The following is a 56,377-nucleotide window of genomic DNA, read 5'->3' on the forward strand; positions in this document are numbered from 1 at the left end:
GTTTGCACAGGCCGTTTCCCAGGTGATCATTGCCGCCAGCAAGGACGACACCCTGCCCATCCTCACAGGGGTGCGCATGGAAATCGAAGACGACCTCATCACGCTGCTGGCTACCGACCGCTACCGCCTGGCGATGCGCGAGGTTCCGTGGAAGCCCGTCACTCCCGGCGTCTCCACGAGTGCGCTGGTCAAGGCCAAAACCCTCAACGAAGTGGCCAAAACACTGGGCAACAGCGGCGACATCAGCCTGGCACTGTCCGATGACGACACCCGCCTGATTGGCTTTGAAAGCGGTGGACGCACCACCACGTCCCTGCTGGTGGATGGCGATTACCCGAAGATCCGGTCGCTTTTCCCGGAGTCAACGCCCATCCACGCCACTGTCCAGACCCAGGAACTGGTGGAAGCCGTCCGCCGTGTGTCCCTGGTGGCTGAACGCAACACGCCGGTCCGACTGGCGTTCACCGCCGGACTGCTGAACCTGGATGCCGGCACCGGTGAAGATGCCCAGGCGTCCGAAGAACTCGAAGCGCAGCTCTCCGGAGACGACATCACCGTGGCGTTCAACCCCCACTACCTTGTGGAAGGCCTCAGCGTGATTGAAACCAAATTCGTGCGGTTCTCATTCACGTCAGCCCCCAAGCCGGCCATGATCACCGCCCAGGCTGACGCCGACGGCGAGGACCAGGATGATTACCGGTACCTGGTGATGCCGGTTCGTCTCCCCAACTAGTCCCCATCGGCTCCCAGCCTTCGAAGGCTCAGGCCGGGCTCCTCGCCTATGAGGCCCAACCACCGCCACCCACTAGCCCAGAAAAGAGTTCCACCATGCACATTGGACTGATCGGCCTTGGCAAAATGGGATTCAACATGCGTGAGCGGTTGCGCAACAGCGGCATCGAGGTCACGGGTTACGACCGGAACCCCGATGTGACCGACGTGGCTACCGTCGATGAGCTCCTGGCCGCCGTTCCCGCACCGCGGCTGATCTGGGTGATGGTTCCCGCCGGCGCAGTCACGGATGCAGTCATCACCGAACTCGCCGACAAGCTGGACCAGGGCGACCTGGTAATTGACGGCGGAAACTCCCGCTTCACCGAGGACCAGAAACATGGTGAACTCCTCGCCGGAAAAGGCATCCGTTTCGTGGATTGCGGTGTTTCCGGCGGCGTCTGGGGCCTGCAGAACGGCTATGGCCTGATGGCCGGCGGCGACGCTGCGGATGTGGAACTGGCCCTGCCGGTCTTCGATGCCCTGCGTCCGGAAGGTGACCGTGCGGACAGCTTCGTCCATGTGGGCGGCGTCGGCGCGGGCCATTACGCCAAGATGGTCCACAACGGCATCGAATACGGCCTGATGCAGGCATACGCCGAGGGATACCAGCTGCTCGCTTCGAAAGACATCATCAGCGACCTCCCCGGCACTTTCCGCGCCTGGCAAAAAGGCACTGTGGTCCGGTCGTGGCTGCTCGACCTGCTGGTCAAGGCCCTGGAAGAAGACCCCGGCCTGCAGAACATCGATGACTACGTGGAGGACTCCGGCGAAGGCCGTTGGACCGTTGAGGAAGCCATCGCCAACGCCATTCCGGCTCCCGCGATCACGGCAGCGCTCTTCGCCCGGTTTGAGTCCCGCGAGGACAGCTCACCTGCCATGAAGATGGTGTCCGCACTCCGGCACCAGTTTGGCGGGCACGCCACCCGTCCCGCCAAGTAGCACCCACCGGGGACCGCCGCTGTCCCCAGAATTGTCGAAACCCGCGTGTATCTGGAACACCTCTCCCTGACCGATTTCCGCAGCTACGCCCAGGTGGACCTTGCCCTCAGCCCCGGCGTCACGGTGCTGGTGGGCTACAACGGCATCGGCAAAACCAACCTGATGGAGGCCATCGGCTACCTGGCCACCCTCAGTTCCCACCGGGTCAGTTCGGACGGCCCGCTCCTGCGGTTCGGCACCGAACGCGCCCTGGTACGGGCCAGGCTGGTGCGCAACGGCCAGACCACGGTGCTCGAGCTGGAGATCAATGCCGGCAGGGCCAACCGCGGCCGTATCAACCGCAGCAATCCGGTCCGGGCGCGGGACCTGCTGGGCATCTGCCAGACGGTACTCTTTGCGCCGGAAGACCTGGCCTTGGTCAAGGGGGATCCGTCCAATCGACGCAGGTTCCTGGACGAACTGCTCGCCAGCCTGGTCCCGCACCATGCCGCAACACGCAGCGACTACGACCGCGTGCTGAAACAGCGCAACGCCCTGCTGAAATCGGCCCGTGCCGGGAGGGTCACCGCCGCCCACGAAGCCACCCTCGATGTGTGGGACCAGCACATGGCAAAGGCCGGGGCCGAGCTCCTGCACGCACGGCTGGAACTGGCGGAACTTCTCCGGCCCCACCTTTCCCGCGCCTATGCGGAGCTGACCGACGCGTCCAAGCCGGCGGACGCGATCTACCGGTCCACGCTGCAGAACCAGATGGACGACGACGGCGCATCGTTGGGTGCCACAGGCCGGCCGGGGCCGGGGGACACGGCCGCTGCCGAAGACCTGCGCGGCCTCAGCATTGAGGAGCTGACCCAGCGCTATATCCGCGCGTTCGGCGAATCACGGAAGAAGGAGCTTGAGCGGGGCATCTCGCTGGTGGGTCCGCACCGTGACGATCTTGAACTCGTGCTGGGACAGGCCCCCGCCAAGGGTTATGCATCCCACGGTGAAACATGGTCCATGTGCCTGTCCCTGCGGCTGGCGTCCTACTACGTCATGCTTGACGATGCCCGTACCGGCGGCTCCGCTCCCATCCTGATCCTTGACGACGTTTTTGCCGAGCTGGACGTCCAGCGGCGGCGTAAACTGGCCGCTATAGTTTCCGGCGCGGAACAGGTCCTGGTGACCGCCGCCGTCGACGCCGATATCCCGGAGGAACTGTCCGGACGGCGGGTGAAAGTCGTCCCGGGAGGCATTGATGAGCAGGGAGAGTGACGCCGGCAGGCTGCAGCCCGGACGGGATCCCGACCAGATCGATGCTCCGCAGGCTGCGCTCAACCGGATGCGCGAGGCCGCCGCAGCCCGCGGCGAGATTCGCCGCAAGGCACAGCGGCCCGGACAACAAAAGTCCAGGGGCAGCATCCGGGACACCCGCGGGTTCAGCCAGTTCCATGCGACGGGCCGCGATCCGTTGGGGCTCGGCAAGGTGGTGGGGCGGCTGGTGGCCGAGCGGGGCTGGACATCGCCCGTGGCTGTCGGTTCCGTCATGGCGGAATGGGCCACTCTCGTGGGTCCGGAAATTTCAGCGCATTGCACTCCGGAAAGTTTTACCGATACCACCCTGCATGTGAGGTGCGATTCGACCGCCTGGGCCACCCAGCTGCGGCTCCTCAGCGCCAGCCTGCTGGAGAAATTCAGGGTGGAACTGGGAGACGGCGTGGTCACCAGCATCCAGGTTCTGGGCCCTTCGGCGCCCAGTTGGCGCAAGGGCGGCAGGAGTGTCAACGGGCGCGGACCGCGGGATACCTACGGATAGCCCGGCGCCAATTCCTTGATAATCGGCCTGCGGCCGTGTAGGCGCCTGCAAGGGCTGCGGCCTGTATAGGCACCAAGAGGCGGTTCCGTTAGGGCGCCCTAGGCGGGGCCAGCGGCCTGCCATGGCCACACGGCACCGCGTCCACGCCCCTGGAATGCGGGGATATGGGGCGCTTCGCGGTAGAATTGTTGCAGATAACTGGGCGCGGGTGAGACGTTGACTGAGTCCGTTTTCCGCGCACTCCGGTCCGCGGTCTGCGGCTCCCCACAACATCAACAAGTCACCGGCGCCATAAGTTTGTGCCTGTTGGCAGGTGACTTCCTGTATTTACCCGGGGAGTAACCGGCCGGCCATCATCGAGAACGAGGAGTCGACAGCGCCTGTGGCTAACGACAATACAGATATTCTGGCAGTTGACCCCGCAGCCGGTGACGCCGGCGGTCCTGACGCAACGGCGGAAGCGGCCACCCCACGGGAGTATGGCGCCAGTGACATCACTGTCCTCGAAGGCCTTGAAGCGGTGCGCAAGCGCCCCGGTATGTATATCGGTTCCACCGGTCCGCGCGGCCTCCACCACCTTGTGTACGAAGTGGTGGACAACTCGGTCGATGAAGCGCTTGCCGGCTACTGCACCCACATCGAGATAGTCCTGCAGGCCGACGGCGGCGTCAAGGTAGTGGATGACGGCCGCGGCATTCCCGTGGACATGCACCCCACCGAGCACAAGCCCACGGTTGAAGTGGTCATGACCATCCTGCACGCCGGCGGCAAGTTCGGCGGCGGCGGTTATGCAGTGTCCGGCGGCCTCCACGGCGTTGGCATCTCCGTGGTGAACGCGCTGTCCAGCCGGGTGAACACGGAAGTCCGCCGCCAGGGGCATGTTTGGCGGATGTCCTTTGCCAACGGCGGCAAGCCCCAGGGCAGCCTGGTCCAGGGCGAGGAAACGAAGCAGACCGGCACCACGCAGACCTTCTACCCCGACGCAGAGATCTTCGAGAGCACCGAGTTCGATTTCGAAACGCTCCGCGCGCGCTTCCAGCAGATGGCCTTCCTCAACAAGGGCCTGCGCATCACCCTTACCGATGAGCGAGTGGCCACCGAGGCCGACGCCGATCCGGACCTCGACGGCATGGTCACCGAAGGCGAGATCAGCGCCGAGCACCGCACGGTGGTGTACCAGTACGACGAAGGCCTGCTGGACTACGTCAAGCACCTGAACTCCGGCAAGAAGGTTGATGTGGTCCATGAGGACGTCATCGCCTTCGAAACCGAGGACAAGGACCGCAAAATAGCGCTGGAAATGGCGATGCAGTGGACGAATGCCTACTCGGAGAGCGTCCACACCTACGCGAATACCATCAACACCCACGAAGGCGGCACCCACGAAGAGGGTTTCCGCGCGGCCATGACCTCCCTGGTCAACCGCTACGCCCGGGAAAAAGGCATCATCAAGGAAAAGGACGACAACCTCACCGGAGACGACATCCGTGAGGGACTTACTGCCGTCATTTCGGTGAAGCTCTCCGAGCCCCAGTTCGAAGGCCAGACCAAGACGAAGCTCGGCAACTCCGAGGTCAAGGGCTTCGTCCAGCGGGTAGTCACGGACGGCCTGGGTGACTGGCTGGAACGCAACCCCGGCCCGGCCCGCGATGTCATCCGGAAGGCCATTTCGGCCGCCCAGGCCCGCATGGCAGCACGGAAGGCCCGCGACAACGCCCGCCGGAAGAGCCCGCTGGAATCCTTCGGAATGCCCGGAAAGCTCTCCGACTGCTCGTCCAAGGACCCGGCCAAGTGCGAGGTCTACATCGTGGAGGGTGACTCTGCCGGCGGTTCCGCCAAGCGCGGCCGCAACCCCGAGACACAGGCCATCCTTCCGTTGCGTGGAAAAATCCTCAACGTTGAGCGCGCGCGCCTGGACAAGGCCCTTGGCAACGCCGAAGTGCAGTCCATGATCACCGCCTTCGGCACGGGCATCGGCGAAGACTTCGACCTCGCCAAGCTGCGGTACCACAAGATTGTGCTGATGGCCGATGCCGATGTTGACGGCCAGCACATCACCACGCTGCTGATGACGCTGCTGTTCCGCTACATGCGGCCCCTGATCGAGAACGGCTACGTCTACCTCGCGCAGCCCCCGCTGTACCGCATCAAGTGGTCCAACGCTCCGCACGACTACGTCTACAGTGACCGCGAACGCGACGCCAAACTGGTGTCCGGCCAGGCAGCAGGCCGCCGCATTCCCAAGGACAACGGCATCCAGCGCTACAAGGGCCTCGGTGAAATGGACTACACGGAGCTGTGGGATACCACCATGGACCCGGACAACCGCACCCTGCTCCAGGTCACCATGGACGACGCCCTCGCAGCCGACCAGATCTTCTCGGTCCTGATGGGCGAAGACGTGGAATCACGGCGCAATTTCATTCAGCAGAACGCCAAGGACGTCAGGTTCCTCGATATCTAGGACATAGCTCCTACATTCGACAACCGACATATACCTGAAACGGAAAATACAAAATGAGCGACGAAACACCTGAGAACCCGGCCCCCGACGCCGGGAATCCGGAAACCGTTCTTGAAGGCGATGTGCTGATCGACCGTGTGGAGCAGGTGGACCTGCAGACGGAAATGCAGCGGTCCTACCTGGACTACGCCATGGCCGTCATTGTGGGACGGGCCCTCCCGGATGTCCGCGACGGGCTCAAGCCGGTGCACCGCCGCGTGCTCTACGCGATGTTCGACGGCGGCTACCGGCCCGACCGTTCCTTCAACAAGTGTGCCCGCGTGGTGGGCGAGGTCATGGGCCAGTACCACCCGCACGGTGACACTGCGATTTACGACGCCCTGGTCCGCCTTATCCAGGACTGGACCATGCGGTACCCGCTGGCCCTCGGCCAGGGCAACTTCGGTTCGCCGGGCAACGACGGCGCGGCCGCCCCCCGTTACACCGAAACCAAGATGGCCCCACTGGCCATGGAGATGGTGCGGGATATCGACGAGGAAACCGTCGATTTCCAGGACAACTACGACGGCAAGAACCAGGAACCCACTATCCTGCCGGCCCGTTTCCCCAACCTGCTGGTCAACGGATCCTCGGGCATCGCAGTCGGCATGGCCACCAACATTCCGCCGCACAACCTGCGCGAAGTAGCGGACGGCGTGCAGTGGTACCTGGCCAATCCGGCTGCCAACCGCGAGGAACTGTTGGAGGAACTCCTTCGCCGCGTGAAGGGACCGGATTTCCCCACCGGCGCCACCATCCTTGGCCACAAGGGCATCGAGGATGCGTACCGCACCGGCCGTGGCTCGGTAACCATGCGTGCCGTGGTCAATGTCGAGGAGCTGCAGAACCGCACCTGCCTGGTGGTCACCGAACTGCCGTACCAGGCCAACCCGGACAACCTGGCCATCAAGATCGCCGAACTGGTCAAGGACGGCAAGATCCAGGGCATTGCCGACCTCCGCGATGAGACGTCGGGCCGTACCGGCCAGCGGCTGGTCATTGTCCTCAAGCGCGATGCAGTGGCGAAGGTTGTGCTGAACAACCTCTACAAGCACACGGAACTGCAGAGCAACTTCTCGGCCAACATGCTGGCCATCGTGGACGGCGTTCCGCGTACCCTGAGCCTGGATGCTTTCATCCGGCACTGGGTCACCCACCAGATGGACGTCATTGCACGCCGGACCCGCTACCGCCTGCGCAAGGCCGAAGAAGAAGCGCACATCCTGCGGGCGCTGCTCAAGGCGTTGGACATGCTGGATGAGGTCATCGCCCTGATCCGCGCATCCAACACCACTGAAGCAGCCCGCGACGGCCTGATGGAACTGCTGGACATCGACGAACTGCAGGCACGGGCCATCCTGGACATGCAGCTGCGCCGCCTCGCAGCACTGGAACGCCAGAAGATCCAGGACAGGCACTCCGAACTCGAAGCCCTGATTGCCGAATACAACGCGATCCTCGCTTCCGAAGAGCGCCAGCGCGGGATCATCAGCACCGAGCTGGGCGAAATCGTGGACAAGCACGGCGATGACCGCCGCACCAAGATCCTCATGGGTTTTGACGGCGACATGTCCATGGAGGACCTCATCCCCGAAGAGGAGATGGTGGTCACCATTACCCGCGGCGGCTACGTCAAGCGGACGCGGAGCGACAACTACCGTTCCCAGCAGCGCGGCGGCAAGGGCATCAAGGGTGCCCAACTGCGGGGTGACGACGTAGTGGAGCACTTCTTCGTCACCACCACTCACCACTGGCTCCTATTCTTCACCAACCTGGGCCGCGTCTACCGCGCCAAGGCCTATGAGCTGATGGAAGCCGGACGCGATGCCAAGGGCCAGCACGTGGCCAACCTGCTGGCTTTCCAGCCCGATGAGCACATTGCCCAGGTGCTGGACCTGAAGGACTACCAGCAATCGCCGTACCTGGTGCTGGCCACTAAGCGGGGGCTGGTGAAGAAGACCCGGCTGGAGGACTACGACACCAACCGCTCCGCCGGCGTCATCGCCATCAACCTGCGTGACGAAGACGAACTGGTCTCCGCCCAGCTGGTCTCCGAAACCGACGACCTGTTCCTGGTATCCCGGATGGGCCAGTCGATCCGCTTCACCGCCACCGACGATGCGCTGCGCCCCATGGGACGAGCCACATCCGGCGTGACCGGCATGAAGTTCCGTGAGGATGATGAACTGCTGGCCGCCGATGTGGTCACTGACGGGTCCTTCGTGTTCATCGTGACCGAAGGCGGCTACGCCAAGCGCACCGCCGTCGAGGAATACCGCCTGCAGGGCCGCGGTGGCCTGGGCATCAAGGTGGGCAAGTACCAGGAAGAACGCGGGCACCTCGTGGGCGCCCTGATTGTCCAGGAAGAGGATGAAGTCCTGGTGGTCATGGAGGGCGGCAAGGTTGTCCGTTCCTCCGTCGCCGGTGTCCCTGCGAAGGGCCGCGACACCATGGGCGTCATCTTTGCCAAGCCGGACAAGAACGACCGCATCATTGAGGTTGCCCGCAACAGCGAACGCGGTCTCGAGGACGAAGAATCAGCGGAGGATGACGTAACGTTGGCTGAAGAATCACCGGCCTTTGAGTCAGAGGACGCCTCGGGCGACGCTGAGCCGAACGACGACAACACGGAGGTAACCGAGTGAGTAATTCCGACTCATTTCCCAAGCCGAACAGCACCGTTCCCGATGGTAACCGGCCCTCGGCGGCACCCCGGGTGAATGCCCCTGTCCGCCCGCAGCAGCGGCCTTCCGCGCCCGCCGGTGCCCCCGGCCAGCGTCCTTCGGTTCCCGGACAGCGTCCGTCCCAGCCCGGCCAGGGAAGCCAGCAGGGCCAGCCCGGCCAGCGACCGGCCCAGGGACAACGCCCTGCCTCTGCCGGACCGCGCCCGCAGGGTGCCCCGGGCCAGGGCGGTCCGGGCCTCGTGAAGCCGGCGCCGAAGGCCAAGGCACGCCGAGCCCGACTGCTGATCAGCAAGGTGGACCCCTGGTCCGTCCTGAAGATGGCGTTCCTGCTCTCTGTGGCCCTGGGCATCGTCACGGTCGTGGCTGCCATCGTCCTGTGGACCGTCCTGGACCTCACGGGGATCTTCGACCAGGTGGACAGCCTGCTGGGAACTCTGGCCGGTTCCGAGGGCGGCGGGTTCGAGCTGAAGAAGGTCGCATCGCTGGGCCAGGTGGCCTCTTTCGCCACGATTATCGCCGTGGTGAACGTGGTCCTGCTGACCGCGCTGTCCATGCTCTCGGCTGTTCTCTACAACATCTCTGCCACCCTGGTGGGCGGCATTGGCGTGACCCTCACCGACGATTAGGACACCGCTTCCACCGGCCCCGGAGCCGGTGGAAGCGCCCGATTTGAGATCGGGCCGGGATGTGCTGTAAAGTCATGTCTCGGCCCGATGAGGCATCGGGGCGTATAGCTCAGGCGGTTAGAGCGCTTCGCTGATAACGAAGAGGTCCCAGGTTCAAGTCCTGGTACGCCCACGGAACCTGTGCAGGTTCAAGTTGAGGTTTGTCTGCGGAACACTGCAGCAGGCCGGAACGGGGAGCATGTGAAGAAGTTGCTTGTACTGGCAGCGGCGATCGCAGGCGTCCTGCTCTACCGGAAAGCACAGGAATCCGAAGCCCGGAAAGATGTCTGGAGCAAGTCCACCGACACGGTGAACTAGGCTGGACGCCCGGTCTGGGAGCTGGTCAAAGGCTCCCGGGTTCTAGGGTATGATTGACGGGTTGCTTCTTATGGGGGCATGGCGCAATTGGTAGCGCACCTGCTTTGCAAGCAGGGGGTTCGGGGTTCGAGTCCCCGTGCCTCCACCATAAGAAAGTCCCGGTCCGCGGAAACGCGGACCGGGACTTTTGCTTTGTCAGCCTTGTCCCTGTTGGTGGCCATAGCGTGAGGTGGTAGTGCGGTGACCCTGTTCATTGCAGCCATGGGTGTCCTGGGCGTTGCGTCGTCAGGGCCGCTGATCGCAGCCACCCTTGGAGCCACCAGCGTCAGTGCCCTGGCCATCGCCTTCTGGCGGAACGCCATCGCAGCGGTGGTGATGGCCGGTCCCACCCTGGTCCGCGAGCCGCGCAGGTTCGGCAGCATCACCGGACGCGAGTTCCGCTGGTCCCTTCTTGCCGCCGTCGCCCTCGCCCTGCACTTTGCCTGCTTCATCACTTCCCTCCAGCTCACGTCCGTGGCCGCCGCGACGGCGCTCGTCTGCCTGCAGTCGGCCTGGATTGCCATCTTCCAGCTGCTGCGCGGCACGAGGCACCGCTGGCAGGTGCTGGCAGGGCTGGGGATTGCTTTCGGTGGGGTCGTCGCCATCACTGGATTCGACATGGGGTCTTCGCCTGAGGCGCTGCTGGGTGACATGCTGGCCCTGGCCGGCGGAGCGTTGGCGGGCCTGTACACGCTGGCGGGCGGCAAGGCCCGGCAGAGCATGACTACCGGCACTTACACAGCGCTCTGCTACGGCATGTGTGCCGCCCTGGTGGCGGTGCTCGCTCTGGCCACCGGCCAGCCGCTCTCCGGGTTCGACGCCGGAGGCTGGCTGGGGATCCTCGCCATCACCGTGTGCGCCCAACTGGTGGGGCATACAGCCTTCAACCACCTCCTGGCGACCATGAGCCCGCTGCTGGTCTCGATGATCATCCTCCTGGAGATTCCCGGCGCGGCCCTCCTGGCGTCCGTGTTCCTTGGTGAGACCCTGCCGGCCGGTACCTACGCCGGGCTGGGCCTGATCATGGCGGGGCTCGCCGTCGTGGTGGCTGGGCAAAGGTCCGGAAGGGCACGGCTCCGCAGCAAGCCACCCGGCGCCGAACCGCCGCCGGACCGGATTGCGGAGCTCGGCACGGACTAGGGACCTGCGAAGGCAGGAGCTACTGGCCGCCGCGCCGAACCGGCTGGGCCGTGTTGACCGTGTGGATGGCCCGCAACAGCTTGGCGGGGAAGTAGACCGAAAAGAAGACCACCATGGGTGCCTTCAGCGCCATCTTCTTGACGTTGTGCGCCTTGTACGTGCGGTCGAACCTGGTGACGTAGTAGCGGTAGTCCCGCGGGGAGTCCTCAAGGCGGCGCGCGGACATCCCGGACACCATCTGGGGGCAGTACTGGACCTTCAGGTCGTGTTCGGCCAGGTGCAGGGACAAATCGATGTCCTCATGCATCTCGTCTTTCTCATCCCGGCACGTTTCGGCACGGATGGTGTTCCACGCGGTGGACCTCAGCGCCATGTTGGAGCCGAACAGGAAATGGTACTGGTGCTTCGCCAGTTTCAGCATGAGCTGGCGCATCTTGTCGTCCGCCTTCAGGCCGAAGCGCCGCATGGGCATGTCGTAATAGACCACCGGACCGGTGGCCGCCTGCACCGAGTGGTCCTGGAATGCCCTCTGGACCTGCTCCACCCAATCCGGCTCCACCACCGAGTCCGCGTCAATCCGGCCCAGGACGTCCCCCGTGGCATGGTCAAGGCCAAAGTTCCGGGTGGGGATGAGTCCCTGCTCCCTGTCCTGCGTCAGCAGCAGGATGGGACTTTCCGGATACTCCAGCTGCATCTGCCGGACAATGGCGGCGGTCCGGTCCGTGGAGAGGTTGTCCACCACGATGATCTCGTGCGCGGGCACGGACTGGTAGATGGCAGCGATGAGGCACTGCCGGATGACGCTCTCCTCGTTGTAGGCCGGGATCACAACGGACACGCGGGGCAACTCGGCTGCGTCGTTCAAGGGATCCCCAGAGGATTGATCGGCTGACATCAGTCCAAATCTAGCATTGCTGCCCTCCCTGCCCGGGAGCACGCAGGCACCCCCGGACAGCGTCGCGGTCTCCGGAAACAGCAGCAGGGGCCCCGTTCCGAAGAACGGGACCCCTGCCGTGGACCTGCTGGACCGGGATCAGGCCTGTGTGGCGCCCTTATCCCCGTTGTGGATGCTGTTGGCGATGTTGCGGGTGGCAGTCTTTGCATCGGTGGCCACCTTGGGAGCGGCGTCGGATGCATCTTCGGCAACGTGCTTGGCCTTGTCTGCTGCGTCCTCTGCCTTTTCCTTGGCCGCATCAGCGGACTCGGCTACCTTGTCGGCACCGGCGGCAGCTAAGGAACCTGCTGCATCCGATGCCTTTTCGGCGGCGTCGGCGGTGGTTTCCTTGACCTCGTTGACCGTGGTGGCCGGAACCGGGGCGGGCGTGGGGGTCACGGGAGAGGGCGTCTTCCACGGATCCTCGACGGGCTTTGAGGCCTTCCAAGCGGCAACTCCGGCAGCGACTGCGGCGGCGATAACGCCGAACACCAGCCAGCCGCGCTTCTTCTTCGGCTCCGGCTGGGCCAGCTGGATGCCAACGCTGCGGCCGGCCTCGGCGGCAGCGGCCTTCAGCTGTGTGCCGGTGGCCTGCGCCTGCTCCTGGATGGTGTGAACGATTCCGGCGTCACCGAGCCGCTGGGCTACGGCGTCAACGCGGGCCGGAGCGCCTTCGAGGGTGCGGTGCACGGCCTCCGAGGCGACGCCGAGTTGGTCCGAGAGCCTGGGCAGGTATTCAACCACTACGCGGTCGCGCGCGTTGAGGACCACCGGGGTGGCCTTGTCCAGTGCCTCGTGGAGCTTGGGTGATGCGTTCTCCACCACGTCATTGATCCTGGGCGCCAGCTGCGCCAGGCCGTCCTGGAGCCGCGGGGTCACGGTAGCTACGCCGTCGGCAAGGTTATGGGCGGCGGACTTCAGCCCCTCCTGGATTTTGGGTGATGCTGTGTCCAGGCCGTGCTGCAGGCGGGGAACCGCCCAGTCAACGGCGGCTTCCACACGGGGGGTTGCCCAGTCCTTGGCATTTTCCACGGCATGGGTGACCGACTGCTCAAGGTCACGGGCAATACGATCAGACTTCTTCACAACTACCTCCCGATTAATGTGACGGTTCTGTGGTTAGCCTACGTGCCTGAGACTTCACGGGCTATTCACTCTGCGGATTTTAGGGCGATTTCACCCAGCGCGGAACTGGTACAGGGGCCGCCAACGTCATAGTCCGCCATGGAAGAATGGGCCTTATGACTGCCATCGCAACCGCAAAAGCAACCATCCACACCAGCCTCGGCGACATCGTGGTAAACCTCTTCGGCAACCACGCGCCCAAGACCGTCAAGAACTTCGTTGGACTCGCCACGGGCGAGCAGGACTGGACCCACCCGGAAACGGGCGAGGCCAAGACCGGCACCCCGCTCTACAACGGAACCATCTTCCACCGCATCATCAAGGACTTCATGATCCAGGCCGGCGACCCGCTGGGCCGCGGCACCGGTGGCCCCGGCTACCGCTTTGATGACGAGATCCACCCCGAACTGAGCTTCAACGCACCGTACAAGCTGGCCATGGCGAACGCCGGCATCCAGATGGGCAAGGGCACCAACGGTTCCCAGTTCTTCATCACCACCATCCCCACCGACTGGCTGCAGGGCAAGCACAGCATCTTCGGTGAAGTGGCCGACGACGAATCCAAGAAGGTCGTCGACGCCATCGAGGGCGTCCGCACCGGCATGGGCGACCGCCCGGTGGAGGATGTCACCATCAACAGCATCGATATCGAACAGCTGTAATCCCGCACCATGAGTTACGGAATTCCGTCGGCCGAGCCGTCCGCCCAGGTCCCGGTATGCCCCCGGCACCCTGACAGGCCCTCCTACGTGCGCTGCCAGCGGTGCGGGCGTCCCGCATGCCCCGACTGCCAGCGGGCGGCCGCCGTCGGATTCCAATGCGTTGACTGCGTCAACGAAACAAGGCGTACGACGCCGGAAGTCCGGTCCGTCTACGGCGGCACCGTTGCCACGGGCAAGCCCATGGTGACGTTCAGGATCATCGCCGCCTGTGCGGTGCTGTACGTCCTGCAGTGGATCATCCCCAACGACGCCGTTTACCAAAGCCTGGGTTTTGCCAACATCTACGCCGAACCGCGGTACGGCGAGTTTGAGCCGTGGCGGATGCTCACGGCAGCATTCCTGCATTCCCAGGGATTCATCCTGCACATTGCATTGAACATGTACATGCTGTGGATCTTCGGGCAGGCACTGGAGCCCCTCCTGGGCCGCGTCCGTTTCCTTGCGGTGTACCTGCTGTCCGCCCTGGGCGGTTCAGTGGGGTATCTGCTCCTCACTCCCCTCTACGTTCCCGGCCAGCCCCTGTACGGGGTGGTAGGCGCCTCCGGTGCCATCTTCGGCCTCTTTGGCGCCATGCTCCTGGTGCAGCGCCAGCGTGGCGGGGATACGCGGCAGCTGTGGATCCTGATTGCCATCAACGGCGCCATCGGCTTCCTGGTCCCGCAAATCGCCTGGCAGGCCCACCTCGGCGGGCTGGTCACAGGCGCCCTGTGCGCCGCCGTGATCGCGTACACACCCCGGGGTACACGGCGGGGCCTCATCCAGGCCGCTGGCCTGCTCGCGGTCCTGGCGCTCCTCGCAGCAGCAGTATGGGTGCGCGTCTCCATTTGATGTAGCCCGCCCGGGCCCCACGTCCTAAAACCCCCAGCCTCCTTGTGGAGGCTGGGGGTTTTCTTTATCCACAGCCCTTATCCACAATGTTAGTAACTTACAAGCGTGTAGTTCAGGCCGGCGAAGCTCTGCAGCCGCCTGCTCACACGGCCGGGGCAGTACAGAGGCGGATTTTGTCCACATCTGTGGATAACTGCTGGGGATACGGTTGTGTTTAAGTGGAAAAAACCGCGAACCCAGGTCATCAATGTGGATAACTCCAGCAGAATGGGCCGCATCAAGCCATATAGAACCGGCTGAACGCCGTTCCTCCACAGCTTTTGCACACTGTTAATAAGTCACAAACCTGTAAGTCTCGGATAAAAATCCCCCGGAATGGCGCAGTTCGGGGCGATTCATGGGCTCCTGAAGCTTCGGAATCCACAGCTGTGGATAAGTTGTGGGTATTGCAGTGTTGGTAAGTGGAAAAGCCGCCGGTCCTGCTGGACTCACGCGAAAGCGGTTGCAGGACTTCGGTTCCCGTGCGTGGAACTGGGGATAGAGCCCGGTGGTCCTGTGGGTACCGGCCGGTAACTCCGGGGGTGGCAGTTTATCCACAGGGTATTCCACAGTGTTAATAACTGCATCCATGGCGCGGGTTTCCGTGAAAGCCCGGCTTCCGCCGGGGGTGAGGGCTCAGGGAAGGGTGGACCAACGGTTATCAACACTGTGGATAACTTTCCCCACAGGCAAAAGCGCCGGAGACAACAAAACCCCCGCTGCCGATCTCCGGCGACGGGGGTTTTGGATCAAACTCAGGAAGGCTGCGGCCACACCCCTGAGGAGCCCCGGCGGTGGCTGTCCACAAGATGAGTGTCCAACATGCCGATGGCCTCCATGAGGGCGAACATGGTGGTGGGGCCCACGAAGGCGAACCCCTTCCGGCGAAGGGCCTTGGACAGAGCCACGGACTCCGCCGACTGTGTGGGGATATCCGTGTGCACCATAGGTTGCGGTGTGGTGGGAGGCTGGAATCCCCAGACGAAATCCACCAGGCCACCCTCTTCGCGCAGCGCGATGGTGGCGCGGGCATTCTTGATGGTGGCAACAATCTTCAGCCGGTTCCGGACAATGCCGGTGTCCTGCAGGAGGCGGTCCACATCGCCGTCCGTGTACAGTGCCACGGCATCGGGGTTGAAGTCGGCGAAAGCGGTGCGGAACGCCGGCCGCTTCCGGAGGATCGTGGCCCAGGTGAGGCCTGCCTGGAAGCCCTCCAGGCAGATCCGCTCGTACAGCCCGTGCTCATCCCGGACGGGCAGTCCCCATTCCTGGTCGTAGTACGTCCGCATCAACGGATCCGTGGAGGCCCACGCAGGACGGGCGAGGCCGTCGTCGCCCACTATCAGGTCAGCACTTGGTGACATGCCCGGCCCTTGTCAGGAACAATTGCGGCGGTACGTGGCCCGCATGGTTCAGGAGCGCCAGCGGGTGGTCATCATGAAGCCAACGATCGCGATGCCGAAGCCGGCCACGATGTTCCAGGAGCCCCACGGCTGGACCGGAAAACGGCCCTCGCTGATGTAGAACGTAATGATCCAGAACAGGCCGATGATCATCAGCCCGAACATGACCGGCTTGAACCACACCGGATTCGGCTTGTAGGCCGCCGGCGCGGCCTTCTCTGCGGTGCTGGCGGTCTTCTTACGGGGCTTTGACTCGGGCACTGGTTCTCCTTGGCGGCTGTCAAGCGCGGCGTCCCGGGCTTGATATCCTGCAAGAAGGAAATTGCCAGCGGTCTGCTCGATCTTGGTCAATTCTTACTAGCAGCCAATTCTAGCCGGAGTTCCTGGGCCGCCGGTGCCCAGCGGAACCGCCCCCGAGGAGAGCGCGTGGTATTGCAGGAGAAGGCGAGGCCCGCCGCCCCGCCCACTGCCGGCGTCGTTATCCTTCGCGGTGTTGTACAGGTGGCCGGCGAGCTGCTCATCACCGCCGGCGTGATCCTCTTACTGTTCGTGGCATGGCAGCTGTGGTGGACCAACGTTGAATCCGACGCCAAGCAAAGCGAAGTCATCAAGGAATTCGCCCAGGACCTCGGCGCTGCGCCGGCTCCGGCGCCCACGGCCCCGCCCGCTGAAGGCGAGGATTTCGGTGAACCCGTGGTGGGTGCTGCCCCCGGCCACGCCGGAACCATTGGCATCATGTACATCCCCAGGTTCGGCCCCAACTACACCCGGCCCATCGTGCAGGGAACCAGCCAGGATGTCCTGGACACCCTTGGCCTGGGCCACTACGACTCGACTGCCATGCCAGGGGCCTTAGGAAACTTCGCCGTTGCCGGCCACCGGCAGACCCACGGGGCGGTGCTGGACAACATCCACACCCTGGTGCCGGGAGACAAGATCTACGTCCAGACCAAGGACGGCTACTACACCTACATTTTCCGGAACAACCAGATCGTAATGCCCTCGCGCACCGACGTCCTGGCCCCGGTGCCCACCCTTCAGGGCGTGGCCCCCACGGAAAGGTTCCTCACCATGACCAGCTGCAACCCGCGGTTCGGTGCGGAGGAACGCATCATCGCCTACGCCCTGATGGACAGTTGGCGCCCCGGCTCGGCCGGACCGCCCGCCGAAATTGCCGCGCAGGTGGCCGCAGCGATCGGGAAGGGCTGAGCATGTACGGCTGGATTTTCCGCAACCTCCCGGGGCCGCTCTGGCTGCGGATCGTCACATCAGTGGTGCTGTTGGCGGCCGCACTGGTATTGATGGTCCAGTTCCTGTTTCCCTGGATGTCCGAGTACACCCAATTCACTGACTCAACGATTGGTGCAGCAAGCCAGCCATGACCACAACCAAGATCCTCGTGGTGGATAACTACGACAGCTTCGTCTACACCCTGGTGGGCTACCTCCAGGAGCTCGGCGCCGAGACCACGGTGGTCCGCAACGACGACGTCACCCTCGCCGAAGCGATCGAACTTGCCGGCACCCGCGACGGCGTCCTGGTGTCACCGGGCCCCGGCAACCCTGCCGAGGCGGGCATCTGCATTGAACTGATCAAGTGGTGCGGTGAAAACAGCGTCCCCATGTTCGGCGTGTGCCTGGGCCACCAAGCGCTGGCAGAGGCCTTCGGTGGGACTGTGACTCACGCCCCCGAGCTAATGCACGGCAAGACCTCGCAGGTGGAACACATCGGAACCAGCGTGTTTGCCGGCCTCCCCTCCCCCATCACCGCCACGCGCTACCACTCCCTGGCTGCCGTCCGTGAGTCCATCCCGGACGTCCTGGAAGTCACGGCACAGACGGCGTCCGGCGTGGTCATGGGGCTGCAGCACCGCACGGCCCCGCTGTGCGGTGTGCAGTTCCACCCCGAATCGGTCCTGACCGAAGGCGGCTACCAGATGCTGGGCAACTGGCTCGAATCGCTGGGAATGGCCGGCGCGGCCGCGCGGGCAGCCAAGCTGAGCCCGCTGATCCAGCACTGAGCCGCCCGCTCCACGGGATGAACCGATGGTCCGGATCATCCCGCCGGGGTTCCGGCTAGCCCCGGTCCCTGCCGCCCTTGGTTGAGGTGGGTGTGGGTATGGGAGACGGAGTGGCGGTGGGAGGCGGCGGCGGTGCCTTGGCCACCACTATGGTGATGGTCTTTCCCTGCTCCACTGCGGCATTGACGGCGTCGCTCTGGTCCGTCACCCGGCCCGCCTCAACCTGGCCGTTTTCCGCTTCGACGACGTTCGGCACCAGACCGAGGTCCTTGAGCGCTGCTTCCGCCTCCTCGCGGGTGCGGCCCCGGAGCTCGGGAACCGCCACCTTGCCGGTGGAAACCACCAGTTCAACGGTGGTACCCACCCCTACGCTCTGCCCCGGTGCGGGACTGGTGGTGATGACGATGCCGGCGGGCACGGTTGCACTGTTGGCCGTGGTGGTTGACGGCGCACCCACCAACCCCACCTGGCGCAGGACGTCACGAGCCGCGGCCTCCGTGGAGCCCGGGATGGTCTCCGGGATCTTCACGGCGCTGGGACCCTCGGAAATGTTCAGGATCACCTCTGCGCCGGGATCGAGCTTCTGGCCGGACACCGGGTCGGTGCCGATCGCGATGCCCTTGGGTACGGCGTCGTTCTGTGAACGCGTAATCTTCGGCTTCAGGTTGGCGTTGTACAGCTCCTGCAGGGCTGCCGACTCTGTCATGGAGGCCACCACCGGGATGTCCACCTTCGGCGGTGGTGGCGCAGGCCGGTTCACCACGCTGTAAACCCACAGGCCGCCGCCGGCAAGGATGAGCACGGTGAAGATCACCAGGGTTGCAATCCACGCCCGACGCCGGGACTTCTGCCGCGGGGAAGGCTCGCGTTCCGGGGAGAGGCCAAGCGGCAGGGGCTCAGGTTCGCCGGGCTCGTCCGCAACGCTCAGCGGTACCCGGGTGCCGCCGTCGTCCGAGCCCGTGACGGCGAGGCGGCCGGTGGGGGCGTCGTCCAGGAAACCGGCGCCCGCGGCGGCAGCGAAGGCCTCGGTTGGTGGGCTGTCCGGTGTAGGCACATGGTCGTTGGGGTCCGTGGGGGCTTCGGAGGCCGGCACGGCGGGCACGGCAACGCCGGACCGGGCTGCCCGGAGCGCGCGCTGGAAGGCTGCTGCATCCTGGAACCGGTCGTCACGGTTCTTTTGCAGCGCCTTGGCCATGACGGTGTCGAGCGCCGCTGAGACCTCGTGGTTAATGCTGCTGGGCGGCGCCGGGATTTCGCGGACGTGCTGGTAGGCCACGGAAACGGGGCTGTCACCAATGAACGGCGGCCTCGAGGTCAGCATTTCGTAGAGCAGGCAGGCAGCCGAGTACAGGTCGCTGCGGGCGTCAACAGTTTCGCCCCGGGCCTGTTCCGGCGAAAGGTACTGGGCTGTGCCCACCACGGCCTGCGTCTGGGTCATGGTGGCCGAGGAGTCTGCCATGGCGCGGGCGATCCCGAAATCCATCACCTTGATGGAATTTGTTGCCTTGCAGTACATGACGTTGGCAGGCTTGATGTCCCGGTGCACGATGCCGGCCCGGTGGCTGTATTCGAGGGCACCGAGAACACCCAGCGTGTAGTCGATTGCCTGCCCGATGCTGACGTCCTTGGCCCGGATCAGGTCCCGCAGCGTCTTGCCGTCCACGAACTCCATCACGATGTACGGCAGCCGGATGGATTCCTCTGAACCGTCGTGGACCTGCTGTTCACCGGTGTCGTAGATGGCCACGATGGACGAATGGTTCAGGGCGGCGACGGACTGCGCCTCACGCTTGAAGCGGGCCTGGAACTGTGGATCCCGGGCCATATCGGGCCGCAGGATCTTGATGGCAACCGTCCGCCCCAGTCTGGTGTCCGTGCCGCTGTATACGTCCGCCATGCCACCGCGTCCAATGAGGCCGCCGAGCTCATAGCGGCCGCTCAGGACACGCTTGTTGTCCACCGGGACATTGTCCTCCCGGTGGAGCGGTGCGCGCGATGACTCGTTCACGTTCAGGTCCGTTTACCGTGCGCAGGTGGGCGGGGTGCCCGGCTCCTGGCCGGTGGAACAGGTGGGCAGGGGCAACTGCGGGGAGGGAGCTGACTGTGCGGTGGTGGGGGCCGTCGCGGTGGGCGCCTCCGACGTGGGTGCCTGGGAGGTGGGGGCAGGCGGCGCCACGGCATAGGTCACGGTGATTGACGATCCCACCGGCAGCGGTCCCGTGGGGTTGAGGCCTACGACCTGTCCCGGTGAGGCCTCGCTGGTTTGCTGCGGCTCCACCGTCACAGCCAGGCCAAGGTTGGAAAGCTCGGACTGGACCTGGCGGTAGTCCTTGCCCAGGTACGCGTCCGGGATCACGTTCACGGTTTCCTGGGTGGGCGTCGGCGTCGGGGTGGGCGTATCACGCGTTGGCGTCGGACTGGGTGCCTGCGATGTCCTGGTGGGTGTGGCACTGGTGGTCTTCGGGCTGCTTGAGGTGGCAACCGACGTGGGGCTGTTGGACGGCGAGAACACGCCCATGTTGTTGAGCAGGAAGCCCACCAGGGCGAACAGGACGAGCAGGATCAAGGCGATCAAGGGCCACGTCCACGGGCTGCGGCCCTTGCGCTGCGGCTCATCGACCGGCTCGTCGTCGTACGCGGTCTCTTCCTGGTCCCAGTTACGCTCGGCGGCCAGCGCGTTGGCGCGGGCCAGCGGTCCCTGGGGTGCGTTGCCGTCCGCGGCGTCGCCATCAGCGGCATTCGCTGCGGCGGCACCAGCAGCGGCTCCGGCTGCGGCGGCCCCCACCACCGGGAGCGCGGAGGTGGCAGTGGGTGAGGAATCCCGCTGCGCACCGATCACGCCGGTGGGTGCGGTGGCCGTATCCACGGGTGCGGTGATGGGGCCGGTGTCGGGTGCGTCGAAGAGCAGCATGCCGGGTACTGCGGCGCGGGCTGCGCCGACGTCCCCGTTGCGGATGGCTTCAGCCGCCTCGGCGAGCTTGATGGCGTTTGCCGGCCGGTTTTTGGGGTCCTTGGCCAGCATGGACATCAGGAGCGCGCGGACTGGTGTGGGCAGCGTCTCCGGCAGAGGCGGCGGTGCGTCATTGACCTGTGCCAGGGCGATCGCGATCTGGGATTCGCCGGAGAACGGACGGTGGCCGGTCAAGCACTCGTACCCGATGACGCCGAGGGAGTAAATGTCCGAAGAACCCGTGGCGGTTTGTCCGGTGGCCTGTTCCGGCGCCAGGTACTGGGCGGTGCCCATGACCTGGCCGGTCTGGGTGAGCGGCACCTGGTCGGCCAGGCGGGCGATGCCGAAGTCCGTGACCTTCACGCGTCCGTCCGGCGTGATGAGGAGGTTGCCGGGCTTGATGTCGCGGTGCACCAGGCCCTGGGCGTGCGCAACAGAGAGCGCCCGCGCGGTCTGGGCCATGATGGACAGGGTGCGGTCCGGCGACAGCACATGTTCATGCTCGATGATGCTGCTGAGGGGCTGGCCGGGCACCAGCTCCATGACCAGGTAGGCGGAGCCTTCCTCCTCGCCGTAGTCAAAGACGTTGGCGATCCCCACGTGGTTCAGGAGTGCGGTGTGGCGGGCCTCGGCGCGGAACCGCTGCAGGAAGCCGGGGTCTCCGGTGTATTCCTCTTTCAGCACCTTGATCGCGACGATGCGGCCGAGGACGAGGTCCTTTGCTTTCCAGACTTCGCCCATGCCGCCGATCGCGATCCGCGTGGTCAGCTGGAATCTGCCGCCGAGGGTGATTCCGGTTGTAGGCCTCACTTATTCAACACCGCCTCAAAAATTTTCTTCGCATTAGGACTGGTCAGCTGTGCTCCGGTGGTGATGTCCACGCCCTCCATGGCGATGGTGACGCTCACCTGCGGGTTGTTTGCGGGGGCGAAGCCGGTGAACCAGGAGTTGTTGGTGCCGTTGCCCAACTCCGCGGTTCCGGTCTTTCCCGCCACCTGGACGCCCGGGACGCCTGCGCGGTTCGCAATTCCTTCGCTGACCGCACTGACCATCCAATCGGTGATCTGGTTGGCGATCTCCGGCGTAGTGGAGGTCCGGAGCTGCTCGGGCTGCGGCTCGTCGATGACCCGCAGGTCCGGGGAGCGGAGGGTCTTGATGAGGCTTGGCCGCATCTGCACGCCGTCGTTGGCTATCGCGGACGTCATCATGTTGATCTGCAGCGGGGTGGCGCGGACATCCTTCTGGCCGATTGCCGACTGGGCGAGGCCCGGTGCGTCCAGTTCATTCGGGAAGCCGTCGCCGCGGGCGTAGCCGATCTTGAGCTGGTCTCCCAGGTCCTCACCGAAGCCGAACTTCTGTGCCTGGGAAGCGATGGCGTCACGCCCCAGATCCAAGGCGATGCTCGCGAAGGGGGTGTTGCAGGACTGCTGCAGGGCAAACGCGAAACTCGCGGTGTCCCTGGTGTAGCAGTTGCCGCCGGCATAGTTGGGAAGCCGGTAGGAGATACCGTCGAAGGGCATTTCGGCCGGGTTGGGCAGGACACTGTCCGCGTTGTACTTCCCGGAGGCAAGGGCCGCCGCCGTGTCGACCAGTTTGTACACCGAGCCCGGGGCCAACAGCTCACCCGTGGGGCCGCTGACATTCTGGTTCAAGTTGATGCCGGGCACCTTCAGGAACTCATTGATGTTGGCGCTTTCCGCCTCGGGATCCTGGACGGCCACCTTGTTGGGATCGTAGGACGGCTTCGATGCCATGGCCAGGATGGCACCCGTTTTGGGGTTAGTGACCACGATGGATCCGCGCTGGCCATCAGGAATCAGGCTGTAGGCGAGCTGCTGGAGCTGGGGATCGATGGTCAGTTCAACGGAAGCGCCCTTGGGCTGGTTTCCGAGGAAGAGCTGGCCTACCCGGTCCAGGAAGAGCTGGTCGGAGTCACCGGTGAGGACTTCACCCATGGCCCGCTCCAGTCCGGTGGCGCCGTAGTTCTGCGAGAAGTAACCCGTCATGCCGGCATACAGTTCCGGCTGCGGGTAGGTGCGCTGGAACTTGCAGGTTTCGGAGCCCGTTTCCACGGACTCGGCTACCGGGGTTCCGCCCACGATGATGGCGCCGCGGTCGCTGCAGTAGTTCTGCAGGATGGCTCGCTGGTTCAGGGGGTTGGCCTTCAGTTCATCGGCGCCCACCACCTGCACGAAGCTGAGCGCGCCGAAGAGCAGGGCGAACATGGCGACCGCCGCTATCCATGAGTGTCGTATGGCCTGGTTCATGCCTGCTTCACCGCCTCGGTTGGAGTATCAATGCCTGTAGTGTCTGCGCCCTTGGACGGCGGCAGCGGAGTGGTGTCCACCGGGCCGCGGGCTGTGTGCGAAATCAGCAGCAGCAGCCCCACGATGATCCAGTTGGCCAGGAGGGAGGATCCGCCGGCCGCCAGGAACGGCGTGGTGAGGCCGGTCAGTGGAATCAGGCGGGTAACGCCGCCGATCACCACGAAGCACTGGAGGGCCACGGCAAACGAGAGGCCGCAGGCAAGGAGCTTGCCGAACGCGTCCCGGGTGCCAAGCGCCGCCCGGAAACCGCGGGTCACCAGCAGCAGGTACATGAGGACGATGGCGAAGATACCGATCAGTCCCAGTTCCTCGCCGAGGGACGCGATGATCATGTCGCTGTTGGCGAAGGGAACGAGGTCCGGCCGGCCCTGGCCCAGTCCGGTACCCACAAGGCCGCCGTTGGCCATGCCGAAGAGGCCCTGGATTACCTGCCGGCTGCCGTTCTCGTAGACCTCGGGAGTGAAGGCGTTGATCCAGCCGTTGATGCGCTGCTCCACGTGGGAGAACACCCGGGAGGCAACGAAGCCGCCGCCTAAGATCAGGGCCAGGCCGATGACTACCCAGCTGATCCGGCTGGTGGCCACGTAGATCATGACGATGAACAAGCCGAAGAACAGGACCGAGGAACCGAGGTCCCGCTGGAAGATGAGCACGCCGATGCTGACCAGCCACGCGGCGATCATCGGTCCCATGTCCTTGAATCGGGGGAACTGCAGGGGGCCGATCTTGCGGCCGGCCAGCAGGATCAGGTCCCGGTTCGAGGAAAGATACCCCGCGAAGAATATGGCCAGGGTGATCTTGGCGACCTCGCCCGGCTGGAACGTCATGGGGCCGAGCCGGATCCACACCCGGGCGCCCAGGATTTCCCCGGCACTGATGCCGGGAACGAGCGGCAGGACCAGCAGCAGGGCGCTGGCGGCCAGCGAAATGAACGTGAAACGGCGAAGGATGCGGTGGTCCTTCAGGAACCAGATGACGGCGATGGCCACTGCCATGGCGATCAGCGTCCAGCGGAGCTGGTTGTTGCCGGTGTCCGCGCCCGGCGGATCCAGGCGGTGGATCATGGCCAGGCCGAGTCCGTTCAGCGCAACCACCAGGGGAAGCATAACCGGATCGGCATACTTTGCGCGGAAGCGCAGCACGCCGTGGAATGCCAGGGCCGCTACCGCGAGCAGGCTCGATTGGAACCAGAAATCGGAGTCGAAGGCCTTTTCCTTGTCCACACCAACCATCATGTTGGCGCCGATGCCCACGGCAAGGGCGAGGACCAGCAACGCAAGTTCAACATTGCGGCGCGGCTTCAGGGTGGTGCTGAGCTGGCTCACTTGGCTCCCTCGCAGTTGACGGTGGGGCTCGGCGATGGAGTGGGGCTGCCGGATGCCGGGGCTGCGGACGGTGGGGCCGCTGACGCCGTAGCTGACGGAGCGGGCGTGGTGGGAACAGGGGTTGGCGACGGCGATGCCGTAGGTGCAGGGCACTCCTCTTCGGGTGAAGTGGTGCCGGTAAGTTCGAGGTTCTTCACGATCCGCTGTGCGTCGTAGAGGTCGCTGGCGGGGACGGTCTGGCGGACCCGCTGCTGGGAAAATTGGGGGAGCGAATCCATCCGGATATCCGTCACGGTTTCCAGGCTGGAGAGCTGGATGGGGCCAAGCCGCTGGGAAACCCCGTTGAAGATGGCAACCCGGGAATCGGACTCGCCCACGTAGTAGCGGGTCTGGGTCCAGGCATAGCCAAGCCACAGTCCAATACCCAGGACAACCACAACAGCTGCCGCCACGGACCAGGTAATCCAGCGGCGCGGCTTCAGCGGCACCAGCGTTTCATCGTCGTCATTAGCGGCTGGTTCAGCCTTATGCGTCAGAACTGTGGCGGCCCTGCGGGCCACGGTACGTCCGGCGATGGTGGGGATGGAACCGGACTCGGCGGCGGTTGCGGCGGCGCCCACCAGTTCATGGGGGCGCGAGGACAGTTCTTCGCGCAGGACTTCAGCGGACAGGTGCTCCCCGAGGTGGGGGTCGGTGGATCCCGGGTCCGGTGTCTTGTCTTCCGAGGGTCCGGTGTCGGGTTCGCTGCCGCCAACCGTCTTGGCATCAGCCGGCTGGGACTTGGCTCCCGGGTCCCGGGCATCCTTTGCGTCTGCATCGGAGGCTTCCGCGGTTGCCGCAGCCGGTGCGGCTGACGCGGCCGGCGCGTCAGCGGACTCGGTTGCCCGGGCCGCGGGAATGACGTCGACGGCGGCCGTGCTGACGTCGTCGGGCGTTTCTTCCGCGATCTCGAGCATGATGACCGTGACGTTGTCCGGGGAGCCGGCCTCCAGGGTTAGGTCCACCAGGGTTTCCACGCATTCGCGGAGGTTTGGGGTTTCCTTGACGGTCCGCTCCACGGCGTGGCCGGCAACGTAGTTAAGCCCATCGGAGCAGAGGAGCCAGCGGTCACCCGGCCGGGCCTCCAACGTGTCCAGGTCCAGCTCGGGGCTGGCATCCACGTCACCGAGCACGCGCATGAGCACGTTCTTGTGCGGATGCGTTTCCGCTTCTTCAGGCTTGAGCCGGCCTTCATCGATCAGCCGCTGGACGAACGTGTGGTCCACGCTGACCTGTTCGAATTCGCCGTCCCGGAGGCGGTAGGCGCGTGAATCGCCGATGTGGGCGAAGTGCAGCTGGCCTTCAGCGAGCAGCAGCGCTGTCACGGTGGTGCCCATCCCGGCGAGTTTGGGATTGATATGGACCAGCTCGGACAGCAGGGAATTTGCTGTCTGGATCTCGTCGGCGAGGATGGTGCCGGCGTCGCCCTCATAGTCCGCGCGGTCCAGGTGGATCATGTCCAGGACTGTGGCAGCAGAGGCGACGTCGCCGCCGGCATGACCGCCCATGCCGTCCGCTACGACGGCCAGGTGCCGGCCCGCATAGGCGGAGTCGTCGTTCTTGGAGCGGATCCGGCCGACGTCGGACCGGGCCGCGTAGCGCATGATGAGGGGCCGCGGCGCGGGCTGGGGCCCGGTTGCGGGGTTTTCGGGAACGGCCACAGCTACGGCCTCAATTCGATGACCGTCTTGCCGATTCTCACAGGTACGCCTGGCTCAACGGGCAGGGCACGGGTAAGTTGCTGGTCCGCAAGGTACGTGCCGTTGGTGGATCCAAGGTCTTCGATGAACCAGCGGCTGCCCTGCGGAAACAGCCGCGCATGGCGGCCTGAGGCGTAGTCGTCCTCGAGTACAAGGGTGGCTTCCTGGGCGCGGCCCAGCAGGACCGGGCTGGCGGCCAGCGGAAGCGTGGTTCCCTTCAGGGGGCCCTCCACCACCACGAGTTGCCTGGCCTGCTGCTTCACCGGCTGCGGCGGAGCTTCGGCGAGATCCGGGTTCTTGCGGACCTCACGGGCGGTGGGGGCTCCGGAGGCGGCCTTGCGGCCCACCATCAGGTCCCGGCGCATGGCGGAGACAATGCTGAAGATGAGCACCCACAGGAGCAGCAGGAAGCCGAACCGCAGCGCGGTGATGGTCAGGTCGCTCATGCGTGGCCACCAGGGTTGGCAGGAAGCAGGCGGAAGATGATCTTTGTCCGTCCCATCGTGATGGTGGAGCCGTCAGTAAGTTCAATGCTGCCCGAAACCCGCTGCCCGTTGACGTAGCTTCCGTTCGTGGAGCCCAGGTCCACGGCGCTGGTGGCACCGTTGGAAGTGCGGATCTCCAGGTGCCGGCGGGAAACTCCGGTGTCCTCCACGTGGATATCGGCCTCGGAGGATCGGCCCAGCACGATGGAGGGGGCGTTCAGTGAGTAGCGCTGGCCGTCGATGTCCAGGACCGGCTGCAGCCTGACGGGCTGGCGGCTGGGAGCGGCTGGCACTGCGGGGCGCGACGGCTGGGCGCTGCCGTTGCCCTTGGACTTTTCGGTGGAGGAAGCGATCTCGAAGTCCCCGGCCCGGAGCTCGGAATCACGCCGGAAGGAAATGCGGACAGACCCCTGCAGCGTGTAGCCCTGGCTGCGGACGTGGTTGATGACGACGTCACAGAGTTCCTCGGCCAGCGGGGTTCCCCATTCCTGGGCCCGCTTAAAGTCGTCGTCGCTGAGTTGGACATCGAAGACATTCGGGGCGAGGGTGCGTCCGGCCGCGACGGTGAGGGCCTTGTGGTCCACTTCCCGGCGCAGCCTGCTGGCGATTTCTACGGGTTCGACCTGCGCCTTTGAGCCGGTGGAGAAGACGCCACGTACGGCCTTTTCGATGCCGCGTTCCACTTTGTCCAGCAGACCCATGGTTCTCCTCCTTTCCCTCCGGCTGAGGGGCAGTTCGCAGTCCGGAACTTCACCCGGCGTTCAGTAGACACTCGCTGGTATGGCTGCGCACGGCAGCCACTCCTACATCCGATACTACTGGGACGGCCTGCGAATGACCTTAATCCACAACGGCCCGCCGCCTTCAAAAGTTCGGCCCCCGGTGCCTCAGGTCCGTGGCGGAAAGGCCCTGAGGGCGGGTGGCCGGGCTCCGATGATTGGCGTTCTGCGGCCGGGTCCGGAGGGCCCCCAGCGGTCAATTGGTGTTTTGCGGCATGTGTCCGTTATGCTTGATCTCGCTGCTTTTACAAGACTGCGAATCGGGAAACCGTCCGCAGTGGCGTGGAAGAAGTTGCGCGCGAGTGGCGGAACGGCAGACGCGCTGGCTTCAGGTGCCAGTGTCCGAAAGGGCGTGGGGGTTCAAATCCCCCCTCGCGCACGCAATTGAGAAGAGCCCCGATCTGAGGATCGGGGCTCTTCTTGTTTTAAGCCGTGCCCACCTGTTGCCCTATCAGATTTGGTTGCCAAACCCGGGTTTTAAGGGTCCGATCTGATAGGGCAACGGGGGGGAGGCGGACGCATGGCGCCGCTACGGGTGCACCGGGGATACCGCGGAACCGGTCTCGGCATAGGAGCGCAGGTTGGCCAGGGTCAGGTCCGCCATCGCTGCCCGGGTTTCGTTAGTGCCGCTTCCCAGGTGCGGCAGGAGGACCACGTTGTCCAGGTCCAGCAGGTCCTGGGGGACTTTGGGCTCGTCAACGAAGACGTCCAGGCCCGCTCCGCCCAGCCTGCCGGACAGCAGTGCGTCCACCAGGGCGTCCTGGTCCACTACCGATCCGCGGGCAATGTTAATGAGGTAGCCGCGGGGTCCCAGCGCTTCAATGACGCCCGCGTCCACCAGGCCTGTCGATCCCGGGCCGCCGGCCGCGGCCACGATGAGTACCTCGCACCCTGCGGCGAGTTCACGCGGTGAGGCCGCGTACCGGTAATCGACGCCGGCTACCGGGTTCCGGCTGTGATAACTGATCTCGCAGTCGAAGCCTTCCAGGCGCCGGGCGATCACTTTGCCGATCCGGCCCAGGCCAAGGATGCCCACTTTGCGGCCGCTGGCTTTGGTGGCCAGCGGGAAGTTGCCCTTGTTGAGCCAGTCACCGCGCCGGACGAACCGGTCCGCGGCACTGATTCCGCGCAGGACATCCACGTACAGGGCAATGGCGGTGTCAGCAACGCAGTCATTCAGGACATCCGGGGTGTTGCTGACGATGATGCCGCGCTCGAACGCCTGTGCCACGTCCGTGGTGTCATAGCCGACGCCGAAATTGATGACTGCGCGCAGGTTGGGCAGGGCGCGCATCAGGTCCGTCCCCACCCCAATCTTTCCGGAGGTCACCGCGACGTCGAAGGTGCCGCCGTGCTGGCGGAGGAAATCCGCCCGTTCAGCCGGAGCGTCGGGCAGCCGGACTGCGCCGTAGTCGCCGGTGATCGTTTCCTGGACGACTGGCATGAGGGGCCCTACCTGGAGGACAGCGATGTTCTTCATATCCAGCACACTAGGTTTCGGACCCATACAGGTCCAACATGTAAATGGCATGGATCCATGCCCGAACTGTATTGATGGGCCGGGTCCGGCGGAATGGCGCGGATCCCGCGTGTCAGTGGTACGGATCACAACTGCCAAAAGCACCAATCGGCCACGCAACGGCACCGGGGGCCTGAGCCAAATCCCTTGTGGGCCCCCATCAGCTCAATTAGCTTGAGTCGAGCGCGGCCCCGCCAAGCATCCTTTCGCCGATGCGTCTGACGGTGCCGGGGCACTGCGCACCAAGTTTTCCAACCGGAGGATCCCAATGACGTCTTCTTCAAAGCTTCCCTTCCAGGCCACCGCGCTGAGGTGGCCGGCCCTCGCGGCCGTCGCAGTGTTTGGCCTCAGCGCCTGCAGCGTGGCCAATTCGGACAGCGCCGGAGGCAGCGCGGCGGACACTGTGCGCGTAGTGCTGGGCCAGGAACCGCCCACACTCGAGGCCTGTGAGTCCAACCTGACTTCCACCGGCGTTGTGGTTCGCTCGAACGTGACCGAGCCCCTGATCGAACGCAATCCGCAAAGCGGTGAACTCGAACCCAAGCTCGCCACCGAGTGGAAGGCCACCAGCGACAGGGAATGGACCCTGAAGCTCCGGGAGGGAGTCAACTTCCAGGACGGAACACCCTTCAACGCCGAGGCGGCAGCCTTCACCATCGACCGGGCGGTGAACTCCAAACTTGGCTGCAACGTTGAGGGCTATGTCTTCGGAGACGCCGACCTTGACGTCAAGGCCGTCGATGCCACCACCCTGACCGTGACAACGCCGGAGCCGGACCCCATCCTGCCGCTGCGGCTCTCCTTCCTCGAAGTGGTGCCGATGTCCACCAGCACCACCGAGAAGGTCCGCGAACCCATCGGCACCGGCCCTTACAAGATCGAGTCGTGGGACGCCGGCCAGAAGATCTCGCTCAGCAGCTGGGACGGTTACTGGGGCGACAAGCCTGCCTACTCCAAGGCGGAGTACCAGTGGCGCTCCGAAAGCTCTGTGCGTGCCGCCATGATCACCAGCGGTGAAGCGGACATTGCCATGGGACTGAGCCCGGATGACAACATCGGCGACCTCGGCGTTGACTACCCCAACAACGAAACAGTGGCGCTGCGCATGGACGCTAACGAAGCACCGCTCAATGACATCCGGATCCGCCAGGCGGTCAACTACGCCATCGACAAGGAAGGGATCGTCAACTCGCTCTACCAAGGCAAGCACCAGGTGGCTGCGCAGCTGGTCCCCGAAGGCATCGTGGGCCACAACTCCGGGCTGAAGGGCTGGCCGTTCGACCTCGAGAAGGCAAAGTCTCTGGTGGCAGAAGCCAAAGCCGAGGGCGTTGACACCTCCAAGCAGATTTCCCTGGTGGTCCGCAGCGCCCAGTTCCCCAAAATCACCGAACTGGCCCAGGTACTGCAGGAACAGCTCAGCCAGGCAGGCCTGAACGTGAAGCTGAAGATGCTCGAAACCAGCCAGCACCTGACCTACCAGGTCCGCCCGTTTGCCGAGGATGAAGGCGCCGTTGCCCTGATGACCCAGCACGGCAACCAGGCCGGTGACGCCGCCTTCACGGTGGACCAGTACATGCTCTCCACCGGAGCCCAGAGCTACTTCGGAACCCCGGAATTCGACGCCATGATCCGGAAGGCGGACGCTGCCTCCGGCGATGCCCGGCAGAAGGCCTTCGAGGAGGTCTTCGCCTACCAGAACGACAAGGTGGTCCAGTTCGCGCACATCTCGCACCAGACCGGCATCCTGGGCAAGGCCAAGTCCGTCTCCTACACGCCCAACTCGTCCAGCGGTGACGAGCTGCGCATCTCCGAGATGACCCCGGCCAGCTAACCTCCTCTCCCACAGAAAGGACGGCCATGCTGACCTACTTGAGAAAGCGCATCATTTCCAGCGCCCTGCCGCTGGTGGTGGTAGTGGTTGGCGTCTTCGCGCTGGCCAGGATGACCGGCAACCCGGCCAGCCTGTACCTGCCGCTGAACGCCACCCAGCAGATGCGGGACGACTTCACGGCGCGCAACGGCCTGGACCAGCCGCTCCTGGTGCAGATGGCCGACTACTTCGGCGGGGTGCTGCGGCTCGACTTCGGGCAGTCCCTGCGGACCGGGCAGGACGCGGCCGCCATGGCGCTGCGTGCCTTCCCGGCCACCCTCCAGCTCGCGGCCACCACCATGGTGCTGGCCGTGGTGCTGGCGGTCATCGTGGGCTGCTGGGCTGCCCTGAAGCCGAACGGAGTTGCGGACAGGATCTCAAGCTTTATCTCCATGGCCGCGGCATCGATCCCGGACTTCTGGCTGGCCATCGTGGGCATCTGGATCTTCGCGATCACCCTGGGCTGGGTCCCCACCTCGGGGGTGTCGGGGGCCAGCGCCTGGGTGCTGCCCATCGCCACGCTGCTCCTGCGGCCGTTTGGTGTGCTGGTGCAGATTGTCCGCGGCTCCATGGTGTCCGCGCTTTCCGAGCCGTACATCAAACTGGCCCGCAGCCGCGGCGCCGGCGAGCTGCGGGTGGTCACCCACCACGCCCTGCGGAACGCCGCAGCGCCGGCCCTGACTGTGGCCGGTGACCTCACTGTGGGCCTCGTCAACGGCGCTGTGGTGGTGGAGACGATCTTCGGCTGGCCGGGCATCGGCAAGCTGATGATCGATTCGATCCTCCAGCGCGACTTCGCCGTCCTGCAGGCGGCGGTGCTGCTGACCGCCGTCGCGATCTTTGCCCTGAACATCCTTATCGACATGGGGTACGCGCTGCTGGATGCGCGCGTCCGTCCCGTGACGGTCAAGGCCTAGGAGGAACCATGACGAGTTCATTGACTGACGGCACCGCCCAAGAGGGGCAGGAAGAGCGGCAACCGGCCGGCCAGCCGCCCACCAGGAACGCACCGGACGCCCGGGACGGCCAGCCGGGCCTGTTCCGCCTCCTCCTCAAGGACCGTTTCGCCACCGTCGCCGCCTTTGTGCTGCTGCTGGTTGGCCTGACCGCTTTGGTGGGGCCCGCGCTCATGGGCGACCTCGCCACCAAGCAGAACCTGCTGTTCGCCAACAAGGCACCCTTCACCATGGCGCACGGCTGGGAGTACTTCCTGGGCAGCGATTCCCTGGGCCGCAGCATGCTGGCGCGCCTGGTGGTGGCCAGCAGGACCACCCTGTCCGTGGCGCTTCCCGCCGTCGCCGTGGCGCTGCTCATAGGCTCGCTGTGGGGCGTCTGGGCCGGGTACCACCGCGGCTGGCGGGAAAACGTCTCCATGCGCGTCGCCGATGTGATCATGAGCTTCCCCTCCCTGCTGCTCGCCGTCGTGGTCCTCTACGTCTTCAGCCCCTCGGCTGCCAACATCGTCCTGATCCTGGCGCTGACCCGCATTCCGATCTATCTCCGCACCGCCCGCGCCGAATCGGCTGAACTGCAAAGCCGCACCTTCGTGGACGCTGCCCGGACGTTCGGAGCCAAGCCCAACGCCATCATCTTCCGGCACGTCATCCCGGTGGTGCTGCCCACCCTGCTGACCCTGGCCACGCTGGAATTCTGCTACGTCATGCTGGCCGAATCCTCGCTGAGCTTCCTGGGCATCGGTATCCAGCCGCCGGACGTCAGCTGGGGCCTGATGGTCTCCCAGGGCCGGCAGTACCTGCAGACCGCGTGGTGGCTGTCCATCTTCCCGGGCGTCGCCATCGTGGTCACCACCATCGCCGCCAACGTGCTGGCAGCCTGGCTCAGGATCGCCACCGATCCTGCCCAGCGCTGGCGCCTGGCCCTTCCCCGCAAGCGGCTGATTGCCCGTATTCCCGTAAAGGAGGCACAGCCGTGAAAACAGCTGCCGACCCATCTACGCTCCAGAACCCCCGGGGCCCTGCCGGCCCGGCCGGCGCCCAGGCGCATGACGTTGTCCTGCAGGTCAGCGACCTCGCCGTGGACATCAGGACCCACCGTGGCACCGTCCGGGCCGTCAACAGCGTGGGCTTCGAAGCCCGGGCCGGGGAGACCCTTGCCCTGCTGGGTGAATCCGGCTGCGGAAAGTCCATGACGGCCAAGGCACTGGCGGGCATCATGGACCCGGTCTGCGACCTTGCCGACGGGCAGATTGTCCTGAACGGGACGGACCTGGCCGCGCTGACCCCGAAGGAACGGCTGAAGTTTGCCGGGCCGGAGCTGGGCATCGTCTTCCAGGACGCGTTGACCGCACTTAACCCCGTATATACGGTGGGCACCCAGCTGGGGGAGGCGTTCCGGATCCACCGGGGCCTGAACGCCAAGCAGGCCCGTGCAGAAGCCATCGACCTGATGAAGCGTGTGGGCATCCCGGAACCCGAATCGAGGGTCAATTCCTACCCGCACCAGTTCTCCGGCGGCATGCGCCAGCGCATTCTCATCGCCATGGCAGTGGCGCTGAATCCGCGGCTGCTGATCGCCGATGAGCCCACCACCGCCCTGGACGTCACGGTCCAGGCGCAGATCATGCAGTTGCTGCGCAAGCTCCGCGAAGAGGGCCAGATGGCCGTCATCCTCATCACCCACGACCTTGCGGTGGTGGCCGAGGAAGCGGATTCCGTGGCCGTGATGTACGCCGGGAACGTGGTGGAGAGCGGGCCGGTGGCCGAGGTCTTCGCTGATCCCCGCCACCCCTACACCAAGGGCCTGCTGGAATCCGTGCCCGTGCACCTGGAACGCGGCGACCAGCTCAAATCCATCCCGGGCAGCCCCCCGGAGCTCCACGACATCCCGTCCGGCTGCGTCTACCAGTCCCGCTGCCCCATGGTGCAGGACATCTGCCGCGCCGAGCGCCCGGCACTGCGCTCGGCAGGCCGCCGTCGTACGCAAAGCGGTGCCACCGCTCCTGCGGACCTGGCGCGGGCAACGTCCGCAGGAACCAACGACGGCGGCGCAACAGTCCGTCCCGTGCGCACGGCCGCGTGCCACTTCAGCGAGGAGATCACCAATGCCTGAACCGCTTCTGAGCATTGAGGGCCTGACCAAGACCTTCCACGTGGCCAAAAGTGCCAGCGGGAACACCCGGCTCAAGGCCCTGGACGGCATCAGCCTCAGCGTGGGCCGCGGGGAGACCCTGGGCCTGGTGGGTGAGTCCGGCTGCGGCAAATCCACCCTGGCGCGCACGCTGATGATGCTGGAAACTCCTGATGAAGGGACCGTCAGCTTCGAGGGGACCAACCCATTCGGCCTCAAGGGCAAGGAACTGCTGGCCTGGCGCCGGCGGGTCCAGATGGTCTTCCAGGACCCTTTCGCATCGCTCAACGCCCGGATGAGCGCGGGCGACATCATCGCCGAACCCTGGGCCACCCACCGGAGCCTCTACCCCACGTCCCGGGAGCGGGATGAACGGGTGAAGGAACTGCTGCAGATGGTGGGGCTGCGGGCCTCCGACGCCCGGAAGTCGCCGCAGGAGTTCTCCGGCGGCCAGCGCCAGCGCATCGGCATCGCCCGGGCACTCGCCTTGAAGCCGGACGTGATCATCCTGGACGAACCGGTGTCCGCGCTGGACCTGTCCGTCCAGGCACAGGTCCTCAACCTGCTCAACGAGCTGCAGAAGGAACTGGGCGTCTCCTATATCTTCATCTCCCACGACCTCACCGTGGTCCGGCACGTCGCCGACCGGGTGGCCGTCATGTACCTGGGCAGGATCATCGAGACAGGGGAGACGGAAGAGGTCTTCGACCACCCCCGGCACCCCTACACCGCGGCACTCATGTCCGCTTCGCCCAAGCTCGACGTCACGGGCGCCAAGCGGGACAGGATTGTCCTTCAGGGCGAGCTGCCGTCCCCGCTGGATCCGCCGTCGGGCTGCCGCTTCCGGACCCGGTGCTGGAAGGCGCAGGACATTTGTGCCGAGGTGGCCCCGGAGCCGCAGGTCCTCACAGCCCCGGACGGCCGGCGGCACCTGGCCGAATGCCACTTCCCACTCGACACCATCAAGGGCCTCACCGGCGCCGCGGCCGCAGCGGCAACCGCCAACGCCTTGTGACCGGCGCCGAATACGCCATCATCGCCGGAGCCATCTTCCTGGCAGCCTGCCTGCAGGCCTCCAGTGGCTTCGGCATGGGCATGCTGGCGGCGCCGGTAATTGCCATCATCGATCCCGAACTGCTGCCCGCCACCCTGATCCTGCTCGCCCTGCTGGTCACGGTCATGGTGACGTTGACCGAGCGGCAAAGCCTGGACCTGCGCGGTACGGGCTGGGCGCTGGCGGGCAGGGTGCCGGGCAGCGTGGTGGGCGCCTGGCTGGTGGCGGTCTCCTCGAAGGAGGGGATGGCCTGGGTGGTGGTGGCCGTAGTGCTCGCCGGCCTGGTCCTGGCGGGCCGAGGCTGGGCACCTCGGCCCCGGCGGACCAACCTGATGGTGGCGGGAGCCGCGTCGGGCATCATGGGCACCGCCACGTCCATCGGCGGCCCGCCCATGGCGCTGATCTGGCAAGGCCATGAGGGGCCGCGGCTGCGCGGCACCATGAGCGCCTTCTTCATGGTGGGATCGGCCATTTCCATGGCCATGCTGTGGCTGGCGGGTACCGTCACCCAGCACATGCTGGTCCTGGCTCTGTGGATGGTTCCGGCGGTGATCGCCGGTTATGCGGCGTCCCGCTACGTCAACCGGTTCCTCAGCCCGCCACGGTTGAAGAAGCTCGCCTTTGCTGCGTCCGCGGTGGGGAGCGCGCTGCTGGTCATCCAGCTGGTACTGGGCTCGTCCTGACAACATTGTGCAGCGGCAATCCGCTGGCCAGCCGTGCGATGTTGGCTGCGATGTCCCGGGCCCGGCGCTCGAACGTTACCCGTGCATGGCCCGAGTGGTGCGGCGTGAGGACCGTGTTGTCCAGTTCCGCGAACGGCCATTCCGCCGGCGGAACCACGCCTTCGGCAGGCGTACCCCACCACACGTCCAGGCCTGCCCCGGCGATCCGCCGCTCCGAGAGGGCGGCGTAAAGCGCTGCCTGGTCCACCACGGCGCCGCGCGCCACGTTGATCAGGATCGCGGAGGGCTTCATCGCGGCCAGCTCCGCAGCGCCGATCATGCCGCGGGTGTCCTCCGCCAGGGGAACCGTGACCACAACGACGTCGGACCCTGCCAGGAGAGCCGGAAGATCGGCATTCCCGCCCACCCAGTCCAGCTGCACCCCGGCGGGCAGCGGCACGGTGGGGTTGCGGCGCACGGCCCGGACCGTCATCCCCATGGCAGCGGCAACCCGCGCCACCTCCGCGCCAATGGACCCCAGCCCCACCACGCCGAGCACCAGGTCGCTGAGCACAGGGTGGAACGGAACGTCCGGGGTGGTGGCGATGGTCCGCCACTGGCCGTTCCGAACCTCGCGGTCTGCCCGGACCACGTTCCGCGACAACATGAGGGTGACCATCAGGACATGCTCCGCGATGGGCCGGGCATGGTGGAAGGTGTTGGCCACCGCCGTCCCGGAAGCCAAGTGCGGAAAGGAAATCTTGTCGTATCCGGCGCCGGTCACATGGACCAGCCGGGCGTTGCCCGCGGCTTCCGCTTCAGAAGGGGGAAGGGCGGAACAGACGACGACGTCGGCACCGGCAAGTGCCGCGGCCCGCCTTTCCGGAGACCATGCCGCAGCCATGTCCCAGTGGTGCGCGCCGCCGTCGGACCTTAACGCCTCTTCGAAGCGGCTGATGATGGGATCGGTGACCACGATCCGCAAGGATTGGATACTGTCCGGTGCGCTCACCAGCGGGGGCTCTGCAGCTGGTAGGAGGGGTGCAGGCGCTGCATGTAACCGGTATCGTCACGGCTCCGCAGCCCGCAGTCCAGGTACTGCCGGTGCAGGCGCTCCAGGGCGTCCCGGTCCACCGTAATGCCCAGGCCGGGTGCCGTGGGGACCCCCACGGCACCGTCCGTGAACCGGAGGACACCGCCCTCGATGACGTCCTCCTCCGGGTCCTTCCATGGCCAGTGCGTATCGCAGGCGTAATCGAGGTTGGGGGTGGCCGCAGCAAGGTGGACCATCGCGGCCAGGCTGATGCCGAGGTGTGAGTTGGAGTGCATCGACAGGCCAAGCCCGAAGGTTTCGGTGATCCCGGCAAGGAACTGGCTGCGGCGCAGGCCGCCCCAGAAATGGTGGTCGGAGAGAATGACGTCCACGGCGCCGGCCGCGACCGCGGGGGCCACGTCCGCGAAGCTGACAACGCACATATTGGTGGCCAGCGGCATGCCCACTTCCCTGCGGACCGCCGCCATGCCGCCGATCCCCGGCGTGGGGTCTTCAAGGTATTCCAGGACGCCGTCCAGTTCTTTCCCCACCCGGATGGAGGTCTCCACGGTCCAGGCGGCGTTGGGGTCGATGCGCAGCGGCAGGTCCGGGAACTCCGCGCGGAGGGCATGGATGGCGGCGATTTCTTCCTCGGGCGGGAAGACGCCGGCCTTCAGCTTCAGGGCGCCGAAGCCGTAGAAGTCCACCATCGCCCGTGCTTGCCGGACAATGCCTTCCGGGTCCAGTGCGGCACCCCACCGGTCCTCCTCCTGGCCCGGATGCCCGGCCCATTTGTAGAACAGGTAGCCGCTGAACTGCACGGAGTCCCGGACTGCGCCGCCCAGCAGGTCGCTGACGGGACGGCCCAGGAGCTTCCCCTGGATATCCAGTGCCGCGACGTCGAAGGCGGACAGGACGCGGTCCGCCGTGCTGGATCCGGTGACCATGCCGCTCATGCCGTGGCCGCCCTCGATGGTGTCCACGCTGAGGGCCTGCGCGATGCGGCTGCGGAGGGTGTTGATGTTGAAGACGTCCACGCCGGCCAGGGATGCGGCTGCCAGCTGCAGCCGTGCCAGGTGGCCGGCGTCGCCATAGGTCTCGCCGAAGCCCGATACGCCCGAATCCGTGAGGACCTCGATGATGGCGCGCAGGGCGAAGGGTTCATGGACGCCGACAGTATTAAGGAGTGGCGGGTCCTTGAATGCGACGGGCGTGATGGTCACACCGGTGATGCGAACCTGGTTGAGGTGCTGGGCGGGATTGAAGGTAGTGGTCACAGCGCTGTGCTCTTCATGGTGCAGGGCTCCTGGTGGGGTTGCTTTGTGTGGTCCTGTTCACAGACGATATGGGAAGCGATCGATACAGGTCCAAGCCAATTTCTGCACTCGACAATCCAGTAAAGGTATTGATGTTTTCGCTGCCCCAGTTAGAAGCCTTCGTGGCCGTGGCCGAGGAACTGCATTTCGGCGCCGCTGCCGAACGGCTCAACATGACCCAACCGCCGCTCAGCCGGCAGATCCAGATGCTGGAAAAGAAGCTCAACACCACGCTGTTCAGCCGGACCAGCCGGAAGGTGGAACTGACCGCAGCGGGCGCAACCCTGCTGCCCAGGGCCCGTCAGATCCTGGACATGTGCATCAAGACAGACATGGACGTCCGCCGGGTTTCCTCCGGGCAGGCGGGGACCATCACCGTGGGCTACACGGCGATTGCCGGCCAGAGCGCGCTGCCCATGATGCTCCGGAAGGCGGCCGAAGGGATGCCCGGGGTGTCCTTTGTGCTGCGGGAGCTCGTGTCCACTGACCAGATGGACGGCTTGGTGAAGGGCAATGTGGACATCGGCCTGCTGCGGCCCATCGTGGCCCGGCCGGGGGTGGTGTCCCGGCCGCTGATGCAGGACAGGCTGGTGGTGGCGGTGCCCGAGGGGAACCCGATCCTGGGCAACACCGGAATCGCCGACGGCCAGCCGCTGCCGTTGGGATCCCTGGACCGGCGCCCGCTGCTGATGTACTCCACCAAGGAGGCCCGGTATTTCCACGACCTGGTGCTGCGCCTGTTCGCCAGTGCCGGCGCCCATGCCAACATCACCCAGTACGCCAGCCAGGTACCGGCGCTGCTGGCGTTCGTCCAGGCCGGGCTCGGAGTGACCCTGGTTCCTGCCTCGGCCATGGCCTTCGCCCCGCCCGGGGTGGAGTTCCACGAAATCGACGGCCGCCACGGCATGCAGGAACTGAACCGGGTGGACCTGGAGCTGGCCTGGAACGAGGAAACGGCAAATCCTGCGGTGCTGCGGCTCCTGGAGTTGATTGGGGAAACAATGCCGGCCGCGGGGGCGCCGGCCGGGTGACGCCCCGCCCATCAGGGCCTTGTTCGCGGATCCGGGCTTTGAAGGCCCGGATCCGCGAACAGGCTTAGGACTCGGGCCTGGGTCCAGGCTCGCCGGACGGCCGCGCGGATGCCTTGAACCGGCGTCGGGAGTTGGCCAGGTGGCTGCGCATGGCCGCGGCGGCGGCAGCCTCGTCACCGTCAGCGATGGCGTCCAGGATGGACCGGTGCTCCTGGACCACCTGGTCGAAGTGGTCCCGCGCGTAGTGCTCGACGCCGGTCATCAACCGGGTGCGGGGCATGGCAATCATCGTCTGGCCCAGTGCTGCGAGGCAGTCGGAGTAATACGGGTTGCCGGAGGCCGCCGCCACCGCCCGGTGGAAGTCGAAGTCCGATTTCATGGCATGGGACGGGTGTCCCGCGCTCTCGGTGAACGCCTCCAGCGCAGTGCCCACAGCCCGCAGTTGCCGTTCCGTATGGTTGCGCGCCGCCAGGGCCGCGGCCTCCGTCTCAACGCCCATCCGGAACTCCAGCAGGTGCAGCCGGTCCTCGGTGGTGGCCACTGGACGGGCCCCGGGTACAGCCTGGGGCCCGTCCGACGGCGGCGTGAGGGCGAAGCTGCCGCGCCCCCGTTCGGTTTCCACGAGCCCTTCGGCCTGGAGCCTCGTCAGCGCGGCACGCACCACGGTCCGGCTGACGCCGAAGTCGCTGATCAGGGTGTTTTCGCTGGGAAGCTTCTCACCCGGCTGGATGATGCCGTCAACGATGCGGTTGCGAAGGTCGGCGGCGAGGTCCGCGGTGAGGTTCCGGCTCATGGCTCAAGGTTACGGCTTCAGCGTTATGCGCCGAACTCCACGGAATCGGTGGTCCAGGCGCGGGCCTGGTCGCTGAGCGTGACGCCGAGGCCCGGGCGGTCCGGAACGATCATGCGGCCGTCCTTGGTTTCGAGGCGCTCGTTGAACAGCGGGTCCAGCCAGCCGAAGTGCTCCACCCACGGCTCGCGGGGGTAGGCCGCGGCGAGGTGCAGGTGGATTTCCATGGCGAAGTGCGGGGCCAGGCCCAGGCCGCGTTCGTCCGCGAGGGCGGCGAGGCGGAGGAACTGGGTGATGCCGCCGACGCGCGGGGCATCAGGCTGGATGATGTCGCAGCCGTTGGCGGCGATGAGGCCCTTGTGCTCGGCCACGGAGGCCAGCATTTCACCGGTGGCGATGGGGGTGTCCAGGACATGCGCCAGGTGCGCGTGGCCTTCGAAGTCGTAGGCATCCAGCGGCTCTTCGATCCAGATGAGGTTGAACTCCTCGAGGCGGCGGCCCATGCGCAGGGCTGTGGCCCGGTCCCACTGCTGGTTGGCGTCCACCATCAGCGGAACGTCCCAGCCGATGTGTTCGCGGATGCCGGCCACGCGGCGCAGGTCCTCGGCCGAATCCGGCAGGCCCACCTTGATCTTGATGCCGCCAATGCCCTCCTCGATGGACTGGGTGGCGCGTGCCTTGACCTCGTCCAGGGAGGCGTTGAGGAAGCCGCCGGAGGTGTTGTAGGTCTGTACGGAGTCGCGGTAGGAGCCCAGGAACTTGGCGAGGGGGAGGCCGGCGCGCTTGGCCTTGAGGTCATAAAGGGCGATGTCGATGGCGGCCAGGGCCTGGGTGGCGACGCCGGAGCGGCCCACCGAGGCGCCGGCCCACAGGAGCTTGGTGTAGATCTTGGCGATGTCGTTGGGGTCCTCGCCAATGATGCCCTCGGCCACCTCTTTGGCATGGGCGTACTGGGCAGGGCCGCCGGCGCGCTTGGAGTAGCTGAAGCCGATGCCGGAGTGGCCCAGTTCGGTGGTGATTTCGGCGAAGAGGAAGACCACCTCGGTCATGGGCTTCTGCCGGCCGGTGAACACCTTGGCGTCGCTGATGGGAACGGCGAGGGGGAGGCGGGCGGTGGACAGCTTGACGTGCCGGATCAGGTCGACGGTGCTCATGGATTCTCCTAAGGGCGGGACTGGGCTCCTTCGCCCACCTTCTTAGGATACAAGTTTAAAACTTGTACTACAAGCACGATCCGGCAAGCCGTGATTGTTGGCCCCCGGGTCAGTCCGCCTTCCGAAGTCCACCCAGCCCGGCCACCAGGGCATCGAGGCCCAGCGTGAAGGCGGCGTCGGCGGCGCGGAGGGGGTCCGCGGCCGCTTCGGTGCCCTCCGGAGCTTGGGTGTATCCGCGGAGTGCGGTGCCCGCAGCCCCGCGGACGGCAGCGGTGAAGTACGGCGTGGATTCGGCCATGGTGCCGGGATCGAAGATGTCTTCCGGCGCGGTGACGTCGTACGCGGAGCCAAAAATGAACGACTCCAGCGCCACGATGGCGGAGATGATCCGCTCCTGGGGGAAGCCGGCGTCGAGGAATCCCTTGCTGACCGTCTCGTACATGGCCAGCGTCTGGGGCGCGTCGGTAACCGGCAGTACGGCGATGACCGGAATCAGCGGCGTGTGCTCGGCGAAGACATTGCGGTAGCTCCAGGCCCACGTCCGGACCGCGTCATCCCAGGGGGCGGCGCCAAAGGAGGATACATCCACCAGGGACATCAGGTGGTCTTCCACCAGCAGCAGGACGTCCTGCTTCGACGACACGTGGTTGTAGAGGGCTGAGGGTGCCACCTCGAGGAGTTTGGCCAGGGCGGCCATGGTCAGGCCGTCGTACCCCTTCCTGCCCACGAGCTCCAGGGCCGCCGCGGTGATGCCTGCCTTGTCCAGTACCGCCGAGGAAGGCCGTCCGGCGCGCCTTCTCCGGACCCCGCCGTCGGTAGCCGGACGTTGCTGTGCTGCTGGTACTGCCGGCAATTTCTGCCCTTTCCTCGGTGTCCTCCGCATTATTGCACCAGGCACTTCCGCTGCCCGGCCGGACGGGCTATAGTTCTACTAAATGAATGCCATTCATTTAGTGGTTTCCATCACCCGGGACCGCAGAGAGGACATCATGCTGAACCTGAACCGCGACGTCGTCGTCGTAGGAGCCGGGCCGTCCGGACTCACGGCCGCCCGCGAACTGAAGAAGGCCGGCCTCAGCGTCGCCGTACTCGAGGCCCGTGACCGGGTGGGCGGGCGCACGTGGACCGGAACTGTGGACGGCGCCATGCTGGAAATCGGCGGCCAGTGGGTCTCCCCGGACCAGGAAGCGCTCCTGGAACTGCTCGAGGAACTGAACCTGGAGACCTACCCGCGCTACCGCGACGGTGAGTCCGTCTACATCGGCGCCGACGGCGTCCCCGTGCGCTACACCGGCGACTCGTTCCCCGTGGACCCGGAAACCGCCGTCGAAATGGACCGCCTGGTGGCCATCCTGGATAAGCTCGCGGCTGAGATTGGGCCCGCCGAGCCATGGGCGCACCCGAAGGCCCGGGAACTGGACACCATCTCGTTCCATCACTGGCTGCGGCAGAACTCGGCCAGCGAGGAAGCCTGCAAGAACATCGGCCTGTTCATCGCCGGCGGCATGCTCACCAAGCCCGCGCACTCCTTCTCGGCCCTGCAGGCCGTCCTCATGGCAGCGTCCGCGGGCTCCTTCACCAACCTCACGGACGAGGACTTTATCCTGGACCGCCGCGTGGTGGGCGGCATGCAGCAGGTTTCGCAGCTGCTGGCGCAGGACCTCGGCGACGACGTCGTGCTTAATTCCCCGGTGCGCACCGTCAACTGGGAGCCCGACGCCGAGGGCGGGCACCGCGTGGCCGTTGAATCAGACCGCGCCACCGTCAACGCCCGCTTCGTCATCATGGCCGTCCCGCCCAACCTGTACTCCCGCGTCTCGTTCAACCCGCCGCTGCCGCGCCGCCAGCACCAGATGCACCAGCACCAATCCCTGGGCCTGGTCATCAAGGTCCACGCCGTGTACGCCACGCCGTTCTGGCGTGACAAGGGGCTCTCGGGCACCGGCTTCGGCGCTGATGCCCTGGTCCAGGAGGTCTACGACAACACCAACCACGCCGATGCCCGCGGTACCCTGGTGGGCTTCGTGTCCGATGAGAAGGCTGACGCCGTCTTCGAGTTGAGTGCCGAAGAGCGCAGGAAGGCGATCCTTGCGTCCGTCGCCGGTTACCTCGGCGACGAAGCTCTCACTCCCGAGGTGTACTACGAATCCGACTGGGGCTCCGAGGAGTGGACCCGCGGCGCCTACGCTGCCAGCTACGATCTCGGCGGCCTGCACCGGTACGGGAAGGACCAGCACGCCCCGGTGGGCCCCATCTACTGGTCCTCCTCCGACCTCGCCGCCGAGGGCTACCAGCACGTGGACGGTGCCATCAGGATGGGCCGCCGCACCGCGGAGCGTATCGCCGAAGTGGCGCGCGTGTCCGTTCCTGCGGGCGCCTGACCGCGCTGGCAAATAAGCATGCTTACTAATAGGCTGGCGGTGGGGAGTGTCCCCGACTCCAGACGAACGAGGTGAGGCATGACTGACGCCCAGAGCATCAGCAAGGTTACTGAGATCATCAACGATTCCAAGATCGGAATGGTCACCACCATCAACGAAGAAGGCGCCCTCGTCAGCCGGCCGCTGGCCGTCCAGGAGGTCAAGGACGACGGCGACATGTGGTTCTTCACCGGGCTCGGCACCTCGCAGGTTGCGCACGTCCGCGCGGACTCCCGCGTGAACGTCTCCTTCGGCAAGAACACCGAGTGGGTTTCCGTCGCCGGGACCGCAGAGGTGGTCACGGACCGCGCCAAGATCCACGAAATGTGGAACCAGGTTGTTGAGGCATGGTTCCCGGACGGGCCGGACACCCCCGAGGTATGCCTGCTCCGGGTGGATTCGGACTCTGCAGAATACTGGACCAGCCCGGGCGGTACGGCGGCCACGGTGCTGCAGTGGGTCAAGTCCAAGGTGACGAACAGCCGCATGAGCGTCGGCGAGAGCGGCACCGTGGAGCTGTAGGGCCACTGTGTTTGAGTAGGTGCGGGGCAGCGGACGGCGCTGCCCCGCACCTTTCGTATGTGGCGCCGTTTGTGCCATCAGAAGTGATTTGAGGAGTAACCTGGCCGTTGCCGGGATGGCTGCGAAAGGCCCGTAGACATTCGGTCGGCCCGAACCTACTATGAGCCATGCGCCAGACCGGCCGGTCCGCAACCGCCGCGGTCTTGCTCGTTATTGGGGCAGGACTGGCGGTTCTGGGTGTGCTGGTCCACTACGGATTCATGAGTGTCTACGGCGATGTCACGGGCAGTGCATTCGATGGACTCATGTGGGGGTTGACGGCCGGTCCCTCCAAGTTGGCGCTCCTGCTGGTAACCCTCTTCGCCCTTATTGGTTTCGTGCTTTCGGTCAGGCGGTGGATGCGGCTGACGGCTGTGGCTATTCCGGCCCTTATGCTGATCGGCATGTTTGCTGTCACGCCCTTGGCCCTGGGGCAGCGTTTCGAGACGCAGTACGTCTCGTCTCCACAGTGCGTGACAGAGGGGACGGCTGAGCCCATGGCCTCGGCGGATCGAGCAGCCCAGCAGGTGTTTGATTCCATCAGCCACGTGGGCCAATTCAGCGGCGGGGGCATGAGTGGTGTGGGCGGTTGTACCCGTTGGTTCAAGCTCTCGGGGGACGTCGACGTGCTGCAGCACTATCGCGCTCAACTGACGGCAGCCGGGTGGAAAGTGGTCGAGGACGACGGTCACCATCTGCGGGCGCATTTATACGGCAGGGCATTCGATGTGATGACCTGCCCGCGGGGTGGCGTGATCTGGGCGGGGAATGACGGTGACCCCTCCTACGGACAGGGGCGATCCGGACTGGTTGGCACGGAAATCTGTCCCCACGACCTTTAACTAATGGCGCCGAGTCACTCGGCTGCCTGCGCGGATTTGGGGAATCCTTTTGCTGGTGTTGACTTCCCCTCATACGGGTTTGTACCTTTAAGTACACTCTGAACCGATCGGTACAAAGAGATGACGAAAGGAAATCCGATGTCGCGACCTCCACTTCCCCCGTTCGATGAAGTTTCTGCCGTCCTGAAAGTACGCAGCGCTGAGGATGCATGGAACACGCGTGATCCTGAGCGGATCTCGCTTGCCTACAGCGAGGACAGCCGGTGGCGGAACCGTTCAGTGTTCCTGACGGGTCGTCCGGCGATCGTGGACTTCCTCGCCGGTAAGTGGGAGCGGGAAATGGACTACCGGCTGATCAAGGAACTCTGGGCGTACACCGGGAACGTGATTGCGGTGCGCTTCGCCTACGAGTTTCACGACGCTACCGGGCAGTGGTTCCGGGCGTATGGCAACGAGAACTGGCAATTCGACGATGACGGACTCATGACCCACCGCCACGCGAGCATCAATGACGTGGCGATCGACGAATCCGGGCGCAAGTTCTTCTGGGATCACTCGGGCCCGCGACCGGCGGACCACCCGGGCCTGACTGAGCTTGGCCTGTAATGCCCCGAACGGTACTCGATCGATCAGACGCGGTTCGGGCCCTCGCGGGCGTCTTCCGCCGGCGGGGTTTCGAGAGCGGATCGTTGTCGGTCATTCAGCAGGAGACCGGCATAGGACGGGGCAGCCTTTACCACTTTTTCCCCAACGGGAAAGCGGACATGGCTGGGGCCGTCCTGGCCCAAGTGCGCGACTGGTTCGACCATCAGGTGTTTGAGCCGCTCCGCACAGCGGACGACGCAGCTCAGGCGGTGACGCTCATGTCGCAGGTGGTGGAGGAGTACTTCGCCTCCAGGGACAGGGTGTGCTTGTTCGCTGCCATGACCCTGGGGGAAGAGCAGGAAACCTTCGCCCGGGAGGTTCGTTCGTACTTCGCCGACTGGGTGAGCGTACTCGCGGAGACGCTGCACCGCGGTGGAATTGCCGAGTCCGATGCCGCTGACCTCGCAGTAGACGCGGTGGCAGCGATACAGGGCGGATTGATCATGACCCGCGCTCTCGACGACGATGCCGTGTTCACCGGCATCGTTTCCCGCATTGATCGCCGGCTGCATGCCGCGCTGACCTGACGTCATGCGGTACGTCCCGCAGCCGGCCGGTGGACAGGTCGGCTCGGAGTGGGGTCAGCGAGAAATTGCAACCTGTTGCGAAGCGAAGACCGGGACAACTTCCCGCTAGTTCTGCCCCGTCAGCGCGCCCAGCACCGCAGGCAGGAGGACGTCGTTGCGGCCCCACACCGGGTCCAGGATTTCCACGTACCAGGAATCAGCCAGTAACAGGGCCAGGGAGTCGTTGGTCTCGTCGGACCAGGCCTTGATCTGCTCTTCATCCACGGGGTTCTCGCTGGACCCGAGCACCGTCACCACCTCCGAACCATCCAGGGTGACGGGGATGGCAGCGCTGCTGGCCTCGCCCGGGGCGTGGGCGATGGTCACAAGCTCCGTGCGGGTGGACAGTGCCAGCAGATCGCCGGCCGTCGCGGCACTGCAGAACCCGGTGACGTACTGCCGTTGCGCTGCGCGGCCGTCCTGGATGCCGGGCTGGGATTCCTTGGTGAACAGCCCGTTCCGGTTCAGCTCCGCCAGCGCGGCGGCGATCGGGTTGGTTTCGTCGTCGTAGTCTGCCGCGAAGTGCCCGGGCTGGTAGGAACTTCCACCCTCCAGCCAGCGCGCGGTCAGTTCACCGGCAGCCTCAAGTGTGGTGGCCTGCCGCCAGACCCCGCGGTCCTCCAGCAGCCGGCCGTACTGGTCGCGGGCTGGTATTTCCTCTGGCTTCATTCTGGGATGCTATCCCCGCCGGCGGTGGGCGCTCCACCGCTCCCGACACACCACTTAACCTGGCCCCTGCGCCTGGCCCGCCGGAATGCCCGCCGCCCGCTCGGCATCGGCGAGGGAGGCAGCCAGGCTGGAAACGGCGTCGGGATACTCCTTCCCACCGGCGGAACCGCTGCCGTGGCCGGGAACGCTCCGAAGCTCTTCAGCCGCCCGTATGGCCTTGATCAGCGCGGATGTTTCGGGAAGGCGGACATCGGTGAGGCCTGGGTAGTCGATGCTGCACGCAGGATCCAGCTCGTAGCGGCTCCACCGGGCCATCAGCTCATCGTGCCTGGCCCGGGCCGCCTGATGCGCTGCCTCCCGCGCAAGATCATCCCGACGGCGTGAGCGTCCGGCCAGGTAGCGCGGCGTCCAGCGGTACGCACCGATGCCCGCTGCCACGGCGGCGCCGGCCAGGAACAGGCCGGTCCAAGGGGAAATCAGCGTAGGGATCAGCAGCGCGGGAACTGCCACGCATGAGCCAAGGAAAAGGTCCCAGAAGAGCTGGTCCGAACGCTGCCCCCCGCCGTCGGACGCCAAGAGGGTCCTGCGCCGCACCACAAAAACCGTGGCGGCAACGCTGGCTACCAGCACCGGCCCGCACAGCACCAGCGCCCAGGCACCCTCAACGAGTCCCTGCACAAGTCCTTCCGTCACGGCTGCCACCTGGCACCTCCAGCGTGCGCCCGGGCCGCGGAATCCCGGGCTGGTCATTCAATTGCACCCTGTTCCGTCAGCGCGGTCAATGTCGGCTGCGTGCGGGCGTTTTGCCGCCGCGGGGAAGGGTACGTTTCCCGTGTACTGCAGGTGCAGCGCTGCTGCACGGCTTGGGTGCGCAGGCTTGATGCGCATCCCAGGGGTGCCGGGCGCGCTTTGGGACGGGAGATGAACCGATGGGTCGGATTGACCGGATCGCAGAACCGTGGGGTACCAGGACTCCGTATCGCGGCGGCGGAACGTGGCCGGTGCGCGTGGACACCCACCTGGCCGAAGGAGTTGACGCGGAATCCGTGGACCGGTGGGTCCAGACCGCCTCCATCCTCCATTCAAACGGCGACGCGATGGACATCGCCGTCAAAGACAACCGGATTGTGGGCGTGCGCGGCCGTGCCTCAGACCGCGTGAACCACGGCCGGCTCGGTCCCAAGGACCTGTACGGCTGGCAGGCGAACGCGTCCCCGGACAGGCTGACCCGGCCGCTGATCCGGGAAGGCGGCAAACTCGTGGAGACCGACTGGGAAACGGCCATGGACCGTGTGGTGTCCCGGTCCAAAGCCCTGCTGGCGGAGCAGGGCCCCAGCGCCTTGGGGTTCTACACCACAGGCCAGCTGTTCGCCGAGGAGTACTACACCCTGGGGACCATTGCGCACGGCGGGATCGGGACCAACCACGTGGACGGCAACACCCGGCTCTGCACCGCCACCGCGGCGGAAGCACTGAAGGAATCATTCGGCTGCGACGGCCAGCCGGGCTCATACACGGACGTGGACCACGCGGATGTCATCGCCCTCTACGGCCACAACGTGGCTGAAACGCAGACCGTCCTGTGGACCCGGATGCTGGACCGGCTGGCCGGGCCCAACCCGCCCAAAATCATCTGCGTGGATCCGCGCCTCACCGAGGTTGCCCGGGCCGCAACGGTGCACCTGGCGCCCCGGCCCGGCACCAACGTGGCCCTCATGAACGCCATCCTCCACCACATCATCGCCAACGGCTGGGTGGACGGGGACTACATCCAGGCGCACACGGTGGGCTACCAGGACCTGGAGAAGGAGGTGGCGAAGTACGCACCCGCGCTGGCTGCCGAAATCACAGGTGTTCCGGCCGCAAAGATCGAGGAAGCGGCGCGGATCCTTGGCCACGCGGAACGGCTCCTGTCCACAGTGCTGCAGGGCTTCTACCAGTCCAACCAGGGCACCGCCGCCGCCGTCCAGGTGAACAACATCAACATCATCCGCGGCATGCTGGGCAAGCCGGGGTGCGGGATCCTGCAGATGAACGGCCAGCCGACGGCCGAGAACACGCGCGAATGCGGGGCGGACGGGGACCTCGCAGCGTTCAGGAACTGGTCCAACGATGCCCACATCAAGGACCTGGCGCGCGTGTGGAACGTGGACCCCATGTCCATCCCGCACTACTCTCCGCCCACCCACCTGATGCAGATGATGCGCTACGCGGAAGACGGCTCCATCCGGCTCCTGTGGGTCAGCGGAACCAACCCTGCCGTTTCCCTCCCGGAGCTGCGGCGGATCCGCTCCATCCTGGAGCAGGACCGGCTCTTCCTGGTGGTGCAGGACATCTTCCTGACCGAGACCGCCCAGCTGGCCGACGTCGTGCTCCCCGCCGCCACGTGGGGTGAAAAGACAGGGACGTTCACCAATGTGGACCGCACCGTGCACCTGTCCGAGAAGGCGGTGGACCCGCCCGGGGAGGCCCGCCCGGACCTGGACATCTTCATCGACTACGCCCACCGGATGGGGCTGAAGGACAAGGACGGCGAGCCACTGATCAAGTGGGACAGTCCCGAGTCGGCGTTCGAGGCCTGGAAGGAGTGCACCCGCGGGCGTCCGTGCGACTACACCGGCATCACCTACGGCAAGCTGCTCGGCGGCTCAGGCATCCAGTGGCCGTGCAACGAGGAGAACCCGGACGGCACCGAACGCATTTACGCTGACGGGAAGTTCTGGGCACACCCGGACTACTGCGAGACCTACGGCCGCGACCTCATCACCGGCGCCCCCGTGGACCCCACCGAGTACAAGGCACTGAACCCGGAGGGCCGCGCCCTCATCAAAGCCGCCGAATACGTGCCGCCGCACGAGCTCCCCAGCAAGGAGTTCCCGCTGCAGCTGATCACCGGCCGCACCCTGTTCCATTTCCACACCCGGACCAAGACGGCGCGGGCGCCGGAACTCCAGGCAGCGGCACCGGACGTCTGGGTTGAGTTGTCCGCGCACGACGCCGGCACGTACGGCTTTGCCGAGGGGGACCTTGCAGAGGTGGCCACTCCGCGCGGGTCCGTGCAGGCGAAGGTGCGGATCGGCGGCATCCGGGGCGGCGTGGTGTTCCTGCCGTTCCACTACGGCTACTGGGATACGCCGGGCGGGCACGAACCTGACGGCGCAGGACGCGCCGCCAACGAGCTGACCATCACGGACTGGGACGCCGCCTCCAAGCAGCCCATCTTCAAGACCGCGGCTGCCCGGATTTCCAAAGTGCGGTCCGGCGACGGGCCCGCCCCTGCCCCCACCAACACAGCCTCCGCCCCCGCCGGCGACTTCCCGGCAGAGGCCCGGACCAGGGGCATCCCGTCCGCGCTGGCCGGCGAGGAAATCTCCGGGGACAGCACCGGTCCCGCGGACGGCAACGGCGGCACCGACGAAGGGGAGGCATCGCTGTGAAAATCGGACTGGTACTGGAACAGCTCCACCGGGACGAGAACGACCTCGCCCAACACCTTCTCCGCGTCTCGGAGCGGCACAAAGTGGACCACGAGATCTACCACCTGGCCCGCGACCTGGCGAAATGGTCCCAGCAGCACGTCCGTGAGATTGCCGCCATCGCCGGCCGCTACGGCCGGGAACTGGATCCCGAACCGAAGGCTGAGAACACGCTCCTCGAGAAGATCCGCGAGAAGGGCAGCGAGCTGGTGGGCCGTGACGCCGAGGCAGGGCTGCTGCTCCTGCGCGACCTCCGGGAGGCCTACATCAAGGCCTGCGGCGTCTCCGCGGACTGGGAACTCGTGGCGCAGGCAGCCCAGGGCATCAAACACAAGGACCTGCTGGAGGTGGCGGAGCGTTGCCACGCGCAGAACATCCGGCAGATGAAATGGGCCAACGGAAAGCTTAAAGAATCCGCCACCCAGATCCTTGTCAGCTAGGCGTCCGGCGAGGGTATGTTGGGGTCCATGCGAATCAAAATGTGCAGCATCCACGTCAAGGACCCTGCCGCCGCCCACGCCTTTTACACCGGCACCCTGGGCTTCGACACCCTCATGGCCATGCCGGAGTACAACCTGTACATCATCAAGGACCCGGGTGCCTCGGACAACTCAGCGGGACTCCTCCTGGAGCCCAGCGACAACCCCCTCGGGGCCGACTACATGAACGCGGTCCACGAGGCAGGGCTGCCGGCCATCGTGTTTGGCGTGCCGGATGTCCAGGCCGAATACGACCGCCTGATGGCCGCGGGCGTTACCTTCAAGAGCCCGCCGGCCGAGGACCCGTCCGGCATCAGTGCCGTGTTCGACGACGGCTGCGGCAACTACATCCAGCTGCATCAGGACTGATCCGGCCCCTGGATAGGGGAGCACACCGGAAACAACAGAAGCCTGTCCGCAGATCCGGGCCTTCAGGGTTCAGATCTGCGGACAAGCTTCTGATTTATGTGGAGCGGTGGCGTCAGTTGGCGCGGGCCCGCTTGGCTTCCTTCTTGGCGGCCTCGTCCTTCACCCGCTGCGCCTCGGCGCGGACTGCTGCGTGGGTGGAGCGTTCGGTGACCAGCCACTGCGGCGGAGCCTGCAGCAGCGCGGTGATCTCCGCCGTCGTCAGCGCGTCCTCGACGCCGCCGCGCGCCAGGCCGCTGATGGAGACGTTCAGCTTCTGTGCCACCACAGGGCGGGGGTGCGGACCGTTGCGGCGCAGCTCGGCGAGCCACTCCGGCGGGTTCGCCTGGAGTTCGGCGAATTCCTCGCGGGTGATGGTCGAATCCTGGAACTCCTGCGGTGTTGCGGGCAGGTGGATGCCAAGTTTCTTGGCAACGGTGGCCGGCTTCATGGACTGGGAGTTTGCAGAGGTCATGCTTCAAGGGTATCCGGGCGGCGGGTACTGTGAAGACGTGCCCTCCACAACCTCCTCCCCAGACGACGCCGTTTCCACCGGCGACATTCCCGCCGAAGCGCCGCGCGAGCTGCGCATCGCGTATGTTCCGGGCGTGACGCCGGGCAAATGGATCCGCCGCTGGGAAGAGCGCATGCCGCACATTCCCCTTCACGCTGAGATGCACGACGGCGGCGGCCCGGCTGAGGCGGTCCGCGGCGGTTCCGCGGACATGGCCTTCGTCCGGCTCCCGATCGGGCGCGAAGGCCTCAGCGTGATTCCCCTGTACGAGGAGCAGGCCGTGGTGGTCGCTCCCAAGGGCCACGAAATTTCGGTGTTCGAGGACGTGGCGCTGGCGGACCTGGACCAGGAGTCCTTCCTGGACGTGGCGGCCTTGGGTGGCCCCGAGCCGGCCCTGCAGGTGGTGGCCTCCGGCGCCGGACTGGTGATCCTGCCCATGTCCGTGGCCCGCCATTTCAACGTCAAAGACACTGTGGCCCGCCGCGCCACCGACGCGCCCGGCACCGAGATCGCCCTGGTGTGGGTCACGGACAGTACCGACGAGGTCCTGGAAGAGTTCATCGGCATCGTCCGCGGCCGGACGGCACAGAGTTCACGGCAGCCCTCCGCGCAGCCGGTCACGGAAAAGAAGGCCCCGAAACCGGACCGCCGTGGTTCGGGTGCCAAGAAGGCAGCGCCCAAGGTGGCGCAGAGATATGCCCCCAACCCGGACAAGGGCAGGGGCAAGGGCTCCCGCAAGAAGGGCAAGCGCTAGGCGAACTCCCCGTTACGGCCTCTGGTCAGTACCGGGTCCTCGGCGGGACCTGGCCGGCGCCCGTTTGCCGGGCTTTCCTGGCCCGCAGGATGCGGCCGATGATGGCGGGCAAAAAGGCGAAGAGCAACTTCTTCATGGCAGTTCCTTTGCTGTAGCGGACGGAGACACCAGGGCCGCCCTTCCAAAAAGGAAAGACGGCCCCGGTGCTGTTACTGGTTTTGCGCCTGCCTAGGTGTTTTGGATGGTGTCTTTGGCGGTGGTGGCGCGGTCTTTGACGTCGGTGGCGGCGTCTTGGCTGTCGGTTTTGACGTGTTCGATGCCGTCGGTGGCGGTGGTTTTGACGTTGTCCATGGCCTGTTGGGCTGGTTCTTTGAGGTCCTGGACCATGCCTTTGGCGGCGTCGGTGAGTTCGGTGGTGAGGGGTTCGGCGGCGGTTTTGAGCTGGTCTGCTGCCTGGCGTTCCTTCTCACTTGCGGGGATCAGCGAGGAGATCAGCATGCCTGCGCCGAAGGCGATGAGGCCGGCGGCGAGGGGGTTGCCCTGGGTTTTGGCTTTGACCCGGTCCGGTGTGGCGGCGACGGTGTGGCCGGCGTCGGAGAGGGTGGAGGCGACGTTGTCTTTGGCGTCGTGGAGGGTGTCGCCGGTGCTGTGCAGGGCGTTGGTGGTGTGCCCGGCCCCGGAGTGGGTGGTGTCCTGGACTGTGTTCTGCACCCTGGTGCCCGTGTGGTCTGCTGCTCCCATGATTTTCTCCTTGACGCCGGTGGCGGCGTCTTTGAGTTTGTCGGTTTGGCGGTGGACGATGTTGGACGGAGTGACCTTGTCCGCGACGGCGTCGACGTTGGTGCCGAGGCGTGCGCGGGTGGCTTCGATATCTGCTCGGATTGCGTCCGGGTTTTCGCTCATCGGTTTACCTCACCTGGTTTGAGGGTCGGGGGGATTTCGGCGAGTGTTTCGCCGGTTTGGGGCAGGCCCTTGATTTCTTTGAGGTTCTTCCGGCCGATGCTGGCCAGGATGGCGGCTGCGATGGCCCAGATGAGGGCGACGATCACGGCGGCCCAGCCCAGGGGCATGAGGGCGCCGAGGCCGAACATCAGGGCCAGGGACAGGAAGAGCAGGACGAAGTGGCCTGCGACGCCGGCGCCGGCGAGCATGCCGCCGCCTTTACCGGCCCGGGTGGCGGACTGTTTGAGTTCGGCTTTGGCGAGGTCGACTTCCTGGCGCATCAGGGTGGACAGGTCCCGGGTGACATCGCCGAGCAGTTCACCCAGCGACGCTGTCTCTGCCTTCTGGTGCGCCACGCCCGGCGACTCAGGAATCTGGCTACTCATTACGGGCGTCCTTCCGTCGACCGGAAGCCGCCCTCCGCGGTCCGGTAGGAGCCGTCCTCGTCACCGAACGGGTCATCCTCGTACCGCAGCGGCGTGTCCTCGGCGGTGCCTCCCGGCAGGGTTGAAGTGGCGGATGGGGTACCGGTAACTGTGGGTTCGGCGAACAGGTCGTCGGTCCCCGCTGCGTATACGGTCTCCTGGTGGAGCGGCTGGACCGGTGCGGAATGCGCTGCCTGCTGCGTGGCCGCGGGGGACTGCGCCTGGCCGGCGCCCGCTGTCCCTGAGGCCTGTTCAGGAGCTCCTGCGGTGAGGCTTCGGGTCAGGCGGCCGGCCAGCAGGCCAGCACCGGCGGCGAGCAGCAGGAACGTCCCGGGCTTGTTGCGGGCGAACCGCTGCACTTCGCCGAGCAGGTCTCCCGGCTCACGGTTCTCCAGCCAGGACGCGACCGAGTCGCCGCGTTCGGCTGCCTGCCGGATCAGGTCACTCGTCATACCCTGCTGCTCAGGGGCGCTGGCCATGCTGTGCAGCTGGCCGGAGATGTTGCGGATCCCCTCAGCAGCCTTCTGCTGCTGGGCGCCTGCCTCGCTGCTGAGACCGGTTTTCGCCTGATTCATCAGGTCCTTGGCGTTGGTCTTTGCCTCGGCTGCGACGTTGGCGGCTTCTTCCTTCGCCGTATGTGCCACATCCTTGGCTGCGGACGTTGCCTGTCCTGCCACGTCGGAGGCCTCTGCCTTTGCGGCGTCGGTCTTCGAATCACCGGCGGGACCGGACGTCGAGGGGGTAGTGAAGTCATCCTCGACGGTGGCGGCACCGTAGGGATCCGTGACGGCCGGGTTGGGAGTCTGGGGCCATTGGTTCTCTGTCATCGGGCTCTCTTTCCTCAAGTCAGCTGGCGATTAAGAACCAGCAAAGCTGGCTGTTTAGTAAGCAGGGTTACTAATTAGATAGTAAGCACACTTGCCTTTTAGTCCGCAAGGGGCCGGCGGGGACTTTCTGAAAAAGGGCCGCCGAGCACGCTAAAAGGGACGTCCGCCCGGCCTTTTGGGGGGAGGGGGAGTGACTTCACTTGCGACGATGATGCTAAGCATGCTTATTGTAGGTAGGTAGCGATGAAGGGCGATCCCCGCTTTGCCACCTACAGGAAGGCCACGGCCCGATGACCAGCAATCTTGATCCGGATGCCCGGAACAGCTATCGACTGATCACCCTGGCGGCGCGTCTGGTCCAACGGCGGCAGGATGAAGCACTGGCTCCGCTGGGGCTGACACGAGCCGCAGTTATCGCCTTGGAAGGACTGTCCGGCGGACCCTTGAACCAGGAGCGGCTCGCCGATGCCATCCGCGTGCAAAGCCAGACCCTGGGCAGGGTCCTCACCCGGCTGGAAGCCGCGGGACAGATCACCAGGACGCGGCACCCCTCAGACCGCCGCCAGTTGAAGGTCGAATTGACCGAACGCGGAATCGCGGCGCTGGAAGCAGCGCGGCAGGCGGAAGTTGACGCCTACCCCGATGACCCGGATATCGGCTGGACTGTGCTCCGCGAAGAACTGGCCAAGTTCATCCGGGCCGCACCGGCGAGCAGGAACTCGGACGTGGTTCCCTTTGCCCCGCCGCAGCACAGGGCCGGCCACGAGCGGACCCCGCACGGGACCCAGTCTTCTGAGCGGTCCTCACGGGACCGGACGGTCCACGACCGGAAGGGTCACGGACCTCCCGCCGCGGGCGGACTGCACGGGCTCGATCAGTCGCAATAACAAGGGCCCGGACACCGGCGCAGGCTGGCGCCTCCGGGTATCGCTAGGCTGCGCAGGCGTCCTGCAGTGCATGGACCGACTCGGCCGGCACCTGGTCTCCGGCCTCAGCTATCTCGCCCAACGGCGTCGTGATGTCCGCGGGGACTCCGGCAGTGCGTGCGGCGGAAACCAATCCGGCCAGCACCTGCTTGTCCTGCACGCTCACCAGGCCGTCCTGGACCACGGCGCAGATCTGCTTGTTGACCTCGTCCGCAGCCGCTGTGGCAACCTTGGATGCCGCATCGTTGGCTGCATCCGTAGCGGCCTCCTCCACGGCGCCGCAGCCGGCGAGCAGGAGCAGGAGCGGGGCGGCGGACAGGGCTGCGAAGCGGCGTTTCATGTCCCCAGCCTAGCCGCCGCCGCCGTCACGGCCTGGCGCGTTCCGGAGTTTCAGCGCCCGCTGGCAGCGGGAACGCCGAGGATGCCGTCCAGCAGGACGTTCCGGAACTTCCCCTCAGGATCATGGGCCGAGGCGAGCAACCGGAAGCCAGCGAAGCGCGGGTACAGCTGCTCCCAGTCGAACCGCGACGGCGTGAAGAGTTTGCCCCAGTGGGGCCTGGCGCCGAAGGGGCGCAGCAGGTCCTCGAGTTCCGGGAGGAGCGCTTCGACGTCCGCCTGCAGCGGCTTCCATGTGAAATGCAGGGCCACGCTCTGCTGCCGGTAGAACGGGCTGAGCCAGAATTCATCGGCCGCCCCGGTCCGGATTTCCGAGATGAACAGCAGCGGCGCCAACCGGTCCGCCAGGGTGCGAACGGCCTCGATGGCGGCCGGGGCGTGTTCCAGCGGCAGGATGTACTCGCTCTGCAGTTCCTCGCCGTTGCTGGGCGTGAACTCGTGGCGGAAGTGCGGCAGCCTGTCCAGCCACGGACCGGCCTGG

Annotated in this window: 56 protein-coding genes, 3 tRNA genes and 1 pseudogene (2 of these 60 cut by a window edge); 35 read left to right on the forward strand and 25 right to left on the reverse strand. The window is 65.7% G+C overall.

Features of this window, described 5'->3' with window-relative positions; translation table 11 throughout:
• From dnaN to BLT71_RS01500, 11 genes are all read left to right on the forward strand, one after another.
• Positions 1-733, forward strand: the 3' portion of a protein-coding gene (gene dnaN / locus BLT71_RS01455; RefSeq protein WP_045731249.1) for a DNA polymerase III subunit beta. The gene continues 392 nt to the left of window position 1, outside the view; only the last 733 of its 1,125 coding nucleotides appear in the window; the start codon falls outside the window, past its left edge; it ends in the stop codon at positions 731-733.
• 95 nt (positions 734-828) lie between these two features.
• The gene (gene gnd / locus BLT71_RS01460) at positions 829-1,713 is read left to right on the forward strand and encodes a phosphogluconate dehydrogenase (NAD(+)-dependent, decarboxylating) (RefSeq protein ID WP_091716943.1); all 885 of its coding nucleotides are present in this window, start codon (positions 829-831) and stop codon (positions 1,711-1,713) included.
• Positions 1,714-1,758: 45 nt separating this feature from the next.
• Complete coding sequence (gene recF, locus BLT71_RS01465) at positions 1,759-2,967, forward strand: DNA replication/repair protein RecF (RefSeq protein ID WP_091716945.1); 1,209 nt, start codon at positions 1,759-1,761, stop codon at positions 2,965-2,967.
• Positions 2,951-3,508 (forward strand): DUF721 domain-containing protein, encoded by a 558-nt coding sequence (locus BLT71_RS01470; protein WP_091716947.1) that lies wholly within the window; start codon positions 2,951-2,953, stop codon positions 3,506-3,508. The genes recF and BLT71_RS01470 overlap by 17 nt, the downstream gene beginning before the upstream one ends.
• A 382-nt stretch (positions 3,509-3,890) precedes the next feature.
• On the forward strand, positions 3,891-5,972 hold the full coding sequence (gyrB, locus tag BLT71_RS01475; protein WP_091716949.1) for a DNA topoisomerase (ATP-hydrolyzing) subunit B: 2,082 nt from the start codon (positions 3,891-3,893) through the stop codon (positions 5,970-5,972).
• Between the two features lie 53 nt (positions 5,973-6,025).
• A complete protein-coding gene (gyrA, locus tag BLT71_RS01480; RefSeq protein WP_091716951.1) occupies positions 6,026-8,656 on the forward strand; it encodes a DNA gyrase subunit A in 2,631 nt (876 codons plus the stop codon).
• Positions 8,653-9,321, forward strand: a complete 669-nt coding sequence (locus tag BLT71_RS01485) for a DUF3566 domain-containing protein (RefSeq protein ID WP_045731255.1) — start codon at positions 8,653-8,655, stop codon at positions 9,319-9,321. The genes gyrA and BLT71_RS01485 overlap by 4 nt, the downstream gene beginning before the upstream one ends.
• Before the next feature lie 98 nt (positions 9,322-9,419).
• Positions 9,420-9,493 (forward strand) — tRNA-Ile (locus tag BLT71_RS01490).
• Between the two features lie 68 nt (positions 9,494-9,561).
• Positions 9,562-9,678 (forward strand): DLW-39 family protein, encoded by a 117-nt coding sequence (locus tag BLT71_RS20700; protein ID WP_208858419.1) that lies wholly within the window; start codon positions 9,562-9,564, stop codon positions 9,676-9,678.
• A 72-nt stretch (positions 9,679-9,750) separates the two neighbouring features.
• A tRNA-Ala gene (locus tag BLT71_RS01495) sits at positions 9,751-9,826 on the forward strand.
• Between the two features lie 92 nt (positions 9,827-9,918).
• Positions 9,919-10,857 (forward strand): DMT family transporter, encoded by a 939-nt coding sequence (locus tag BLT71_RS01500; protein ID WP_091716953.1) that lies wholly within the window; start codon positions 9,919-9,921, stop codon positions 10,855-10,857.
• A gap of 19 nt (positions 10,858-10,876) precedes the next feature.
• Here the strand turns inward: BLT71_RS01500 and BLT71_RS01505 are convergent, their stop codons facing one another.
• Positions 10,877-11,752, reverse strand: coding sequence for a glycosyltransferase (locus BLT71_RS01505; protein ID WP_056080232.1), 876 nt, complete (start codon positions 11,750-11,752; stop codon positions 10,877-10,879).
• Between the two features lie 138 nt (positions 11,753-11,890).
• The gene (locus tag BLT71_RS01510; protein ID WP_091716955.1) at positions 11,891-12,877 is read right to left on the reverse strand and encodes a hypothetical protein; all 987 of its coding nucleotides are present in this window, start codon (positions 12,875-12,877) and stop codon (positions 11,891-11,893) included.
• A gap of 155 nt (positions 12,878-13,032) precedes the next feature.
• Between BLT71_RS01510 and BLT71_RS01515 the strand changes: the two genes are divergently transcribed.
• Positions 13,033-13,578, forward strand: coding sequence for a peptidylprolyl isomerase (locus BLT71_RS01515; RefSeq protein ID WP_091716956.1), 546 nt, complete (start codon positions 13,033-13,035; stop codon positions 13,576-13,578).
• Positions 13,579-13,587: 9 nt separating this feature from the next.
• Positions 13,588-14,466, forward strand: coding sequence for a rhomboid family intramembrane serine protease (locus tag BLT71_RS01520; RefSeq protein ID WP_091716958.1), 879 nt, complete (start codon positions 13,588-13,590; stop codon positions 14,464-14,466).
• A gap of 794 nt (positions 14,467-15,260) precedes the next feature.
• Here the strand turns inward: BLT71_RS01520 and BLT71_RS01525 are convergent.
• Together BLT71_RS01525 and BLT71_RS01530 are read right to left on the reverse strand one after the other, a co-directional pair.
• Entirely contained in the window at positions 15,261-15,869 is a 609-nt protein-coding gene (locus tag BLT71_RS01525; RefSeq protein WP_091716960.1) for a DNA-3-methyladenine glycosylase I, read from the reverse strand.
• 48 nt (positions 15,870-15,917) lie between these two features.
• Positions 15,918-16,169 carry a cell division protein CrgA gene (locus BLT71_RS01530; RefSeq protein ID WP_091716962.1) on the reverse strand — a complete coding sequence of 84 codons (252 nt, stop codon included), beginning with the start codon at positions 16,167-16,169 and terminating at the stop codon, positions 15,918-15,920.
• Between the two features lie 165 nt (positions 16,170-16,334).
• Between BLT71_RS01530 and BLT71_RS01535 the strand changes: the two genes are divergently transcribed.
• Genes BLT71_RS01535 through BLT71_RS01540 form a run of 3 tightly spaced genes read left to right on the forward strand, consistent with a single transcriptional unit; the run spans position 16,335 to position 17,928 of the window.
• Positions 16,335-17,117, forward strand: a complete 783-nt coding sequence (locus BLT71_RS01535; RefSeq protein ID WP_091716964.1) for a class E sortase — start codon at positions 16,335-16,337, stop codon at positions 17,115-17,117.
• Positions 17,118-17,119: 2 nt separating this feature from the next.
• Positions 17,120-17,290 (forward strand): hypothetical protein, encoded by a 171-nt coding sequence (locus BLT71_RS20515; RefSeq protein ID WP_172829890.1) that lies wholly within the window; start codon positions 17,120-17,122, stop codon positions 17,288-17,290.
• Positions 17,287-17,928 (forward strand): aminodeoxychorismate/anthranilate synthase component II, encoded by a 642-nt coding sequence (locus tag BLT71_RS01540; protein WP_012630758.1) that lies wholly within the window; start codon positions 17,287-17,289, stop codon positions 17,926-17,928. Before BLT71_RS20515 ends, BLT71_RS01540 begins: the two co-directional genes overlap by 4 nt.
• Positions 17,929-17,983: 55 nt before the next feature.
• On the opposite strand, the gene pknB is transcribed toward BLT71_RS01540, so the two are convergent.
• Genes pknB through BLT71_RS01575 form a run of 7 tightly spaced genes read right to left on the reverse strand, consistent with a single transcriptional unit; the run spans position 17,984 to position 27,455 of the window.
• Positions 17,984-19,936 carry a Stk1 family PASTA domain-containing Ser/Thr kinase gene (gene pknB / locus BLT71_RS01545; RefSeq protein ID WP_091716966.1) on the reverse strand — a complete coding sequence of 651 codons (1,953 nt, stop codon included), beginning with the start codon at positions 19,934-19,936 and terminating at the stop codon, positions 17,984-17,986.
• A 12-nt stretch (positions 19,937-19,948) separates the two neighbouring features.
• Entirely contained in the window at positions 19,949-21,688 is a 1,740-nt protein-coding gene (locus tag BLT71_RS01550) for a protein kinase domain-containing protein (RefSeq protein WP_091716968.1), read from the reverse strand.
• Positions 21,685-23,145, reverse strand: coding sequence for a peptidoglycan D,D-transpeptidase FtsI family protein (locus tag BLT71_RS01555; protein WP_091716970.1), 1,461 nt, complete (start codon positions 23,143-23,145; stop codon positions 21,685-21,687). The genes BLT71_RS01550 and BLT71_RS01555 overlap by 4 nt, the downstream gene beginning before the upstream one ends.
• Positions 23,142-24,530, reverse strand: coding sequence for an FtsW/RodA/SpoVE family cell cycle protein (locus BLT71_RS01560; protein ID WP_091716972.1), 1,389 nt, complete (start codon positions 24,528-24,530; stop codon positions 23,142-23,144). Before BLT71_RS01560 ends, BLT71_RS01555 begins: the two co-directional genes overlap by 4 nt.
• Positions 24,527-26,230: a PP2C family protein-serine/threonine phosphatase gene (locus BLT71_RS01565; RefSeq protein ID WP_091716973.1), complete on the reverse strand. Its 1,704-nt coding sequence runs from the start codon at positions 26,228-26,230 to the stop codon at positions 24,527-24,529. The genes BLT71_RS01560 and BLT71_RS01565 overlap by 4 nt, the downstream gene beginning before the upstream one ends.
• A gap of 2 nt (positions 26,231-26,232) precedes the next feature.
• Entirely contained in the window at positions 26,233-26,715 is a 483-nt protein-coding gene (locus tag BLT71_RS01570; protein ID WP_045731270.1) for an FHA domain-containing protein FhaB/FipA, read from the reverse strand.
• On the reverse strand, positions 26,712-27,455 hold the full coding sequence (locus tag BLT71_RS01575) for an FhaA domain-containing protein (protein WP_091716975.1): 744 nt from the start codon (positions 27,453-27,455) through the stop codon (positions 26,712-26,714). The genes BLT71_RS01570 and BLT71_RS01575 overlap by 4 nt, the downstream gene beginning before the upstream one ends.
• A gap of 374 nt (positions 27,456-27,829) precedes the next feature.
• On the opposite strand from BLT71_RS01575, the gene BLT71_RS01580 reads away from it, so the two are divergent.
• A tRNA-Leu gene (locus BLT71_RS01580) sits at positions 27,830-27,912 on the forward strand.
• A gap of 150 nt (positions 27,913-28,062) precedes the next feature.
• On the opposite strand, the gene BLT71_RS01585 is transcribed toward BLT71_RS01580, so the two are convergent.
• The gene (locus tag BLT71_RS01585; RefSeq protein WP_091723736.1) at positions 28,063-29,013 is read right to left on the reverse strand and encodes a 2-hydroxyacid dehydrogenase; all 951 of its coding nucleotides are present in this window, start codon (positions 29,011-29,013) and stop codon (positions 28,063-28,065) included.
• A gap of 307 nt (positions 29,014-29,320) precedes the next feature.
• Here BLT71_RS01585 and BLT71_RS01590 point away from each other — a divergent pair, with 307 nt between their 5' ends.
• Genes BLT71_RS01590 through BLT71_RS01615 form a run of 6 tightly spaced genes read left to right on the forward strand, consistent with a single transcriptional unit; the run spans position 29,321 to position 35,746 of the window.
• Positions 29,321-30,883 (forward strand): ABC transporter substrate-binding protein, encoded by a 1,563-nt coding sequence (locus BLT71_RS01590; protein WP_091716977.1) that lies wholly within the window; start codon positions 29,321-29,323, stop codon positions 30,881-30,883.
• 26 nt (positions 30,884-30,909) lie between these two features.
• Complete coding sequence (locus tag BLT71_RS01595) at positions 30,910-31,839, forward strand: ABC transporter permease (RefSeq protein ID WP_056080190.1); 930 nt, start codon at positions 30,910-30,912, stop codon at positions 31,837-31,839.
• An 8-nt stretch (positions 31,840-31,847) separates the two neighbouring features.
• Positions 31,848-32,855, forward strand: coding sequence for an ABC transporter permease (locus tag BLT71_RS01600; protein ID WP_091716979.1), 1,008 nt, complete (start codon positions 31,848-31,850; stop codon positions 32,853-32,855).
• The gene (locus tag BLT71_RS01605) at positions 32,852-33,991 is read left to right on the forward strand and encodes an ABC transporter ATP-binding protein (RefSeq protein WP_197676725.1); all 1,140 of its coding nucleotides are present in this window, start codon (positions 32,852-32,854) and stop codon (positions 33,989-33,991) included. The genes BLT71_RS01600 and BLT71_RS01605 overlap by 4 nt, the downstream gene beginning before the upstream one ends.
• Entirely contained in the window at positions 33,984-35,024 is a 1,041-nt protein-coding gene (locus BLT71_RS01610) for an ABC transporter ATP-binding protein (protein ID WP_091716981.1), read from the forward strand. The genes BLT71_RS01605 and BLT71_RS01610 overlap by 8 nt, the downstream gene beginning before the upstream one ends.
• On the forward strand, positions 35,021-35,746 hold the full coding sequence (locus BLT71_RS01615; protein ID WP_091716983.1) for a sulfite exporter TauE/SafE family protein: 726 nt from the start codon (positions 35,021-35,023) through the stop codon (positions 35,744-35,746). Before BLT71_RS01610 ends, BLT71_RS01615 begins: the two co-directional genes overlap by 4 nt.
• On the opposite strand, the gene BLT71_RS01620 is transcribed toward BLT71_RS01615, so the two are convergent.
• On the reverse strand, positions 35,718-36,737 hold the full coding sequence (locus tag BLT71_RS01620) for a 2-hydroxyacid dehydrogenase (RefSeq protein WP_091716984.1): 1,020 nt from the start codon (positions 36,735-36,737) through the stop codon (positions 35,718-35,720). The genes BLT71_RS01615 and BLT71_RS01620 overlap by 29 nt on opposite strands.
• A complete protein-coding gene (locus BLT71_RS01625; protein WP_091716986.1) occupies positions 36,734-38,035 on the reverse strand; it encodes a glucarate dehydratase family protein in 1,302 nt (433 codons plus the stop codon). The genes BLT71_RS01620 and BLT71_RS01625 overlap by 4 nt, the downstream gene beginning before the upstream one ends.
• A gap of 131 nt (positions 38,036-38,166) precedes the next feature.
• Between BLT71_RS01625 and BLT71_RS01630 the strand changes: the two genes are divergently transcribed.
• Positions 38,167-39,105 (forward strand): LysR family transcriptional regulator, encoded by a 939-nt coding sequence (locus BLT71_RS01630; RefSeq protein WP_091716988.1) that lies wholly within the window; start codon positions 38,167-38,169, stop codon positions 39,103-39,105.
• Positions 39,106-39,169: 64 nt separating this feature from the next.
• Here the strand turns inward: BLT71_RS01630 and BLT71_RS01635 are convergent, their stop codons facing one another.
• From BLT71_RS01635 to BLT71_RS01645, 3 genes are all read right to left on the reverse strand, one after another.
• Positions 39,170-39,898 (reverse strand): FadR/GntR family transcriptional regulator, encoded by a 729-nt coding sequence (locus tag BLT71_RS01635; protein ID WP_091716990.1) that lies wholly within the window; start codon positions 39,896-39,898, stop codon positions 39,170-39,172.
• Positions 39,899-39,921: 23 nt separating this feature from the next.
• Positions 39,922-41,049 (reverse strand): L-talarate/galactarate dehydratase, encoded by a 1,128-nt coding sequence (locus BLT71_RS01640; RefSeq protein WP_091716992.1) that lies wholly within the window; start codon positions 41,047-41,049, stop codon positions 39,922-39,924.
• Positions 41,050-41,158: 109 nt separating this feature from the next.
• Positions 41,159-41,902 carry a TetR/AcrR family transcriptional regulator gene (locus BLT71_RS01645; protein ID WP_091716994.1) on the reverse strand — a complete coding sequence of 248 codons (744 nt, stop codon included), beginning with the start codon at positions 41,900-41,902 and terminating at the stop codon, positions 41,159-41,161.
• 82 nt (positions 41,903-41,984) lie between these two features.
• Between BLT71_RS01645 and BLT71_RS01650 the strand changes: the two genes are divergently transcribed.
• From BLT71_RS01650 to BLT71_RS01670, 6 genes and pseudogenes are all read left to right on the forward strand, one after another.
• The gene (locus BLT71_RS01650) at positions 41,985-43,430 is read left to right on the forward strand and encodes a flavin monoamine oxidase family protein (protein ID WP_091716995.1); all 1,446 of its coding nucleotides are present in this window, start codon (positions 41,985-41,987) and stop codon (positions 43,428-43,430) included.
• 78 nt (positions 43,431-43,508) lie between these two features.
• Positions 43,509-43,991, forward strand: a complete 483-nt coding sequence (locus tag BLT71_RS01655) for a pyridoxamine 5'-phosphate oxidase family protein (RefSeq protein WP_056080156.1) — start codon at positions 43,509-43,511, stop codon at positions 43,989-43,991.
• Between the two features lie 167 nt (positions 43,992-44,158).
• Positions 44,159-44,872, forward strand: a complete 714-nt coding sequence (locus tag BLT71_RS01660; protein ID WP_091716997.1) for a hypothetical protein — start codon at positions 44,159-44,161, stop codon at positions 44,870-44,872.
• Positions 44,873-45,010: 138 nt separating this feature from the next.
• Positions 45,011-45,478 carry a nuclear transport factor 2 family protein gene (locus tag BLT71_RS01665; RefSeq protein ID WP_091716999.1) on the forward strand — a complete coding sequence of 156 codons (468 nt, stop codon included), beginning with the start codon at positions 45,011-45,013 and terminating at the stop codon, positions 45,476-45,478.
• Positions 45,478-45,636 (forward strand): annotated as a pseudogene (locus BLT71_RS20985) (TetR/AcrR family transcriptional regulator); the annotation flags it as partial. The gene BLT71_RS01665 and the pseudogene BLT71_RS20985, both read left to right, overlap by 1 nt.
• Positions 45,637-46,044: an LmrA/YxaF family transcription factor gene (locus BLT71_RS01670; RefSeq protein WP_231994576.1), complete on the forward strand. Its 408-nt coding sequence runs from the start codon at positions 45,637-45,639 to the stop codon at positions 46,042-46,044.
• 105 nt (positions 46,045-46,149) lie between these two features.
• On the opposite strand, the gene BLT71_RS01675 is transcribed toward BLT71_RS01670, so the two are convergent.
• Both BLT71_RS01675 and BLT71_RS01680 read right to left on the reverse strand, forming a co-directional pair.
• Positions 46,150-46,752, reverse strand: a complete 603-nt coding sequence (locus tag BLT71_RS01675) for a DUF6919 domain-containing protein (RefSeq protein WP_091717003.1) — start codon at positions 46,750-46,752, stop codon at positions 46,150-46,152.
• Positions 46,753-46,806: 54 nt separating this feature from the next.
• Entirely contained in the window at positions 46,807-47,445 is a 639-nt protein-coding gene (locus BLT71_RS01680) for a hypothetical protein (RefSeq protein WP_231994407.1), read from the reverse strand.
• A 236-nt stretch (positions 47,446-47,681) separates the two neighbouring features.
• Here BLT71_RS01680 and BLT71_RS01685 point away from each other — a divergent pair, with 236 nt between their 5' ends.
• Genes BLT71_RS01685 through BLT71_RS01695 form a run of 3 tightly spaced genes read left to right on the forward strand, consistent with a single transcriptional unit; the run spans position 47,682 to position 51,076 of the window.
• Positions 47,682-50,189 (forward strand): molybdopterin oxidoreductase family protein, encoded by a 2,508-nt coding sequence (locus tag BLT71_RS01685; protein WP_091717005.1) that lies wholly within the window; start codon positions 47,682-47,684, stop codon positions 50,187-50,189.
• A complete protein-coding gene (locus BLT71_RS01690; RefSeq protein ID WP_091717007.1) occupies positions 50,186-50,668 on the forward strand; it encodes a hypothetical protein in 483 nt (160 codons plus the stop codon). Before BLT71_RS01685 ends, BLT71_RS01690 begins: the two co-directional genes overlap by 4 nt.
• 27 nt (positions 50,669-50,695) lie before the next feature.
• Positions 50,696-51,076 (forward strand): VOC family protein, encoded by a 381-nt coding sequence (locus tag BLT71_RS01695; RefSeq protein ID WP_091723741.1) that lies wholly within the window; start codon positions 50,696-50,698, stop codon positions 51,074-51,076.
• 112 nt (positions 51,077-51,188) lie between these two features.
• On the opposite strand, the gene BLT71_RS01700 is transcribed toward BLT71_RS01695, so the two are convergent.
• The gene (locus BLT71_RS01700; RefSeq protein WP_091717009.1) at positions 51,189-51,587 is read right to left on the reverse strand and encodes a DUF5997 family protein; all 399 of its coding nucleotides are present in this window, start codon (positions 51,585-51,587) and stop codon (positions 51,189-51,191) included.
• Here BLT71_RS01700 and BLT71_RS01705 point away from each other — a divergent pair.
• Complete coding sequence (locus tag BLT71_RS01705; RefSeq protein ID WP_172830023.1) at positions 51,586-52,380, forward strand: LysR family transcriptional regulator substrate-binding protein; 795 nt, start codon at positions 51,586-51,588, stop codon at positions 52,378-52,380. The genes BLT71_RS01700 and BLT71_RS01705 overlap by 2 nt on opposite strands.
• A gap of 228 nt (positions 52,381-52,608) precedes the next feature.
• Here the strand turns inward: BLT71_RS01705 and BLT71_RS01710 are convergent, their stop codons facing one another.
• Genes BLT71_RS01710 through BLT71_RS01720 form a run of 3 tightly spaced genes read right to left on the reverse strand, consistent with a single transcriptional unit; the run spans position 52,609 to position 54,574 of the window.
• Positions 52,609-53,283 (reverse strand): DUF3618 domain-containing protein, encoded by a 675-nt coding sequence (locus BLT71_RS01710; RefSeq protein WP_091717011.1) that lies wholly within the window; start codon positions 53,281-53,283, stop codon positions 52,609-52,611.
• The gene (locus tag BLT71_RS01715) at positions 53,280-53,708 is read right to left on the reverse strand and encodes a phage holin family protein (protein WP_091717013.1); all 429 of its coding nucleotides are present in this window, start codon (positions 53,706-53,708) and stop codon (positions 53,280-53,282) included. Before BLT71_RS01715 ends, BLT71_RS01710 begins: the two co-directional genes overlap by 4 nt.
• Complete coding sequence (locus BLT71_RS01720) at positions 53,708-54,574, reverse strand: hypothetical protein (protein WP_091717015.1); 867 nt, start codon at positions 54,572-54,574, stop codon at positions 53,708-53,710. Before BLT71_RS01720 ends, BLT71_RS01715 begins: the two co-directional genes overlap by 1 nt.
• Positions 54,575-54,864: 290 nt before the next feature.
• Between BLT71_RS01720 and BLT71_RS01725 the strand changes: the two genes are divergently transcribed.
• Positions 54,865-55,461, forward strand: a complete 597-nt coding sequence (locus tag BLT71_RS01725; RefSeq protein ID WP_091717017.1) for a MarR family winged helix-turn-helix transcriptional regulator — start codon at positions 54,865-54,867, stop codon at positions 55,459-55,461.
• 43 nt (positions 55,462-55,504) lie between these two features.
• On the opposite strand, the gene BLT71_RS01730 is transcribed toward BLT71_RS01725, so the two are convergent.
• Both BLT71_RS01730 and BLT71_RS01735 read right to left on the reverse strand, forming a co-directional pair.
• A complete protein-coding gene (locus BLT71_RS01730) occupies positions 55,505-55,840 on the reverse strand; it encodes a hypothetical protein (RefSeq protein ID WP_091717019.1) in 336 nt (111 codons plus the stop codon).
• A gap of 50 nt (positions 55,841-55,890) precedes the next feature.
• Positions 55,891-56,377, reverse strand: partial view of an FAD-binding protein gene (locus BLT71_RS01735; RefSeq protein WP_091717021.1) — the end only. The gene runs 770 nt beyond the window's last position; only the last 487 of its 1,257 coding nucleotides appear in the window; its start codon lies off the right edge, out of view; it ends in the stop codon at positions 55,891-55,893.

Source organism: Pseudarthrobacter equi, assembly GCF_900105535.1.
In the GTDB taxonomy this organism is placed as follows: Bacteria; Actinomycetota; Actinomycetes; order Actinomycetales; family Micrococcaceae; genus Arthrobacter; species Arthrobacter equi.

Coding starts and splice junctions, on each gene's coding strand:
- gnd (WP_091716943.1), top strand. CDS start 829: ATGCACATTGGACTGATCGGCCTTGGCAAAATGGGATTCAACATGCGT.
- BLT71_RS01700 (WP_091717009.1), bottom strand. CDS start 51,587: ATGACCTCTGCAAACTCCCAGTCCATGAAGCCGGCCACCGTTGCCAAG.
- BLT71_RS01705 (WP_172830023.1), top strand. CDS start 51,586: ATGCTTCAAGGGTATCCGGGCGGCGGGTACTGTGAAGACGTGCCCTCC.
- BLT71_RS01670 (WP_231994576.1), top strand. CDS start 45,637: ATGGCTGGGGCCGTCCTGGCCCAAGTGCGCGACTGGTTCGACCATCAG.
- BLT71_RS01710 (WP_091717011.1), bottom strand. CDS start 53,283: ATGAGCGAAAACCCGGACGCAATCCGAGCAGATATCGAAGCCACCCGC.
- BLT71_RS01630 (WP_091716988.1), top strand. CDS start 38,167: ATGTTTTCGCTGCCCCAGTTAGAAGCCTTCGTGGCCGTGGCCGAGGAA.
- BLT71_RS01470 (WP_091716947.1), top strand. CDS start 2,951: ATGAGCAGGGAGAGTGACGCCGGCAGGCTGCAGCCCGGACGGGATCCC.
- BLT71_RS01730 (WP_091717019.1), bottom strand. CDS start 55,840: ATGAAACGCCGCTTCGCAGCCCTGTCCGCCGCCCCGCTCCTGCTCCTG.
- BLT71_RS01585 (WP_091723736.1), bottom strand. CDS start 29,013: ATGAAGAACATCGCTGTCCTCCAGGTAGGGCCCCTCATGCCAGTCGTC.
- BLT71_RS20515 (WP_172829890.1), top strand. CDS start 17,120: ATGTACGGCTGGATTTTCCGCAACCTCCCGGGGCCGCTCTGGCTGCGG.
- BLT71_RS01695 (WP_091723741.1), top strand. CDS start 50,696: ATGCGAATCAAAATGTGCAGCATCCACGTCAAGGACCCTGCCGCCGCC.
- BLT71_RS01655 (WP_056080156.1), top strand. CDS start 43,509: ATGACTGACGCCCAGAGCATCAGCAAGGTTACTGAGATCATCAACGAT.
- BLT71_RS01675 (WP_091717003.1), bottom strand. CDS start 46,752: ATGAAGCCAGAGGAAATACCAGCCCGCGACCAGTACGGCCGGCTGCTG.
- BLT71_RS01570 (WP_045731270.1), bottom strand. CDS start 26,715: ATGAGCGACCTGACCATCACCGCGCTGCGGTTCGGCTTCCTGCTGCTC.
- BLT71_RS01725 (WP_091717017.1), top strand. CDS start 54,865: ATGACCAGCAATCTTGATCCGGATGCCCGGAACAGCTATCGACTGATC.
- BLT71_RS01715 (WP_091717013.1), bottom strand. CDS start 53,708: ATGAGTAGCCAGATTCCTGAGTCGCCGGGCGTGGCGCACCAGAAGGCA.
- gyrA (WP_091716951.1), top strand. CDS start 6,026: ATGAGCGACGAAACACCTGAGAACCCGGCCCCCGACGCCGGGAATCCG.
- BLT71_RS01635 (WP_091716990.1), bottom strand. CDS start 39,898: ATGAGCCGGAACCTCACCGCGGACCTCGCCGCCGACCTTCGCAACCGC.
- BLT71_RS01720 (WP_091717015.1), bottom strand. CDS start 54,574: ATGACAGAGAACCAATGGCCCCAGACTCCCAACCCGGCCGTCACGGAT.
- BLT71_RS01515 (WP_091716956.1), top strand. CDS start 13,033: ATGACTGCCATCGCAACCGCAAAAGCAACCATCCACACCAGCCTCGGC.
- BLT71_RS01660 (WP_091716997.1), top strand. CDS start 44,159: ATGCGCCAGACCGGCCGGTCCGCAACCGCCGCGGTCTTGCTCGTTATT.
- BLT71_RS01665 (WP_091716999.1), top strand. CDS start 45,011: ATGTCGCGACCTCCACTTCCCCCGTTCGATGAAGTTTCTGCCGTCCTG.
- BLT71_RS01520 (WP_091716958.1), top strand. CDS start 13,588: ATGAGTTACGGAATTCCGTCGGCCGAGCCGTCCGCCCAGGTCCCGGTA.
- BLT71_RS01555 (WP_091716970.1), bottom strand. CDS start 23,145: ATGAACCAGGCCATACGACACTCATGGATAGCGGCGGTCGCCATGTTC.
- BLT71_RS01640 (WP_091716992.1), bottom strand. CDS start 41,049: ATGAGCACCGTCGACCTGATCCGGCACGTCAAGCTGTCCACCGCCCGC.
- BLT71_RS01540 (WP_012630758.1), top strand. CDS start 17,287: ATGACCACAACCAAGATCCTCGTGGTGGATAACTACGACAGCTTCGTC.
- BLT71_RS01650 (WP_091716995.1), top strand. CDS start 41,985: ATGAATGCCATTCATTTAGTGGTTTCCATCACCCGGGACCGCAGAGAG.
- BLT71_RS01600 (WP_091716979.1), top strand. CDS start 31,848: ATGACGAGTTCATTGACTGACGGCACCGCCCAAGAGGGGCAGGAAGAG.
- BLT71_RS01590 (WP_091716977.1), top strand. CDS start 29,321: ATGACGTCTTCTTCAAAGCTTCCCTTCCAGGCCACCGCGCTGAGGTGG.
- BLT71_RS01505 (WP_056080232.1), bottom strand. CDS start 11,752: ATGTCAGCCGATCAATCCTCTGGGGATCCCTTGAACGACGCAGCCGAG.
- BLT71_RS01525 (WP_091716960.1), bottom strand. CDS start 15,869: ATGTCACCAAGTGCTGACCTGATAGTGGGCGACGACGGCCTCGCCCGT.
- BLT71_RS01575 (WP_091716975.1), bottom strand. CDS start 27,455: ATGGGTCTGCTGGACAAAGTGGAACGCGGCATCGAAAAGGCCGTACGT.
- BLT71_RS01685 (WP_091717005.1), top strand. CDS start 47,682: ATGGGTCGGATTGACCGGATCGCAGAACCGTGGGGTACCAGGACTCCG.
- BLT71_RS01610 (WP_091716981.1), top strand. CDS start 33,984: ATGCCTGAACCGCTTCTGAGCATTGAGGGCCTGACCAAGACCTTCCAC.
- BLT71_RS01595 (WP_056080190.1), top strand. CDS start 30,910: ATGCTGACCTACTTGAGAAAGCGCATCATTTCCAGCGCCCTGCCGCTG.